The organism is Nostocoides vanveenii (assembly GCF_039531165.1).
GTDB classification, from domain to species: Bacteria; Actinomycetota; Actinomycetes; order Actinomycetales; family Dermatophilaceae; genus Nostocoides_A; species Nostocoides_A vanveenii.
On the sequence record NZ_BAAAPN010000035.1, the window covers coordinates 1 to 57553 of the forward strand.

At 68.9% G+C, this 57553-nt stretch carries 49 protein-coding genes, 1 tRNA gene, 1 pseudogene and 1 riboswitch (1 of these 52 cut by a window edge); of the genes and pseudogenes, 18 read left to right on the forward strand and 33 right to left on the reverse strand.

Annotation, left to right across the window (positions count from 1 at the left end; translation table 11 throughout):
- Positions 1-40: 40 nt before the first annotated feature.
- From ABD209_RS07135 to ABD209_RS07170, 8 genes are all read right to left on the reverse strand, one after another.
- Complete coding sequence (locus ABD209_RS07135; protein WP_344064095.1) at positions 41-442, reverse strand: adenine-specific methyltransferase EcoRI family protein; 402 nt, start codon at positions 440-442, stop codon at positions 41-43.
- Positions 443-544: 102 nt separating this feature from the next.
- Positions 545-2692: an AAA family ATPase gene (locus ABD209_RS07140; RefSeq protein ID WP_344064098.1), complete on the reverse strand. Its 2148-nt coding sequence runs from the start codon at positions 2690-2692 to the stop codon at positions 545-547.
- 563 nt (positions 2693-3255) lie between these two features.
- Positions 3256-4545 (reverse strand): hypothetical protein, encoded by a 1290-nt coding sequence (locus tag ABD209_RS07145; RefSeq protein WP_344064101.1) that lies wholly within the window; start codon positions 4543-4545, stop codon positions 3256-3258.
- Between the two features lie 171 nt (positions 4546-4716).
- Entirely contained in the window at positions 4717-5316 is a 600-nt protein-coding gene (locus tag ABD209_RS07150; RefSeq protein ID WP_344064104.1) for a GNAT family N-acetyltransferase, read from the reverse strand.
- Positions 5317-5319: 3 nt separating this feature from the next.
- Positions 5320-5841, reverse strand: a complete 522-nt coding sequence (locus tag ABD209_RS07155; RefSeq protein ID WP_344064107.1) for a MogA/MoaB family molybdenum cofactor biosynthesis protein — start codon at positions 5839-5841, stop codon at positions 5320-5322.
- Positions 5834-6277 carry a cyclic pyranopterin monophosphate synthase MoaC gene (gene moaC / locus ABD209_RS07160; RefSeq protein WP_425564612.1) on the reverse strand — a complete coding sequence of 148 codons (444 nt, stop codon included), beginning with the start codon at positions 6275-6277 and terminating at the stop codon, positions 5834-5836. The genes ABD209_RS07155 and moaC overlap by 8 nt, the downstream gene beginning before the upstream one ends.
- A 41-nt stretch (positions 6278-6318) precedes the next feature.
- Entirely contained in the window at positions 6319-7503 is a 1185-nt protein-coding gene (locus ABD209_RS07165; RefSeq protein WP_344064113.1) for a molybdopterin molybdotransferase MoeA, read from the reverse strand.
- Positions 7504-7546: 43 nt separating this feature from the next.
- On the reverse strand, positions 7547-8932 hold the full coding sequence (locus tag ABD209_RS07170; protein WP_344064115.1) for a UTP--glucose-1-phosphate uridylyltransferase: 1386 nt from the start codon (positions 8930-8932) through the stop codon (positions 7547-7549).
- A 23-nt stretch (positions 8933-8955) separates the two neighbouring features.
- On the opposite strand from ABD209_RS07170, the gene ABD209_RS07175 reads away from it, so the two are divergent.
- From ABD209_RS07175 to mscL, 5 genes are all read left to right on the forward strand, one after another.
- Entirely contained in the window at positions 8956-9534 is a 579-nt protein-coding gene (locus tag ABD209_RS07175) for a 5-formyltetrahydrofolate cyclo-ligase (protein WP_324387215.1), read from the forward strand.
- A 37-nt stretch (positions 9535-9571) separates the two neighbouring features.
- Complete coding sequence (locus ABD209_RS07180) at positions 9572-11170, forward strand: potassium/proton antiporter (protein WP_344064118.1); 1599 nt, start codon at positions 9572-9574, stop codon at positions 11168-11170.
- 170 nt (positions 11171-11340) lie between these two features.
- Positions 11341-11709 carry an FmdB family zinc ribbon protein gene (locus ABD209_RS07185; RefSeq protein ID WP_344064121.1) on the forward strand — a complete coding sequence of 123 codons (369 nt, stop codon included), beginning with the start codon at positions 11341-11343 and terminating at the stop codon, positions 11707-11709.
- Positions 11710-11755: 46 nt separating this feature from the next.
- Positions 11756-12424, forward strand: a complete 669-nt coding sequence (locus tag ABD209_RS07190; RefSeq protein ID WP_344064124.1) for a CpaB family protein — start codon at positions 11756-11758, stop codon at positions 12422-12424.
- Positions 12425-12585: 161 nt separating this feature from the next.
- On the forward strand, positions 12586-12942 hold the full coding sequence (mscL, locus tag ABD209_RS07195; protein WP_344064126.1) for a large conductance mechanosensitive channel protein MscL: 357 nt from the start codon (positions 12586-12588) through the stop codon (positions 12940-12942).
- A 227-nt stretch (positions 12943-13169) separates the two neighbouring features.
- Here mscL and ABD209_RS07200 read toward each other — a convergent pair whose 3' ends face one another.
- Positions 13170-16787, reverse strand: coding sequence for a hypothetical protein (locus tag ABD209_RS07200; protein WP_344064129.1), 3618 nt, complete (start codon positions 16785-16787; stop codon positions 13170-13172).
- A 43-nt stretch (positions 16788-16830) separates the two neighbouring features.
- Complete coding sequence (locus tag ABD209_RS07205; protein WP_344064132.1) at positions 16831-18084, reverse strand: MFS transporter; 1254 nt, start codon at positions 18082-18084, stop codon at positions 16831-16833.
- A gap of 100 nt (positions 18085-18184) precedes the next feature.
- Between ABD209_RS07205 and ABD209_RS07210 the strand changes: the two genes are divergently transcribed.
- Genes ABD209_RS07210 through ABD209_RS07225 form a run of 4 tightly spaced genes read left to right on the forward strand, consistent with a single transcriptional unit; the run spans position 18185 to position 21727 of the window.
- Entirely contained in the window at positions 18185-19126 is a 942-nt protein-coding gene (locus tag ABD209_RS07210) for an ABC transporter ATP-binding protein (RefSeq protein WP_344064134.1), read from the forward strand.
- 1 nt (position 19127) lies between these two features.
- Positions 19128-19943: an ABC transporter permease gene (locus ABD209_RS07215; RefSeq protein ID WP_344064137.1), complete on the forward strand. Its 816-nt coding sequence runs from the start codon at positions 19128-19130 to the stop codon at positions 19941-19943.
- Positions 19944-19954: 11 nt separating this feature from the next.
- Positions 19955-21094: a sensor histidine kinase gene (locus ABD209_RS07220; RefSeq protein WP_344064140.1), complete on the forward strand. Its 1140-nt coding sequence runs from the start codon at positions 19955-19957 to the stop codon at positions 21092-21094.
- A gap of 24 nt (positions 21095-21118) precedes the next feature.
- A complete protein-coding gene (locus tag ABD209_RS07225) occupies positions 21119-21727 on the forward strand; it encodes a response regulator (RefSeq protein ID WP_344064143.1) in 609 nt (202 codons plus the stop codon).
- 51 nt (positions 21728-21778) lie between these two features.
- On the opposite strand, the gene ABD209_RS07230 is transcribed toward ABD209_RS07225, so the two are convergent.
- A complete protein-coding gene (locus tag ABD209_RS07230; RefSeq protein ID WP_344064146.1) occupies positions 21779-22441 on the reverse strand; it encodes a LysE/ArgO family amino acid transporter in 663 nt (220 codons plus the stop codon).
- A 70-nt stretch (positions 22442-22511) separates the two neighbouring features.
- On the opposite strand from ABD209_RS07230, the gene ABD209_RS07235 reads away from it, so the two are divergent.
- The 3 genes from ABD209_RS07235 to ABD209_RS07245 all read left to right on the forward strand — a co-directional run bounded on the left by ABD209_RS07235 (position 22512) and on the right by ABD209_RS07245 (position 25901).
- Positions 22512-23447, forward strand: coding sequence for a LysR family transcriptional regulator ArgP (locus tag ABD209_RS07235; RefSeq protein WP_344064149.1), 936 nt, complete (start codon positions 22512-22514; stop codon positions 23445-23447).
- Between the two features lie 9 nt (positions 23448-23456).
- Entirely contained in the window at positions 23457-24539 is a 1083-nt protein-coding gene (locus ABD209_RS07240; RefSeq protein ID WP_324386101.1) for a DNA polymerase domain-containing protein, read from the forward strand.
- 189 nt (positions 24540-24728) lie between these two features.
- Entirely contained in the window at positions 24729-25901 is a 1173-nt protein-coding gene (locus ABD209_RS07245) for an ATP-binding protein (protein ID WP_344064152.1), read from the forward strand.
- Between the two features lie 227 nt (positions 25902-26128).
- On the opposite strand, the gene bar is transcribed toward ABD209_RS07245, so the two are convergent.
- The 13 genes from bar to ABD209_RS07310 form a co-directional block, all read right to left on the reverse strand.
- Positions 26129-27265 carry a barbiturase gene (bar, locus tag ABD209_RS07250; RefSeq protein ID WP_344064155.1) on the reverse strand — a complete coding sequence of 379 codons (1137 nt, stop codon included), beginning with the start codon at positions 27263-27265 and terminating at the stop codon, positions 26129-26131.
- Between the two features lie 35 nt (positions 27266-27300).
- Positions 27301-28242: a carbamate kinase gene (locus ABD209_RS07255; protein ID WP_344064158.1), complete on the reverse strand. Its 942-nt coding sequence runs from the start codon at positions 28240-28242 to the stop codon at positions 27301-27303.
- Positions 28243-28351: 109 nt separating this feature from the next.
- Positions 28352-29872: a carboxyl transferase domain-containing protein gene (locus ABD209_RS07260; protein WP_344064161.1), complete on the reverse strand. Its 1521-nt coding sequence runs from the start codon at positions 29870-29872 to the stop codon at positions 28352-28354.
- A complete protein-coding gene (locus ABD209_RS07265; RefSeq protein WP_344064164.1) occupies positions 29865-31034 on the reverse strand; it encodes a CaiB/BaiF CoA transferase family protein in 1170 nt (389 codons plus the stop codon). The genes ABD209_RS07260 and ABD209_RS07265 overlap by 8 nt, the downstream gene beginning before the upstream one ends.
- Positions 31035-31332: 298 nt before the next feature.
- Positions 31333-33312, reverse strand: a complete 1980-nt coding sequence (locus tag ABD209_RS07270) for a hydantoinase B/oxoprolinase family protein (RefSeq protein WP_344064167.1) — start codon at positions 33310-33312, stop codon at positions 31333-31335.
- A complete protein-coding gene (locus tag ABD209_RS07275) occupies positions 33309-35456 on the reverse strand; it encodes a hydantoinase/oxoprolinase family protein (RefSeq protein WP_344064170.1) in 2148 nt (715 codons plus the stop codon). Before ABD209_RS07275 ends, ABD209_RS07270 begins: the two co-directional genes overlap by 4 nt.
- A gap of 96 nt (positions 35457-35552) precedes the next feature.
- Positions 35553-36539: a carbon-nitrogen hydrolase family protein gene (locus ABD209_RS07280; protein ID WP_425564605.1), complete on the reverse strand. Its 987-nt coding sequence runs from the start codon at positions 36537-36539 to the stop codon at positions 35553-35555.
- Complete coding sequence (locus tag ABD209_RS07285) at positions 36454-37131, reverse strand: SRPBCC family protein (protein ID WP_344064176.1); 678 nt, start codon at positions 37129-37131, stop codon at positions 36454-36456. The genes ABD209_RS07280 and ABD209_RS07285 overlap by 86 nt, the downstream gene beginning before the upstream one ends.
- 13 nt (positions 37132-37144) lie before the next feature.
- Positions 37145-39559 carry an aerobic carbon-monoxide dehydrogenase large subunit gene (gene cutA / locus ABD209_RS07290; protein WP_344064179.1) on the reverse strand — a complete coding sequence of 805 codons (2415 nt, stop codon included), beginning with the start codon at positions 39557-39559 and terminating at the stop codon, positions 37145-37147.
- Positions 39556-40071, reverse strand: a complete 516-nt coding sequence (locus ABD209_RS07295; protein WP_344064182.1) for a (2Fe-2S)-binding protein — start codon at positions 40069-40071, stop codon at positions 39556-39558. Before ABD209_RS07295 ends, cutA begins: the two co-directional genes overlap by 4 nt.
- Complete coding sequence (locus ABD209_RS07300) at positions 40068-40928, reverse strand: FAD binding domain-containing protein (protein ID WP_344064185.1); 861 nt, start codon at positions 40926-40928, stop codon at positions 40068-40070. The genes ABD209_RS07295 and ABD209_RS07300 overlap by 4 nt, the downstream gene beginning before the upstream one ends.
- A 92-nt stretch (positions 40929-41020) precedes the next feature.
- Entirely contained in the window at positions 41021-42508 is a 1488-nt protein-coding gene (locus ABD209_RS07305) for a uracil-xanthine permease family protein (RefSeq protein ID WP_344064188.1), read from the reverse strand.
- 176 nt (positions 42509-42684) lie between these two features.
- Positions 42685-44097 carry a PucR family transcriptional regulator gene (locus ABD209_RS07310; RefSeq protein ID WP_344064191.1) on the reverse strand — a complete coding sequence of 471 codons (1413 nt, stop codon included), beginning with the start codon at positions 44095-44097 and terminating at the stop codon, positions 42685-42687.
- A 97-nt stretch (positions 44098-44194) separates the two neighbouring features.
- On the opposite strand from ABD209_RS07310, the gene ABD209_RS07315 reads away from it, so the two are divergent.
- Together ABD209_RS07315 and ABD209_RS07320 are read left to right on the forward strand one after the other, a co-directional pair.
- Positions 44195-44911, forward strand: coding sequence for an oxamate carbamoyltransferase subunit AllH family protein (locus tag ABD209_RS07315; protein ID WP_344064194.1), 717 nt, complete (start codon positions 44195-44197; stop codon positions 44909-44911).
- A complete protein-coding gene (locus tag ABD209_RS07320) occupies positions 44904-48008 on the forward strand; it encodes a bifunctional FdrA/YlbE family protein (protein ID WP_344064197.1) in 3105 nt (1034 codons plus the stop codon). The genes ABD209_RS07315 and ABD209_RS07320 overlap by 8 nt, the downstream gene beginning before the upstream one ends.
- A 43-nt stretch (positions 48009-48051) precedes the next feature.
- On the opposite strand, the gene ABD209_RS07325 is transcribed toward ABD209_RS07320, so the two are convergent.
- A tRNA-Arg gene (locus ABD209_RS07325) sits at positions 48052-48124 on the reverse strand.
- 38 nt (positions 48125-48162) lie between these two features.
- A complete protein-coding gene (locus ABD209_RS07330) occupies positions 48163-48810 on the reverse strand; it encodes a TetR family transcriptional regulator (protein ID WP_324386654.1) in 648 nt (215 codons plus the stop codon).
- Between the two features lie 65 nt (positions 48811-48875).
- On the opposite strand from ABD209_RS07330, the gene ABD209_RS07335 reads away from it, so the two are divergent.
- Both ABD209_RS07335 and ABD209_RS07340 read left to right on the forward strand, forming a co-directional pair.
- Positions 48876-50549, forward strand: coding sequence for an MDR family MFS transporter (locus tag ABD209_RS07335; RefSeq protein WP_344064200.1), 1674 nt, complete (start codon positions 48876-48878; stop codon positions 50547-50549).
- Positions 50550-50652: 103 nt separating this feature from the next.
- A complete protein-coding gene (locus tag ABD209_RS07340) occupies positions 50653-50949 on the forward strand; it encodes a hypothetical protein (RefSeq protein WP_344064203.1) in 297 nt (98 codons plus the stop codon).
- 39 nt (positions 50950-50988) lie between these two features.
- Here the strand turns inward: ABD209_RS07340 and menB are convergent, their stop codons facing one another.
- The 3 genes from menB to ABD209_RS19795 all read right to left on the reverse strand — a co-directional run bounded on the left by menB (position 50989) and on the right by ABD209_RS19795 (position 53139).
- Positions 50989-51831 carry a 1,4-dihydroxy-2-naphthoyl-CoA synthase gene (menB, locus tag ABD209_RS07345; protein ID WP_324388519.1) on the reverse strand — a complete coding sequence of 281 codons (843 nt, stop codon included), beginning with the start codon at positions 51829-51831 and terminating at the stop codon, positions 50989-50991.
- Positions 51832-51896: 65 nt separating this feature from the next.
- Positions 51897-52349, reverse strand: coding sequence for an anti-sigma factor (locus ABD209_RS07350; RefSeq protein ID WP_425564613.1), 453 nt, complete (start codon positions 52347-52349; stop codon positions 51897-51899).
- The gene (locus ABD209_RS19795; RefSeq protein WP_425564608.1) at positions 52237-53139 is read right to left on the reverse strand and encodes an RNA polymerase sigma factor; all 903 of its coding nucleotides are present in this window, start codon (positions 53137-53139) and stop codon (positions 52237-52239) included. Before ABD209_RS19795 ends, ABD209_RS07350 begins: the two co-directional genes overlap by 113 nt.
- 267 nt (positions 53140-53406) lie before the next feature.
- Between ABD209_RS19795 and ABD209_RS07360 the strand changes: the two are divergent.
- Positions 53407-53481: pseudogene (locus ABD209_RS07360) on the forward strand (MarR family transcriptional regulator); the annotation flags it as partial.
- Positions 53482-53729: 248 nt separating this feature from the next.
- Here the strand turns inward: ABD209_RS07360 and ABD209_RS07365 are convergent.
- Entirely contained in the window at positions 53730-54164 is a 435-nt protein-coding gene (locus ABD209_RS07365; protein WP_324388053.1) for a PH domain-containing protein, read from the reverse strand.
- A gap of 18 nt (positions 54165-54182) precedes the next feature.
- On the opposite strand from ABD209_RS07365, the gene ABD209_RS07370 reads away from it, so the two are divergent.
- Entirely contained in the window at positions 54183-54743 is a 561-nt protein-coding gene (locus tag ABD209_RS07370) for an O-acetyl-ADP-ribose deacetylase (protein ID WP_344064207.1), read from the forward strand.
- A gap of 567 nt (positions 54744-55310) precedes the next feature.
- On the opposite strand, the gene ABD209_RS07375 is transcribed toward ABD209_RS07370, so the two are convergent.
- The 3 genes from ABD209_RS07375 to ABD209_RS07385 all read right to left on the reverse strand — a co-directional run.
- The gene (locus tag ABD209_RS07375) at positions 55311-56090 is read right to left on the reverse strand and encodes a C40 family peptidase (RefSeq protein ID WP_344064210.1); all 780 of its coding nucleotides are present in this window, start codon (positions 56088-56090) and stop codon (positions 55311-55313) included.
- 1 nt (position 56091) lies between these two features.
- Positions 56092-56235, reverse strand: a riboswitch (cyclic di-AMP (ydaO/yuaA leader).
- A 216-nt stretch (positions 56236-56451) separates the two neighbouring features.
- Positions 56452-57150 carry an iron-dependent transcriptional repressor DtxR gene (locus ABD209_RS07380; protein WP_344064213.1) on the reverse strand — a complete coding sequence of 233 codons (699 nt, stop codon included), beginning with the start codon at positions 57148-57150 and terminating at the stop codon, positions 56452-56454.
- A gap of 13 nt (positions 57151-57163) precedes the next feature.
- Positions 57164-57553 carry the final stretch of an MFS transporter gene (locus ABD209_RS07385; protein WP_344064216.1) on the reverse strand. 807 nt of this gene lie beyond the right edge of the window, so the window shows 390 of its 1197 coding nt (coding positions 808-1197); its start codon lies beyond the right edge, outside the window; its stop codon occupies positions 57164-57166.

Sequence of the window (57553 nt, forward strand, 5' to 3'; positions counted from 1 at the left end):
GGCAGAGTCGTAACTCCCATCATCGGAAGACCTCGACCCATCAACCCGACACCGACACGCCCCCACGCCGACAACCGGCTACACCCTCAAATCGGAAGAGCCGGTTAAGGTCCGGCACCTCCGTGATCTCGACCTTGAAGACGTCGCGGACGGGCCGCACGTGGGTCAGCCCGGCGACCTCGAACAGCGGCAGCTGCTCGCCTGTGATCGGCGAGCCAGCGTAGGACGTGGCGATGAGCTTCTTCAGGCCGAGGTGGTTGAAGTTCATCGCGAAGTACTTGAAGAAGTTCGACTCGAAGGGGTCGTCGCAGTTGCAGAACACGACCTTGCCCTGGAACTGAGCGCGGTAGTGGCGGAGCTCCGCCTCCACGTCGGCGAGCTGGGTGTAGAACTCGTCAGCCGAGTTGTTGTTGCGTGCGCTCAGCGCATCGTTGCCTGCCATGGCCATCCTCTCCCTTGGAGGCTCAGGCTATCCGGGGACGACGACACGCGAGTGAGTCAGCAGGACAAGGTGGGCCCGCACCGCCGGTGCGTCCAGCATTTGTCATGACATAAGCTCGGCGCAAGCGCTTACGACGTGCTCCGGGACTGCGTCGAACTCGCGCGGATTCAACTGCATCACATACTCATTCTCGATGTGATACGACTCGTTAACAAACTTCCTCAGGGCCGCGTCACCCTTTGAAGCATCTGGATCGAGAGTTGCAGCGATGCGATAGATCTGTATCTTCTCGTAGCCGACGCTTGCTTCCTGAAACTTCGCTTTCAGTGCGTCCTTATCCTTCAGCTGCGCAAGGAGGTTGCCATACTCGAATCCAGGGATAGCCTTCTGAATATCCAGAACCGCCTGCTCCAATTCGTGCGACTCAAGTGGAACCATTTCCCCATTGTTGGCTTTTGAGCACGGTATGTCACGAAGGTGCAGGAGACTGGAAAGGACGTCGTACTCCTTGTCGTACTCGCCATGAACCTCATAGCGCCTCCGAAGGTATATGCACTTGACGACGTCGTCAGCCGTCGATGCGATGTTTGCATCGCAAACCTGCGAGAACGTCATAATGTCTCGTGAGCCAATCGGCTTCTCCTGAACTCTGCCATCGCGGCTCCATAGGAAGTGCACGGCTGGTTCCGCGGCTTGGAACTGCCCAGACGTTGCCGTTCGAACGATGTCAATGGCAGGTTCGATATCATGAGTTAGAAGAAGTGTAGTGAACCCACGGAGACTACTCTGACCATGAAAAAGCTTATGGAGGATGGCAAATTTCTTGGTCTTGTCAAAACTTGAAACTGGGTCATCTAGGATAACCAGATCAGGTTTGTCGCGGCGAACCTGATGCATGAAGAGAACGAGCGCAAACGCGTTGCGCTCCCCGAAACTGAGGTGGCTTCCAGCGGCTTCTATGTGACCAGGAGCATCCTCGTGCTCAAGGATCATCCTATAGGAGTCTCCTTTCGCCTCAATCCTCACAGCGTACTTGTAGCCGGCGGATCTAAGGTACTCGTTTATCTCATCTTGATTTTGCCGAATCGACTTTGCAATCTGCGCCTTCTGCCGCCCTACATGCCCCTTGATCTCGTCGATCCGCTTTGCAACGTAATCAAGTTGCTCGTTCATGCCTATCACAACAGCTTGTGCGTCCGGAGTATTCAACGCGTCAAGAAGGTCCAGGTCAATCTGGAGCCTGCGGAGCGCTTTTCCTACGTCCGGTTCGTCGCGAAGGGAGGTGAAGGAGATGGTCTTCAAGGCAACAAACTTGCTCAGAAGGGTCTCTACCTGGCCCCGCAAGGTCGCTAGGAACTGGTCTTGCTCGGGCGTCAGTTCCTCAAGACTGGTCGTAATCGTCCGAAGTTGCTCGAGCCTGATAGGAACGAAGAACCCGGCCAACTTTTCGATGACTGCGCGCAGTGCTCGCATGTTCTTGACGGCTGCCGTTTCGTATTCTTCTGACACCTTAACCGCGGTCGCCTTGTCCACGCTGGGCACCGCACAGAATGGACAGTTCTCCGAGAGTGCAAGGTAGTTCTTGCCTCTGGATTGCCATGCCAGCCATCCCGCTGGATCCTCACTGTCGAGGAAGTTCTTGAAGCCGAGGAGGGGCTTAGGTATGTTGGCGAGCTTGCCGCCGACGGTCAAGGCTTTAAAGCCTCTGCTAGTCTTTGCAATAGCGCCAGCTTTAGTTACCGCAAAAGCGTCTCGCAACTCAGTGAAGTTTGCGATCACGTCGTCGAGCGCTGCGTTTTCTGTGAAGACCCCTCGCAAGGCTTCAAAGATCGCGTCAAGTTGCTTGACGCCCTCTTGGTACTCGGGGGTCTTAATGAATATCTCAAAGCTGTTTCGTACAACCTCATCGGGCTGGAAGACGAATTGCGAGACATAATTCTCATCAAATGTAAGGGTGCTCTTGATCTCACCCGCCCCCTCGACCGTTGGGACGGCATCGTTCTTGCTGCTCCTGTACCTAAAGGGGAGCAGTTCGCCCAGAAGCGACGGATCTTGCGCGTTCAGAGTAAGAGCTCTAGCGATAGTGCTCTTGCCGAGTCCGTTTGGGCCGTACTTAATGTTGAGCGATCCGCGGCGCAGGGCAATTTGGGCGCGTTCAATACTGTTGCAATTCGTAATCGTCACGCTGTACTCGCCGGTCTCTGCGCGTGTATCCCCCTGGTTAGGGACTGCCGAGTTGTTGTCCGCCACCTCCCCACTGTCTCATGAACCTAGGCGCCGCTGGAGCCGGATCACGTCATGCAAGTCGTCTCGAGGGCAGCGCAGCGAACTATCTTGTTGTGCGCGTCCTCTTGAGCAGTAGCCAGATGGCGCTCTGGCTGAACCCGAGACGGTCTCCCACCCGCGCCGTTGAGAGGCCAGACTCGTAGAGACCGATTGCCTCGCGCTGCTGCTCAGGAGTCATCTTGGGGGCCTGCTGCTTGACCCCGCTATCAGCAACGAGGACGTCAACGGAGTGGCGGGAGACTCCATGGGCCTGGGCCAGCGTGCGGCTAGATGTACCGCGCGCATAGTCCTCGACGATCTGGTTGATGACGAGTGGACCGAGCCTTTGCTTCAGCGTGTAGACCTGCGTCGTCTCGTTGGCAGATGGTCGTGCCTGCCCACTTCCTGCCCCGGCCGCCTGCCGGAGTTGGTGCCCCACTCGGGCGTACTTCGACCAGCGCCCTATAAGTTCCACCGAAGTCCAGGACCTCGGTCGCTTCGCGACCTGGGTCCTGTTCCTCTTTGGTGGACCTCTGTGGCCCCAACCCTCAGCCGGAGGCCAGGCGCGCGCGCTGGGCCGCGTAGTCCGTCACATCGGTGACCGTGGCATAGGGGCTGACGACGTCGTCCTCGGTCTCCTCGACCTCGGCGCTCGGATAGGTCGCCTTCGCCTTGAGCGTGTAGGTCGGCGGGGGCACGGGCACCGGGGACCAGCCACCGGGAGCCTGATCGGCCGCGACCGGCGCCTCGTGCGCCGCGGTGGCGCTGAAGTCGTCGATGTCGAAGACCGCCGCCGCCACGTATGCCGCCGACCCACCATCCGCCGCGACCTCGCCACTCCCGCGGGCGACCAAGGACTGCTCAGGAGCCTCACGTGCCGGCTCGGGACTGACCGTCACGTCGGTGGTGGTTGGCGCGCGCCGGGTCGGCGCGGAAGGGCCGGTCGATACCGGGCGCCCGGGTGCCGAAGCGCCGACCGCCGAACCGCCGCGACCGGCAGCAGCCGGCCGTCGACCTGCGGGTCGAGCGGACATCCCGGCTGCGGGTCGAGCGGCCGTCCCGGCTGCGGGGCGACTCCGCCGCGCGGCCGGCGCCGAGCCCGCGCGGGTCGCGTCGGCAGCACGCTGCGCGGGTGCGTGGCCCGATACGGTCGACACGCCGGCCGCGTGTCCGCGACGACGAGCCGCTGTGGCAGCAGCAACCGCGCGGCGCAGCCACCACATGGCCAGGCCGGTGGCCACGATGCCAAGCACCGGCCAGACCCAGCGAACCGCCCCGAGGCTGGCGAGCAGGGCGCTGACGAGCGTGAAGACGCTGGCACCGATCACGAGCACGCCACGAGTCGCGCGCCCGAAGACCGGCACCTTGCTGTCGATCGCCGTGGCCGAAGCGCGCGCCTTGGAGGTCGCTCGCGCAGTTGCCGCGGAGACGGAACTGACGGTCCTGCTGCCCAGCTCCCGGGCCCGCTCGCCGGCCTGACGCGCGGATTGTGTTGCCGCATCACGATTTTCGGTCGAAGCCGCCGAACGAGCGGTCGACGCGACGCGGTCCGCGAGACGACGACCGGCACCGCGGGTGAAGTCGGACGGATCGGCCTCAGCTCCGCCCCGGCTCACGGTGAGGGCATTGCGGTGCACGCGCGCCGAGGAGGCTGCGGCCACCGTGGGCGCGTCGCTCTCGGGCAGACCTTTGCCCCGGTCGAGGATTCGCATCGACTCCGAGAAGCGGTCGACCGTCCGGGCAGTGGCGAGATGTTCGCGCCGGCCCACCCAGTGCTGCACCAGATAGGCAGCCCAAATGGCAATGACGACAAGGAAGATCACGCTACTGGGCTGCACGGGACCACCGTAGGCAGCGCGCTCGCACTACCCGGGGAGCATCGTCGGTGTGTCGCCGAGCCGGCCGGTTTTGTTCCGGCAGAAGGCCGCCCCGCGCCCGCGTCAGGGCGAGACCACACGCGAGAATCGCCTCCCAATACCACACGGGCGACCCACGAACGACGCCGCCGGTCAGAGCCGCCCGATCAGCCCCCGGGGTCCGAGATCCTCACTGGTGATAGCAAAGGAGAGATGGTCACGCCAGGCGCCATCGATGTGCAGATAGTTCGGCCGCAGCCCTTCGTCCCGGAAACCGAGCTTGCGCACAACAGCGAGCGAGGCGAGATTCTCCGGGCGGATGTTGATCTCGATCCGGTGCAGATTCCCCGCCCGCAGGACGTAATCGCCGGCCAGTGCGACCGCCGTCGGAGTCACGCCACGGCCGGCATACACCTCGCCGACCCAGTAGCCCATGGTGCAAGAGCGGAACGCCCCCGACTCGATATTGCTGACATTGAGTTGCCCGGCCAGCGAGCCATCCACGGTGATCCCGAAGGCGAGCACCCGGCCAGCCCGGCCTTGCTCGCGCTGCGTGCGCAGCATTCGGGCGAAGCTCACACGCCGCGGTGACCCGTCGGGATTGGTCGGCTCCCACGGCCGCAGCCAGTCCCGATTGTGTTGTCGCAGAGCGAAAAAGGCATCCTTGTCCGACCGGCGCAAGGGCCGCAGGCCGATGCTCGAACCGTCCGCCAAACGACCCGAGAGCTCGACCGGCCAGAGCCGCTGCCCCACCCGTCAGTCCGAGACCTGGATCGCTGGCGACGGATGGTCGCCACCGCGCACCTGGCTGATCACGTGTCCGATCACGGGCTCCAGGACCGTCAGCGCATCCCGCACACCGCCCGGCGACCCCGGCAGGTTGACGACGAGGCAGGTCCCAGCCAGACCCGCGAGGCCACGCGAGAGCATCGCGGTCGGCACCCCCGCCGCGACACCGGCAGCGCGGATCGCCTCGGCGATCCCCGGGATCTCGCGATCCAGCAGGGGGCGGGTCACCTCGGGAGTCGAGTCCGTCGGGGCGCAGCCGGTGCCGCCCGTCGTGATCACCAGGTCGTATGCCGTGACCCCCGCGCGCAGTTCGCGCGCCACCGGGTCGCCGTCGGCCACGACGACCGGATCGCCCACGTTCGCGCCCCAGGCTCGCAGGGCATCGCGAATCAGTGGCCCTCCCCGGTCCGGGTAGACCCCGGACGACGCCCTCGTCGACGCGGTGACGACCAGCGCCCGCACGCCTGCCAGGGCCGCGTGATCAGCCATCCACCGGCTCCGATTCGATCCAATCCCCTGACCGCCCACCGGATTTCGCCGTGACCCGGATGTCGGTGATGCGCCCGTGCTTGTCGATCGCCTTGACCATGTCGATGACCGTGAGCGCGGCGACGGCGACGGCGGTCAGCGCCTCCATTTCGATGCCGGTCCGGTCCGCGGTGCGCACGGAGGCCCGGATCTCGACCGCTTCGTCGGTCACGCTGAGGTCGACGTCCACGCCGTGCACGGCGATGGGATGCGCGAGCGGAATCAGCTCGGGTGTGCGCTTGACCGCCTGAATGCCGGCGATCCGGGCGACGGCCAAGGTGTCACCCTTGGCCACCTCACCCGCCCGCAAGGCCTCAATCGCCTTGGGCGAGAGCAGGACTCGCCCGGCGGCCGACGCCTCCCGTGCCGTCACCGCCTTCGCGGAGACATCGACCATGTGGGCCGACCCGTCGGCCCGCACGTGCGTCAGCTCGCCACTCACGCGGTCAACTCCCGGTCGCCGAGCAACCAGACCTCGACCTCGTCACCGGTCTCCAGTCGCGTCGTTGCCTCGGGGACGACGACGAGGGAGTTCGCGCGCACCAGATCGTGGATGAAGTGCGAGCCTTGACCCACAACAGGATCCACCAGCCAGCCGGCATCGGTCCGGGAGGTCACCGCCCGGGCGATTTGGGTCCTGCCGGCTGGCGAGGTCAACTCGTGCCCCATCACCCCGCGCACGATGCGGCGCTCGTGCGTCGTGCCCATCATCGCGTCCAGGGCGGGGGCGACGAAGACCTCGAAGGAGACGAAGGCCGACACCGGATTGCCCGGCAGCGCGAAGACGGGAACGCGCCGCGGCCCGAACAGCCCGAAGCCCTGCGGCTTGCCTGGCTGCATCGCAACCTGGACGAAGTCGACGCCATGCGCGGCCAGCGCGGCCTTCACCACGTCGTACGCGCCCATCGAGACGCCCCCGCTGGTGATGATGGCGTCGCACCAGCCGGCGAGCGTGGTCAGCAGGGCAACCAACTCGTCGGGGTCGTCGCCGACACTCAGGCGTTCCACCGTCTGCGCGCCCATGCCCTCCACCGCCGCGGCCAACATCAGCGAGTTCGACTCGTGGATCTGCCCGGGCCGCAGGGGCCGGCCCGGTTCGATCAGCTCGTCACCGGTGGAGATCACCGCGACCCGGGGCCGGGGCCGCACGCGCAACATCGGGTGACCGGTCGCCGCCGCCAGCGCGATGGTGCGGGCGCCCACCCGCGTCCCCGCCGGTATGACGACCGCACCCGCCCGAACGTCCTCGCCGGCGGGGCGGATAGACCGGCCTGCCGGCACAGGGTCGCAGACACTCACCTGATCCACGCCGCCGTCGGTCCGCTCCACCATGACAACGGCGTCTGCGCCCGCGGGCATCATCGCTCCGGTCATGATGCGCACCGCCTGGCCCGGGCCGACAACGAGACCGGCGGCGTCCCCGCCGGCCGCTACCTCACCGACGACGCGGAGCACCTCCGGCCGGTCCTCGCTCGCCTCGGCGACATCGGCGGACCGAATGGCGTAGCCGTCCATCGCGGAGTTGTCGAAGCCCGGCAGGTCCACGCGGGCCACAACGTCGGTGCACGTCACCAGCCCGCAACAGGCGGATAACTCCAGCTCGACGGGCTCCGCCGCAGGCACCGCTCCTAGGATCGCTTCGCGGTGTTCCGCGACCGACCGCATCTCAGACGGTCCCGGCGAGGACAGCGCCGTCGGGGATGGTGCGCGGGCCCTCGCCGCCGACGACGACATCGCCGACACACCTGACGTCCGCGCCGAAGGTGGCGTCACCGGGCACCGACAAGCTGGTGCACTCGCGCATGCTCGGCACGCCTGCGGGGAAGCGCGCAAGATAGCCCGGCACGTGGGTAAAGACGGCGCCTAACGAGATCGCGGGCTCGGCGTGCGTGATGGTCGAGACGAGCTGGGCGTCGTCATCGAGCTCAAAGATGTCGGACTGCACGAGGAGCAACTCGTTGGTGGACTTCACCGGCCGGAACCGGCTGCGGGGCACCGTAATCGCCCGTGACCCCTCGAACACCTCGATGGCCGCTCCCATGGCCGACTCGATCTGGATGACCTTGGTCGATCCCTTGTCGGTCGGGTCGACGGTCTTGCGGTTGACGATGATGGGCAGCCCGAGCACGCCGTCGCCGTCTGCCAGCAGCCCGGCCAGCACCTCGATGTCGACCCACAGGTTGTTGGCATGGAAGAGCGTGTGCCGCGTGTTGTCCTGGAAGTAGTGGTCCTCACCGGGCGCCACCATGGCCGAGTCGCGCAAGATCAACCGGCCGTCGGTCTTGCGCACCGCGAGATGGCCGCCCTTGCGATCGTTCGCCGTGCGCTCGCAGACCTCTGCGGCATACGGGATGTCCTTGGCGATCAGCCAGGCCGCGATGTCCGGATCGCAGGTCGCACCGAGATTGTCGGCATTGGACAAGAAGACATAGCGGATCCCCTTGGACCGCAAGGCCTCCAGCAGGCCGGCTCCCTGGAGGGAGACGAAGACATCGCCGTGCCCGGGCGGGCACCACTCCAGGCTGGGGTCCGCCGGCCACGACACCGGCTCCAACCCGTCCGCGGTCAGCTTCGGCTCGGCATTCTGGAGGAAGTCGAGCGGCAGCCCGTCGACGGCCAGGTCGGGATACGCGGCCAGGATGGCCAACGACTCCTCGCTGGTGCGGAAGGAGTCCATCAATAGCAGCGGGAGGTCCACGGCATACCGCCGGCGCAGGGCGAGCGTCTGCCGGGCGATGATGTCGAGGAAGGTCAGCTCGCCGCGCACCTGCAGCGCGGTCTTGGGGCCGCTTAGGCCCATGCTGGTGCCCAGCCCCCCATTGAGTTTGACCACCGCGACCTGGGCGAGGGCCGCGCGCCGTTCTTCCTCGCTGACCTGAACGTCGGCCAGGCTGGTGACCTCGCTGAGGGGATCGATCGTGTCCTCGGGAATCAGCCCCTGCGCACCCGACTCCAGCAACCGGTAGAAGCGCTCGAAGACCGCGATCGCGGCCGCCGACGTCCCCCGCTCGGTCATGGCCGCCCGCGCCTTTGCCAGCCCTTCGTCGCTCATGGTGCCAGCCTACGATGCCCCCCATGACGCTGACGGCGAAGCAGCAGACGCGGGCAGCCCACCGGGCCAGACGCCGGGCCATCGCGGCCGAGCGCGACCTCCGCGCCGACGGCGTCGCGCTGGCCGGGCATCTCGAACCGCTCATCGCGCGTCTGGGGATCGGCCCCGGGGACGTGGTCACGGCATACGAACATCTCCCCCACGAGCCGCACACCGACGCCGTATGCCGCCTGCTCGCCGTCAGGGGCGCGCGCGTCATCGTGCCGATCACCTTGCCCTCCTTCGACCTCGATTGGTTCGCCCTCGACGATCCGGACCGCACACCCCTGGGCCTGGACGCCGTCGCGCGCTGCCGGCTGCTCCTCATACCGGCACTGAGCGTCGACGCCCTTGGCAACCGGCTGGGGCAGGCCGGTGGATGTTATGACCGCACCCTGCCACGGGCCACCGACAACGCCGTGGTGGTCGCTCTGCTGCACCCCGGCGAGCTCGATGAGCGCCCGCTGCCGACCGATCCGTGGGATCGACCAGTCGATCTGGTGCTGACAGCGAACGGACTGAGCGCGGTGGGACCGGATCGGCGGCGCCGGCTGGGAGACTGAGCGCAACACTCCCCGTCGATGCGAATGAGGCCCCACCGTGTTCCCCTTGGCGACCGATCTGGCCGCGGGATTCACGCTGAGCGAGCTGACCATAGCGCTGCTGGTCGGCTCCCTCATTCTCATCGTCTGCGTCGCGGCGATCCGTCTCTCCACACGCACCGGCATGCCGTCGCTCCTGATCTACCTCGCCGTCGGCCTAGCGGTCGGGGAGAAGGGCCTCGGCATCGGCTTCGAATCCGAGCAACTGACCCAGGTCCTCGGCTATGCCGCCTTGATCCTCATCCTCGCCGAAGGTGGCCTCTCGACCCAGTGGTCGGGGATCCGCGGCGCCGTGGGGCCCGCGCTCATTCTTTCCACCGTTGGCGTGGTCGTCTCGGTCGCCGTGGTGGCCACCGCCGGTCACTACGTCCTCGGCTGGAGTTGGGTGACCGCCCTGCTCATCGGGGCGATCCTGTCCTCCACCGACGCTGCCGCCGTCTTCGCCGTGCTCCGCAATGTGCCACTGCCACGACGCCTGACCGGAATGTTGGAGGCCGAGGCCGGCTTCAATGACGCCCCGGTCGTCATCCTCGTCACCGCGCTGAGCGCCTATGCCGCGCACACCGGCGAGGTGATCTCCCCTCTCTGGATGCCCTTCGTCGCGATCGCCGAACTGGCCGGCGGGGCGCTGATCGGGCTGCTCGTCGGCTACCTGGGCGGTCGGCTGATGCGCCTGTCGGCGGCGGGTGCCTCCGGCCTCTTCTCCATCGGCATCATCGCCGTCACCGTCCTGGCGTATGCCGTGGCCGCCTCCCTGCACCTGTCCGGCTTTATCGCCACCTACCTCGCGGCCCTGGTCCTGGGCAATATGGGGCTGCCGCATCGCGCAGCCGTCCATGCCTTCGCCACCGGGGTCGGCTGGCTGGCCCAGATCGGCCTCTTCGTGCTCCTGGGCCTGCTCGCCTCGCCGAGCGGTTTCCCCACGCAAGTGGTCCCCGCCCTGGTCATCGGCCTCGTGCTGCTCATCCTGGCCCGGCCGTTGTCGGTGGTTGCCTCGACGATCCTGTTCGGCTATTCGCGAGCAGACCGGCTCTTCTTGTCCTGGGCCGGCCTGCGCGGGGCGGTTCCTGTCGTCCTCGCCACCGTGCCCGTCACCGCCAAGGCACGCAATGTCGACTGGATCTACGACCTGGTCTTCGTCCTGGTCGTCATCTTCACCCTGGTTCAGGCACCGACGCTGCCGTGGGTGGCGCGGATCCTCGGGGTCACCGAGAGCCACAAGGCGCGCGAGATGACCGTGGAGTCCACCCCCATGGATGACCTCGGCGCGCAGTTGCTCCACGTGGACATCGGCCCGGCGTCCCATCTGCACGGCGTCGCGATCTTTGAGTTGCGCCTGCCCGACGGCGCCGACGTTGCGCTGGTGGTACGCCACGGCCAGACGATGGTCCCCACCGGGCGGACCACGCTGCGCCATGACGACCAACTGCTTGTCGTGTGCACGAATGCCGCGCGCGAACGGACCGAGAAGCTGCTGCACTCGATCAGTACGGCCGGCCGGCTCGCCGGGTGGTCGGCTCGGCCCGCCAAGGATCGCAAACGACCGGGGCGTCCCGGGCGCGGCACCGTCGGCAGCGTGGGCGACAAGGCCGAGTGAGCTCGGGCGGTCCCGCTGGCACGGAATGTTCGACACGGTGGTCGCCTTTATAGTTTGAGCAACTTTCCCGCATCGTCTTCGGCGCTGCGCCTCGTGCCGCCTGCCGGGCAGCAGGTCGGGTGATCACCTCACCTACTGCGCGCTTGGCGGCACTACTCAACGGAGGAATCGTGCCTACCTATGCCTACGCGTGCGCCGACTGCGGGCACGCCTTCGACATCGTCCAGTCCTTCGCCGACGACTCTCTGACCGTCTGCCCGCAGTGCCAGGGTCGGTTGCGCAAGCAGTTCAATGCGGTCGGCGTGGTGTTCAAGGGCAGCGGTTTCTATCGGACCGACTCGCGCTCGGGGAACTCCGGCACGTCCGCCTCGAGCGGCGGGTCGTCATCGACATCCGCCACGTCCTCCGACGCCACCTCGGGCAGCGACAAGGCAGCCGCGGCCACCGACACGACGGCTGCCTCACCGGCCAAGGGGTCGGGTGCGACGACGCCATCGTCCACAGGTTCGACGGGCAAATCCGCAGCATCCACAGCCTGAGGGCGGGGGCCTTCCGGCCCGTCAGCTCGATGCCTAGCGTGGGGGCATGCCACTGAATCTGCGGTCCCGGACAACCTTGCTGGCCGCCCCCGAGTCGCCTTTTGCCGGGCTCGTCGGTGCCGGCCGGCGAGCGGCCTTTCGACGCCGGCTGATCCGCCGAATCGCGGCGGTCGCCCTTCTGGTGATTGCGGGGACGCTGATCGTGATGCGACCGGGTGCGGCGGGGCCGGCCGACCCGGTGCCCGATGTCAATGGTCACGCGACCGGCGGTGCGCTGCTGCCGACGGGGTTACCGAGTGCATCGGCATCCCCGACCAGCACCCCCAGCGCTTCCGGGACGTCGGCACCCGGACCGGGAGACGGCGCAGGAGCGGTTGACGTGCCCCCCGGCCGCATGGGCATCGTCGTGCCCATCGACGCGGCGCTCGCCCCTCGCCTGCAGCCGGGCGATCGGGTCGACATCTACCGATCCGGCAGCAGCAAACGTGTGGCCACTGAGGCCCTTGTGGTTGATGTGACACGCCCGGCTGCGTTGCACGACTCGGATTTCGGTCCCGCTTCCGGCGCCGATCCCTCGGCCGCGACGGCGACCGTCTTCGTCGCGGTCCTGGCCCGCGAAGCCGCCGGCATACCAGCTGGTCAGCGCGGGTCGGAGCGATCCGCCACCGCGTGGTGGGTCACGGTGCTCCCGCGGACGCCGAGCACAAACCCCTGAAGACTTATGCCACCAAAAGGCGCAGGACCGGGGGACAAAGCGTCGATGAGAAGACCGTGAAAAAGTCCGGTATACTTGTCGGCGGTTCACATGAGCACGGCGCCTCCCGACGATGGTGATGGCGCGAAAGATCACCTCACCCAAAGGAAAATGAGAATCCCATGAAGGGTTTCAAAGACTTCGTCATGCGCGGCAACCTCGTTGAGCTTGCCGTTGCCTTCGTTATCGGCGCGTCCTTCGCGACCGTCGTTAAGGCCTTCACTGACATGTTCATGTCCATCCTGGGCAAGATCCGTGGCAACCCCAACTTCAACTCCTACCAGCCCGGTGGCGTGCCGGTCGGCGCGTTCCTGACCGCCCTGATCGCGTTCCTCATCGTCGCGTTCGTCATCTACTTCTTCGTCGTCAAGCCCTACGAGGCCGCCAAGGCCCGCTTCGTCGCCCCGGCGGAAGAGGCCGTTGACGCCAACACCGTTCTCCTCACCGAGATCCGCGACGCGATCCGAGCCGGCCGCTGACCCCTTTAAGCAGCGGCGCTAAGTAACGCCCGAGCGGGGCGGACGGAAGGAAATCCCTTCCGTCCGCCCCGCTCGCATTTGCCCAGCGCACCTATTAGGCAGCATGTGGTTTTTCAAGACCTGCGCACAAGCCGGCGCCGGGCGGATGAGTAAATGGACAGAATGTTTAGGTGATCGAGTAGGTAATTCGATTCCGGAAAGCACTGCGTCTGCGAAGTACGCGCTGATCAGCCCCAGTGCGGTGGCCGGTTCTCACGCAGCCAGCGATCATGCGCCGACTCCGGGACCGGCGGCAGCGACGTAGGCTGTCCGTCGTTCGTCCGGGCTTTGCCGGCTCCGGCAGCAGGCCCGGCTGAGGGCGTCCCCGCAACTCGACGCACGTCGCGCGGCTCGTTCGCCGGCCCGGTCGGCGGGCGCATCGCCCGGCGCACACCGCGCGTCGGCACCGGACCCGTATGCAGTTCGCCGCCGGCGATCTTCTCCAGCGCGGCCATCACGCGCGCCTCCTCACGGGCTGGATCCCGGAACAGATCGACGGTCAGCACCCGCAAGGGCCGCCACCCGAGGCGGCGTAGCTGGTCGTAGACGAGCCGGTCGCGCATCCGCACGCCGGTGATGGCGGCATACGCCGGTCCGTCGACGGCGACCCCCAAGGTTGCCGGCCCACGCGTGAAGGGGTCACTCACCGCCAGATCGACCAGGCCGGCAGCGACGCCGACACGCACCCGCAAGCCGCGGGCGCGCAACCGCCGAGCGAGATCGGTGACCAACACCGACGTCGGCACCGGTGGCGTCGTCGACCGCCGGCGTTGCAGCAGAGTCGCCAGCAGCCGGGGGCCGGGCGAGATCGCGCTCTCCGCGCTCTCCAGGCCGGCGGAGTCGACGCCGTGCACGACGTGCATCGCCGATCGGGCACGGGTCAAAGCCGCGGTGAGCAGCCGCATACCGGTCGGTGACGCGACCTGGCCGAGGGCATGCGCGCCGAGGGCGACGATGACGACGTCGCGCGTTACCCCGGCCAGTCGGGTGGCGTCGAGCACCACGAAGGGCTCGGGTCCATCACGGACGAAGAAGTCGTCCACGCTCGCGTCCAACGCAGTCATAAGCGCCATCCGGATGCGCTCCGCGTGGTCCGCATCGAGTGTGACGACCGCGAGCGAATCCTTTGGCCGCAGCCGGGCATGAGTCACGGCAGCGGCCACCGCAGCCGCCACTTCGGAGGCCCCGCCGGCGTCCGCGGGTGCCGACTCGATCCGCAACCCGCCACTGTCGCCGGGGCTGGGAATCACGTGCATCTCGCCGGCATAGGCCGACGCTCCCACCGCCTCGATCAGCCGTTCGTCGTGCGAGCGATAGTGCCATTCGAGGCGATACACCGGCCACAGCGCCGATGCCGCCTCGAGCAAGGATTGATCGGCCCGCAATCGCCGGGGTTCGCCGCCGGTGGTGGCCGTGAACGCGCTCGGTCCGGGCAGCCGTGAGTCGCCGATGATCACCGCCTGGCCGGCACGGGCGAGGGCCGAGGCGGACTCCCAAACCGTCAGCGCCGAGGCCTCGTCGATCACGACCACGTCGAAGGTCCGCTCCGGCGCGAGATACAGCCCGACTGTCAGCGGGCTGCACAACCAGATCAGAGCCTCGCGCCCACGGTGCTCGGCCGCCAGGCCGGCCGCGCTCGCCCGCTGCAGGGAGCGGTCGACATCGCGGAAGCGGGTGCCCGCGGCCCGCACCGGGTCGCCGTTCGCGCGCGCATAGCCCGGGTCCGCAGCCGTCAGCTCCGCGAGCAGCGATGCCCACCAGACGAACTCGACATCGCGGGCGACCCGATCCGCCGGCACGGAGCGGGCGGCGAGGTCGTCGACCAAATCCCCTAGCCCCGCGGCGCGTGCTCGATCGAGATCCCCCGTGACCTCGGCGAGGATCTCCAATCGATCCCGGGCTCCGCCGAGCCGGTCCACGAGCTCACGGAGCTCGGGCAACGGCATACGGGTCAGGTCGGGAGCGCCCGCCAGGCGGGCGCCGAGATAGCGCGCATGCCCCGCTGCCTTGTCGTATGCCGTGGCCGCCTGCCCGAGTCCGGTCACCTGGGTCGGCAGCGTGCGCGACGCGCGGATCAAGCGCCACAGCGGGCGGACCGCCAGTGCCTTGCGCAGGATGGCGTCGAGGTCGTTCGGGTGATGCCCGGGGCGCAGGTAGGAGCGCACCGCGCGGCCGTGCCGCCAGCGATCGAGAGTGCCGCCGGAGTCCGAGGCCGTCCACTCATCCAGCGGCGCGTCGAAGACTCCGATCCGAAAGACGTCGAGCACCTCCTTGATGGTGGCCATCTCGGCGACGAAGTCGCCATAGTCGACCAGCCTCGGGAAGGCCGGCAGGTCGACTCCGGCGAAGACCGCATCGAAGGTCGCATCCAGCCGTTCCAAGCCGGCCGGCGAAAGCTCGGCCAGCGCCGCCTCGGCATCGGCACGGTCCTGCTGGTTGCGGATGACCGCGCCCCACCATGGATCTTCTTCTGCCCCACTGGTTTTCCAGGCACCATCGGCGGCGATCCCGGCGAGTGTGTCCTGCCAGTGCGCCAGTTCCGGGCGGCCCAGCGCGGCGAGCGGTGCGCCGCCGAGGCGCACCTTGGAGCGGGGCGGGTCCGGGTCCTCGCACAGCTCGGCGATGCGCTCCTGAATCTGGTCGAGGGTCACCCCCCACGGCGTGCGCGGTCGGTGCATCCGCTCGACATGGTCGGCGAGTTCGCGACCGGCCGACGTCCAGTCCGATTGCGGCGCAGCCGCGCGCACCGGGTCGCGCCGCGGCCGGGCCGTCCCTGACGGCAGCGCGGCCGGCTCGGAGACGAGTTCGGACAGACCCAGGTGCGCCAGCCGGCCGGCGACCGCCGCCCGCGACCCCGCGGGGCCGGCGACGACGAGCACCGAGCGCCCCTGCCGCGCCAGGTCGGCCGCAATGTTGACGATGGTCTGCGTCTTGCCCGTGCCCGGCCCGCTGTCGACGACGACCGTGCGCCGGCCGCGCACCGCCTCCAGGACCGCAAGCTGACTCGGGTCAGCATCCAGCACCGTCATCTCTTCGGGGTTCGCCGCGTGCTGAACTCGGGCGGGCTGCGGCCCCGCGATCGAGCCACGCGCCAGCCGGCCCACGATCGGGTGCGCCGGCAGAGTCGGGGCGATGCGGTTGAAGTCCGCGGCCGCCGAGAGCTTGGCGTAGTGGAAGGTGGTCAGCCACAAATCCGGTGCGATCGACCACCCCGGCGGGCCGGTGAAGGCGCGGCCGAGCGCTTCATACGCGCTGCCTGCGTCGAAGCCACTGGAGCGCATCGACATGCGCACCAGCACATCGAACGGGATGTCGACGCCGCCGGCATTGACCAGGTAGCTGCGCAGCGCCGGGTTGAACTCCAACTCCCCCGTCGCGACGACGACGAAGTCGCCCTGGGCGGCGTCCTCGGGCACCAATTCGCAGCGTCGCAAAAAGACCGGGGCGTTGGGACGCGGGCCGCGGGCGACCGACCAGCTGGCCCGCCCGATCGCCAGGAAACTGCCTGGCACGCCCCGCTCGCGGGCGAGTTCGAGCTGCTTGGCGCGGATCGCCCGCGCCCGGGAGAAAGCCCGGGCCTGCGCCGACGCTTCGCGGTAGAGCTCGGTCAGGCGCGTGCTCTTGCCGGCGAGCAATTTGGCCAACCCGCCGGGGTGGGCATGGGTGATGTCGAGCGCGATCGCGTGGTCGCTCCAGAGCAAGGTGTTGGGCCCGCCGTGCCGGGTCACTTCGGCTCGCCACTGGACCAATCGCTCGGCCGCCGGATCCCCGGTTTCGGGGGTCGCTGGAGCGTGGGAGGCGGACACGAGGGTCAGGCTAACCAATCCCGGGGTGAGGCGAGAATCGCGGTCAACGCACCGCGGTCGCTGCGGCCTCCGAGCGCCGGATCAGCAGGCCGAGCAGCACGACCGCGACGGCGAGCAGGGCACAGAACTGAGCCAGGCGGGCATACCCCCATTGGTCGACGACGACCCCGGCGAGCGCGCCGCCAGAGGCGGCCGCCATGCCCATGACCAGGTCCGACACGCCCTGGGCGCCGGCCCGCCTCGGGATCGGGATGCTCGCGACGAGCAGGGTCGAGCCGCTGACGAGGGTGGCCGACCAGCCGACACCGAGAACGAACAGGCCCAGCGCCAGATCGTGGGAGTAGCCGATCGCGCTTCGGCCGGCGAGGAAGGTCGCGAGTAGGAGCAGCAGTCCGCCACCAATGGCGACGCGTCCGGCGCCCACCCGGTCGACCGCGATCCCCATCAGCGGGGAGAGCGCGAACATCCCGAGAATATGGCCGCTGATGACGAAGCCGACGATCTCAAGGGAGGCATGGCCGTGCACCATGTGCAGCGGGGTCATGACCATCAGGCTGACCATCACCATGTGGCCGAGCGCGGTCACACCCACCGCGGCTGTGGCCCGCCGCGACGCGCGGATCGCACTCAGCCCGCGGCGCACCGAGCCGCGAGCCGGCTCCTCGTCGACGGGGGCCAGGGCTCGCGCGAGCAGGAGCGGGTCGGGGCGTAGCCGGGCCCACATGACGACCGCGCCGACGGTCAGCACGATGGCGCTGATGACGAAGGGTCCGGCGAGTTCGTCGACCCCGAGGGCGCGAGCCAGCGGCCGGGCGGGAGCCGTCAGGTTCGGCCCGAGGACCGACCCGACCGTGGTCACCCAGACCACCAGGCTCAGGTCGCGCCCGCGGTGGGCGGGCAGCGCGAGGTCGGCTGCGGCATACCGGGCGGCGCTATTGGCGGCGGTCGCGCAGCCGAGCAGCACGCAGCCGGCCAGCAGCAGGGCGAAGGAGCCGGCGACCGCAGCGGCAACGATGCCGAGCGCGCCGAGGACGGCAACCGCATACGCGAAGGTCAGGCTGGGGCGTCGGCCGGCGCGATGGGCGAGTGCGGCGACCGGAATGGCAAAGAGAGCGGCGCCCAGAGTCTGGAATGTCCCGCCGAGTCCGGCGAAATCTGTTCTGCCCGAGATCTTTTCGGCGAGGATGGAGCCGACGGTCGCGCCAGCGGCCAGGCCGACACCGCTGAGCACTTGGGTGACCATCAGCGTCCGGACCGTATGCCGTTGGGCCGCCTCCCGGTCCAGGGTCACCGTCACCCGCCCACCCTAGGAGTGCGCTGCACCCATGACAAAGCTCATGGACCGAAGGTGACGGGCGGCCCAAGACGGCACGGTCGCCCGGCGCGAGGGTTGAGCCATGACCACCGCAACCCTCGCTCCCCACCGCCCCGCCATCGGCGCGATCGGTGCTCCCGCGATCGCCCTGACCGGGCTCACCAAAACCTTCGGCACGGTCCAGGCCGTCCGCGGGATCGACCTGCACGTCGCCCAGGGCGAGGTGCTCGCCTTCCTCGGCCCCAATGGGGCCGGCAAGACCACGACCATCGACATGGTGCTCGGACTCGCCGAACCCACGAGTGGCTCCGCCGAGGTGTTCGGCTTCGAGCCGGGCGAAGCCATCCGTCGCGGCCTGGTCTCGGCCGTCATGCAGACCGGCGGGCTACTCAAGGACCTGACGGTTCGCGAGACCATCGCCTACACCGCGTCGCTCTTCCCCAGCGCCCGGCCCGTCGATGAGGTGCTGGCCGCGGCCGGCCTGACCGATCTGGCCGGTCGCTCGGTCGGCAAGTGCAGCGGCGGCGAGCAGCAGCGCCTGCGCTTCGCCATGGCCCTGGTCAGCGACCCGCAGCTGCTGATCCTCGACGAGCCGACCACCGGGATGGACGTCAACGCCCGGCATGCCTTCTGGGAGCACATCCGCGCCGAGGCCGCCACCGGCCGCACGATCATCTTCGCGACGCATTATCTGCAGGAGGCCGACGAGTACGCCGACCGGATCGTCCTGGTCCGCAGCGGTCGCATCGTCGCCGACGGCACGCCGGCGCAGCTGAAGGCCCACGGCAACGGGCGGACCGTCCGCGCCACCTGGCCCGGTGTCAGCGCCGACGATCTGCGCGATGTGCCCGGCATCGACCACGCCGATATCCGCGGGGACATCCTCACCGCCTCGGCGACCGACTCCGACGCCCTGGCCCGTCACTTGCTCCTCCACACCCCCGCCCACGACCTCGAAGTCACCGCCCGCGGCCTCGACGAGGCCTTCATCGCGCTCACCGCGACCGAAACCGAAGAGAACTGACATGACCACGACAGTGATCGACCCCCGTGCCCGTCGCGCCCCCCTCGGCGGCGTCAGCCCCACCCTGGCCGGCATCGAGCTGCGCCGAATCCTGCGCAACCGGCGCACGATGATCTTCACGCTGATCTTCCCGGTCGTGATGTTCCTGTTCATCTCCGCCCAGATCAAGGGCGCGGACGACTCCATGGGCCCGACCGTGATCGCCAATGTCGGCGCCTACGTCATGGTGAGCATGGCGCTCTACGGCGCCGTCATGGCGACCACCAGCGCCGGCGCGTCGGTCTCCGTCGAACGCGCCTCCGGCTGGTCGCGCCAGCTGCGGCTGACGCCATTGCGGCCCACGGCATACGTGCTGTTGAAGGTGGTGCTCGCGCTGGTCGTGGGCGCCTTGGCAACCAGCGTCACCTTCGCCGTCGGCGAGTTGACCGGCAGTGCCCACCTCGGCGCGGGCTCCGCCCTCCTCTCGGCCGCGCTGATCATCCTCGGCTCGCTCGTCTTCGCCGCCTTCGGACTGTTCATGGGGTATCTGCTGCCGAGCGAGAACGCGATGCAGTTCCTCGGGCCGGTGCTGGCCGTCCTGTCGATCTTCGGCGGCATCTTCAGCGCTCCGATCGACCCGTCCTCGACGTATGGCCAGATCGCCTCCCTCACACCGATCTACGGCCTCTCGCAGGTCGCCCACTGGCCGCTCACGCTGACCACGTCCGGCACTCATGATCCCTTCGACATCTCGTGGGTGATCAATATGGTCGCCTGGGGGGCAATCTTCGTCGCGGGGGCGGTCTGGCGCTTCCGCAAGGACACCGCCCGGGTGTGACACTGTCCCGTATGACGCGGCTCCCGGCCCTGTCCTCGCTCGAGGGCGAGGACCGGGACCGCGCAATTTCGCACCTGGCTCGGCTCGCGCTCGTCGGTGTCTGGCTGATCTTCTTGTTGGAGCCGTTAGCGGCGGCCTGGTCGGCGCGCTCGGGCGTACGCGGGCAACTCGGCCTCGCCGCCACCGTCCTTTTCGCACTGCTCTATATGTGGCACTTCGAGAGGTCACGCGCCTTCGACGCGAGTACCGACGGCCTCGTCGGTCAGCGGGTCACCTCCCGACGATGGCCGCGGTATGCCGTTCTGGTCGCCCTGACCGTCGCCGTCACCTTGCTCATCGGGCAGCCGGGCACGGCGACCTGGGTCTTCCTAGCCGTCTCCGGCCTGTGGACGATGCCCATGCCCTACGCCCTGGCGATCGGCCTGGCACTCGCGGGGGGCTACGAGACGCTCGTGCGCGTCCTGGACGGGTGGAATCGGCATACGGGCGTCTCGTTGTCCATCGTCATGGCGATGCTGGCGGTGAGCGCGGCGCGGCTCGCGATGCGCCGCACGGCCGATCTGTCGGCGGCTCGCCGCGAGAACGCCCGGCTGGCAGTGGAGGAGGAGCGGCACCGGCTGGCCCGGGACATCCACGACATCCTCGGTCATTCCCTGACCGTCATCACCGTCAAGGCCGAGCTCGCCGGGCGCCTCCTTGACGTCGACGCCGAGCGGGCGCGGGCCGAGATCGCCTCGGTGGAGGCGTTGGCGCGGGAGGCGTTGGCCGATGTGCGCGGCGCGGTCGTCGGGGTGCGGGAGATCTCCCTCGCCGGTGAGTTGGCGTCGGCGCGACAGGCCCTGACGGCGGCCGGCATCACCCCGCGCCTGCCGACGGCCGTGGACGCGGTTGACCCCGGGCTCAAGGAACTGTTCGCCTGGACGGTGCGCGAGTCGGTCACCAATGTGGTGCGCCACTCGGGGGCGTCGACCTGTCGAATCGACTTGGAGCCCAAGCGCATTGTCGTGCGCGACGACGGCCGCGGAGCGCACGGCGGCGCCCAGGGCAGTGGCCTGCGCGGGCTGCGCGAGCGGGCGCGTTTGGTCGGGGCGAGCGTGACGACATCGTCCGCCGGCGAAAACGGATTCGAGGTCGTCGTCGCCGGGAAGTAGCGTTGGCGACAAGGGGGTGTGGCGATGGCCATTCGCGTTGTCCTGGTCGACGACCAGGCGCTGGTCCGGGGCGCCCTTGCCGCGCTGCTCGACCTCGAGATCGACCTCACGGTCGTCGGCGAGGCGTCCTCGGCGACCGAAGCGATCGCCCTGGCGGCGTCGGTGACACCCGATGTCGTGCTGATGGATGTCGACATGCCCGGGATGGACGGTATCGAGGCGACCGCGGCGCTGCGTGCCAGCGGGTCGACCGCACGGGTGCTGATCGTGACCACCTACGGCCGCCCGGGCTACTTGCGGCGGGCCCTACAGGCCGGTGCCTGCGGATTTGTCGTCAAGGACACCCCGGCGCGGCTGCTCGCCGACGCCGTGCGGCGCGTTCATACCGGAATGCGCGTGGTGGACCCGGCGCTGGCGATGGACTCGCTGATCGCCGGCGATTCACCGCTGACGGCGCGGGAGGCGGACGTGCTGCGGGCTGTCCTGGACGGCGGGTCGATCACCGATATCGCTGCGGCCGTGCACCTTTCGGAAGGAACGGTGCGCAATCACCTGTCCAATGTCATCGGCAAGACGAATGCCCGCAATCGCGCCGACGCCGCTCGAGTCGCCCAGGAGAACGGCTGGCTCTGACGCCACTGCGCCGCGTCACGGTCCCCACCAGTAGGCATCGACGGTCGTACCTCAGCCGCCTCCATTGGCGGACGTGAGCGCCTGCGCGCTCTCCACGGGACTCGAACCGAAGGCCAGCGTCAGCCCGAGCCCGATCATCACCACGGCGATGAGCGCGTCCAGGGCTCGCCACGCGCTCGCCCGGGCGAAGATGGGAGCGAGCAGGCGGGCACCGAAACCGAGCCCCGTGAACCACATAAGCGAGGCAGTCACCGCACCCACGGCGAACCACCAGCGCCACGCTCCCTGGGTCGCGCCCACCGAGCCGAGGAAGACGAGCGTGTCCAGATAGACGTGCGGATTGAGCCAGGTGAAGGCCAGAGTGGTCAGCAGCGCCGTCCGCAGGGCCGTCGGCCCGCCGCCGGTCGCCGCTTCCAGGTGGTCGGCCCGGCGGGCCCGGCGCGCTGCCAGCAATCCATAGCCGATCAGGAAGGCCGCCCCGATGATCCGAACCACGGTCAGCAGCGTGGGCGCCGCCGTGACCAGGGCCCCCACCCCCGCCACACCGGCCACGATCAGGACGGCATCCGAGACCGCACAGATCGCGACGATTGGCAGCACATGCTCGCGCTTGATGCCCTGCCGAAGTACATAGGCGTTCTGCGCGCCGATGGCGATGATCAAGGCCGCACCGGTGAGCAGGCCGGTCAATGCCGCGGTCCAGGGGGATTCCATGAGGTGACGGTAGGCGCGGTGCCATCATCAGCACCAACGCCGATTACTTATGAATCATTAGCATTGCTGTATGGAAGCGTCCCTGGATCAGCTGCGCACGCTCGCCGCCGTCGTGGACGAGGGCACCTTCGACGCCGCGTCCGCGGCGCTGGGCGTCACCCCGTCCGCGGTCAGCCAACGGATCAAGGCGCTGGAGACGAGCGTCGGCCGGGTGCTGATCACCCGGACCAAACCCGTGCGGGTGACCGGCCCCGGAGCCGCGGTGCTCCGGCTCGCCCGCACCACGACACGGCTGGCCGACGACACGGCATACGACCTCGGGCTGGGGGGCGGCGCGGGCTCCGCCCGCCTGCCCATCGCCGTCAACGCCGACTCGCTCGCAACGTGGTTACTCCCCGCGCTCGCGCGGATGCCCGCGCGACAACGAGCGGTCTTCGATGTGCACATCGACGACCAGGACCGGACGTATGAGCTGTTCACCTCCGAGTCCGTGCTCGCGGCGGTGACATCGATCGATCGGCCCGTCGCCGGGTGCGCGGTCACCCCGCTGGGGTCGATGCGCTATCTCGCGGTGGCCTCCCCCGACTTCGCCGCCGCCGCGCTGCCCGACGGCCTGACCGACGCGGCGGTGGCCGACGCGCCCCTGATCGTCTTCAACCGCAAGGACACGCTTCAGCACCGGTTCATCCAGCAGGTGACTGGCGAATCCCTCACGCCACCAACGCATTTCCTGCCCTCGACGGCGGACTTCCTGAACGGCATACGGCTGGGCATGGGGTGGGGGATGGTCCCGGAGCTTCAGGCGGAGGGTGAAATGGCGCGCGGCACGGTCGTGGCGCTCGCGCCCGATCGGCCGATGGACGTGCCGCTGTTTTGGCAGGTATGGCCGCTGGACTCGCCGCCCCTGCGCGCCCTGACCGAGGTGGTCCTCGCCGCAGCCGACGTGCACTTACGGCCCACGGCGTCGCACGGCGTCCGCGGGTGGGGTCCAGCGACGAGGGCCTAGGTTGGGGTCATGGCCAAGCCGACTGCCGCCGAGGTGATCGCGGGCGACCGCGCCGTGCGCGTGTCTTCTCCCGAGCGCGTCATCTACCCCGCGACCGAGACCACGGCGGAGGTCACCAAGGTGATGGTCGCGAAGTATTTCGCGTCGGTCGACGACGGCTTGATGCGGGCACTGCGTGGCCGGCCGACCGCCCTGGAACGCTGGACCAAGGGCGTGCTGCCCGGGATGAAGCTGGGAACTGGCCGGCCGGGCGAGCAGGCCGACGCGTTCTACCAGAAGCGGGTGCCGACTGGGGCGCCGGACTATCTGCAGTCGTGCGAGATTACCTTTCCGTCCGGGCGCACGGCGCGCGAGGTGTGCCCCACCGAGATCGCTGTGCCGGTGTGGTGCGCGCACATGGGGACACTGACCTTCCATCCCTGGCCGGTTCGGTGCGCCGACGTCGACCGGCCGGACGAGCTGCGCATCGATCTCGATCCGCAGCCCGGGACGACCTTCGGCGACGCTGTGCGCGTGGCTGGCGTGGCCCGAGAGTTGTTGTCGGATTTGGGGATCCGGGGCTTCGTGAAGACAAGCGGTAATCGCGGCGTACACATCTTTGTGCGCATCCGGCCGGACTGGGAGTTCCTCGACGTCCGGCACGCCGCCATCGGTTTCGGGCGCGCGCTGGAGGCGCGCGACTCCGGCGTGACCACCGCCTGGTGGAAGGAGGAGCGGGGGGCGCGGATCTTTGTCGACTTCAACCAGAACTGCCGTGACCGGACGATCGCGTCGGCCTATTCGTTGCGCCCGCTGCCGGGCGCGCCGGTCTCGACGCCGGTGACCTGGGAGGAGTTGGCGGGTTTGCGGGACCCGTCGGCCTTCAACCTGTTCACGGTTCCCGAGCGGCTCGTGGACGGCGATCCCTGGGCCGCGATCGATGACGAGGCGTTCTCGATCGAGCCGCTGCTGCGCCTGTATGAGGAGTCCGGACTCGGCGAGATGCCCTTCCCGCCGGACTACCCGAAGATGCCCGGCGAGCCGCCGCGCGTGCAGCCGAGCAAGAAGGTCGCCGCACACTGGGATGCCGACGGCAATCGCCTGGCCGACTGACTCGCGCCGGTTCCGCGTTAGCGGGGCCGAGGCCGCGAGGTCGCGGGGGCGCCAGGGCAAGGACGCGAGGACGAGGACGCGGCGTTGGGAGCGCACCGAGTGGCGGGTTGTCGGTGGCCGGTGGGACAGTGGTGGTCGTCCGGAAGCGGTGTTATACCCGCACCTTGTATAACGAACTATCCCTGAGGTATGCCTGTGCCGATCCCCAGCCCCTTCACCCCCGGCGCGCTCCCCCACGTCCTCGTCGGCCGGGTGCGCGAGCGCACCCGGATGGGTGACCTGCTCGCCCGGGTCGCGACCTTCGGTGAGCTGGCCGGCCCACCCGTCGTGCTGCACGCCCCACGGGGTTTGGGCAAGACCTCCTTGCTGCGCGACACCGAGGACCGCGCGCGGGAACTGGGCTTCGTCACCGCCTGGGTGGCCTGCGCCAAGGGCAGCCCGATGCTCACCGAGCTGGCGAGTTCGGTGCGCCGCGCGCTGGTCGAGGCCGAGGTGCTCGACGACCGGTCGACCAAGCGTGTGCTGGAGTCGATCGCCGTCGAGTTCGCGATCTTCGGTGTGTCTCTGTCGACCGAGTTCGCGACAGCCCCGGCCGGAGCCGAGCCACCACCGGCGGCGATCGGCGGGATGGAGCGGGTGCTGCACGAGGCCGCGGTGGCCGTGCGAGCACGCGGAGGCGCGGGCCTACTCGTCTTGATCGACGAGCTGCATGCTGCGCCCTATGCCGAGCTCGGCGTCCTACTCAACGTCCTGCAGAATCTCGCGGGCCGGCGCGCCGAGAATCCACTGGCTGTTATGACGGCCGGCCTGCCGTCCACGCCCGAGATGATCATGCGGGCGGCGACCTTCGGCGAGCGCAGCGAGTTCATCGGGCTGGAACGCTTCGACGAGGCCGACTCGCGCCGGGTTCTGGAGGAGCCGGCGGGCGCGGCGTCAGTCGGCTGGGCGCGCGCCGCCCTCGACGCCGGACTCGCCATCGCCGACGGCAACCCCTACCTGCTGCAACTGGTCGGGGACTCGACCTGGCAGGCCGCGGGGCCGGAAGCCGGCGACGTGCTCGAACTCGATGACGTCGACGCCGGCTCCGACGGCATGCGCGGCCAGCTCGCCGCGATGTGCCGCGCCCGGTGGGATTCGGCGTCCGAGCTGGAGCAGGCCTTCCTCTCGGCGATGGCTGAGTATGCCGACGAGATCGTCCCGCGCGACCACATCGCCACCACCATGGGCCGCGAGTCCCGGGCCATCAGCGTGCCGCGGGCGCGCCTGATCGACCGGGGCGTGATCGAGGCCGCGGGGCGCGGGCGCCTGCGCTTCACCCTCCCGGGCATGGGCGCGTGGATCCGGGAGTTCCAGGCCGGCTGACCCGACCGGGTCCCCGCGTCTTCCGTCGAGAGGCCGGTTCAGCCCCGTCTGGGTCCCACGCTCCGCGTGGGCGGGGCCGGTTCACGGTCGTCTGGGTCCCACGCTCTGCGTGGGCGTGGCCGGTTCAGGGTCGTCTGGGTCCCACGCTCTGCGTGGGCGTGGCCGGTTCAGGGTCGTCTGGGTCCCACGCTCTGCGTGGGCGGGGCCGGTTCAGGGCGCAGGTTGCGTCAGCGCGTCCAGCGGTAGCCCGTGGGCTCGCCCGCGCCGAGGTCGACGATCGCGGCGACCGGGCCGCCACCGTCCGGGCCCTGGTGCGCCGCCGACACCGAGACGAAGACCGCCGGGTCGCCGGTGACCGATGCGGTGACGCCGCCGACAGCGCTCTTGATCTGGCGGTGCCAGTGCACGTCGGAGTCGTCGAGCATGGCGTTGCGTCGACCGTGGACGGTGCCGTCGGTCGAGGTCTCGCACTTGAGGAAGACGTTGACCAGCCGGCCGTCGATGTCGCTGGAGTGCGGCCGCTCGGGCAACTCGAGCCCGGCGTCCTTGATCGCCGACCAGATGCCATCGGCGTCGAGGGCGTCGCGCATCACCGAGTGCCCGATCCGGTAGCGCCCACCGATGCCCTTGGCGTTGCCGACCACGACGACCTGCGCCTGGTCCAGTTCGACACCGGAGGAACAGGAGGCCACCGAGGAGTACTTGTCCCGGTTGTGCATGACGTCGGCGTCGACGATGCCTGTGGCTTCACCCAGCGCCTTGGCGATGCCGAGAGCGGTGCATCCATTGGAGAGATCCATCGACTCGTGGGTGTGCTCGGTCCAGACGCGGTGGCCGCGCGACTTCGCGTCGCGGATGGTGTGGATCGTCAGCAGCGGCGTCTTGGTCTGGACGTAATGCACATCAGCGGGGTCGGTGATCCCGGCCCGCTCCATCGCGACGAGCACGGCGTCGGCGACCTTGTCGACCATGCCGACATACCCGATCTCCTCCGGCGCGATCGGCTCGCTCATCGCGAAGCCGACGGTCAGCCGCAGGTCGTCGGACGCCTCGGCCTGGTCGGCGGGCACAGTGGCGAAGATCGTGGCGTGCGGGCTGATCACGCCGTCGGTGCCGCCGGACCACACGATCGGGACGCCCTTGACCTGCTCCTCGGGCGCGCCATTCTTCATCAGCACCTCACGGAAGGCCCGGTCGGCGATGATGCGCGTGTAGTCGTTGACACCGCCATTGCCCTCGGTCTTGCCGATGATCGCGATGACCCGGCTGGGGTCCATGACGCCGTCGTCGATGAGCTTCTGCAACTCCGAGGCGTCAGCGACCGAGTGGATCGGAACCTTGCGAACTTCGATGGGCTCAGGCACGTGCGTGCACCTTTCTCATTGGGAAAGAACCGATTTCACTTCCGTATGACGGTGCCGACACTGCCGTCGGTCGCCTCCACCGCGTCGGCGATGCGTTCGAGTGAGGTGACGATACTGCGCTCTCCGCCGGCCGTGACGAACCGCATGGCGGCCTCGACCTTGGGCCCCATCGAGCCGCTGGCGAACTCGCCGGCCTGGGCATACGCCCGCATCTCGGCGAGGCTGACCGCACCGAGTGCACGCTGCTCCGGCGTGCCCCAGCCGACCATGGCGTTCTCGACATCGGTGGCGATGACCAGGACGTCGGCGCCCAGCGCGCCGGCGAGAACGGCAGCGGTGAGGTCCTTATCGATGACGGCTTCCACGCCCTGCAAAACGCCCTCGGAGTTGCGCACGACCGGGATGCCGCCGCCGCCCGCCGCGACGACGAGATAGCCGGCGGCCAGCAAGGTGCGGATGGTCGGCGTCTCGAGCACCTCGACCGGCTCGGGTGAAGCGACCACACGACGCCACCCCTTCTCGCCGCGGTCCTCCCAGACCTGGCCGTGATCGATGAGGACCAAGGCATCGGCATACGGCAAGTAGCGGCCGACGGGCTTGGTGGGCCGAGCGAAGCCGGGGTCGGCGGGGTCGACCAACGTGCGCGAGACGAGCGCGGCGGCCGGGTGCTGCAGTCCGCGGGCGCCCAGCTGAGTCTCGAGCGCATCGAGGATGGTGAAGCCGATCGTGCCCTGCGTCTGCGCGCCGCACCAGTCGAGGGTGACCGGAGGGACGACGCTCGCGGCGAGTTCGTTCTTGACGAGCAGGTTGCCGACTTGCGGACCATTGCCATGGGTGAGGACGACCTCGTGCCCACGCGCGAGCACCTCTGCGACGTGGCACATGGCGACCCTGATGGCGTCGCGCTGCGCGGCCGGCGTGGCGCTGCCGTCCGGGCCGGTCATGGCGTTGCCGCCGAGCGCGATCAGGATCTTCATGTCCCCGAGCCTAGAAATCCGGGCGCCGTGGCGGCGTTGGCAGCACCTGCCCAGGGGTGCGGCATCCGTTGGCAGATTCGCGCAATGCCCCCAGCCCGGACCGGCCTGTTCACCCGAGCCGGCGGTAGCGGTCGTGGCGAGCGGCCAGCCGCGAGGCGGCCCGCATCTGCGTCAGCCGAGTCAACTCGCCGGCGATCGCCTGGGCCATCCGCCGGCAGAACTCCGCCGGCTCGTCGGCGGCATCGGGGTGCTCCGCCACGACCCGGTCGACGATGCCGTCGGCGAGCAGGTCGATCGAACGGATTCGTTGTTGGGCGGCGATGTGCGGGGCGTGCTCCGTCGTGCGATAGAGAATCGCGCTCGCTCCTTCGGGAGGCAGCGGCGAAAGCCACGAGTGTTGCGCCGCAATGACCCGGTCGGCGGGCATCAAGGCGATGGCGCCTCCGCCCGTGCCCTGCCCCAGGAGCACGCACAGGGTCGGCTCGGCGTGCGCCACCAACTCGGCCAGGCAGCGGGCGATCTCGCCGGCGAGACCGCCCTCCTCGGCCGCCCTGGACAAGGCAGCGCCTGAGGTGTCGATGACCGAGACGAGCGGCAGATCCAGCTCGGTGGCGAGCTTCATCCCGCGTCGGGCGACGCGCAATCCGCTGGGGGACAATGGTTTATCGGCGGTCTCCAGTGCGCCACCCGGGCCCGGGGTATGCCGGCGGTCCTGGCCGAGGACGACACACGGCATACCGCCGAAGCGCGCGAGCGCGAGGAAGAGCGAGCGATCCCACTCCCCCGCGCCCGTGCCGTGCAGCGGGATGACATCGCTCGCGCCGAGCTTGAGCAGTTCGCGCACACCGGGTCGCTCGGGGCGGCGGGTGCGGACGATGGATTCCCAGGCCGGGATGTCGGGCCAGGGCGTCGGCTCGCTCTCGGGGATCGCCGATCCGACGCGAGGAGCGAGCACGAGGTCGAGGAAGCGCTCTGCGGTGGCGGTGAGTTCGTCGACGGGCAGGATCGCGTCGAGCAGGCCGTTGGCATAGAGGTTCTCCGCGGTCTGGACGCCGTCGGGAAACGACTGACCGTAGAGCGCCTCGTAGACGCGCGCCCCGAGGAAGCCGATCGTGGCGCCGGGCTCGGCGACGGTGACATGGCCGAGCGAGCCCCAGGACGCGAACACACCGCCGGTCGTCGGATGCCGCAGGTAGGTGATGTAGGGCAGCTTGGCCGCCTTGAAGGCAGAGACGGCTGCGGTGATCTTGACCATCGTGGCAAAAGCCGGCGTACCTTCTTGCATCCGCGTGCCACCCGAGGCGGGGCCGGCGAAGAGCGGCAGCCCCTCGCGGGTCGCCCGCTCGAAGGCAAGAACGATGCGTTCGGCGCTGGTGCGACCGATCGACCCCGCGAGGAAGCGAAACTCCCCGGCTATCAACGCAACTCGACGTCCCCCGATCCGGCCCTCGCCGGTGATGATGGACTCGTCGGTGCCGGCTCGCTGCGCGGCTTCGGCGAGTTCGACGGCATACGTGCTGTTCGGTTCGGTGACCGCGTGCACCGCGCCGTCCCACGAGACGAAGCTGCCCGGGTCGAGCACGGCGTCAAAGAGTTCGCGGGCCCCGAGCCGGGTGCGCGGCTCAGCCATCGGCCGGTCCGTTAAGCCACTCCCGGAGCGCGTCCGAATGCTCACCGAGACCCGGCGGGGGCAGGTGTGTCTCGCGCCCACCGGAGAAGTCGTTGTCGCCGAAGCGAAGGGGCGATCCGGGGATGGTGATCTCGCCGAGCACCGGGTGGTCGACCGTCATGAGGAGGTGCTGGCTGGCGACCTGATCCCACTGATAGACCTCCTCGATGCTGCGGACTTTGCCGGCCGGCACTCCGGCAGCGGCGCAGCGTGCGAGCACCTCGGCCGCGGTATGCACCGCGAGGGCGGCGTTCACCGCCGCCACCACCGCGTCCCGGTTTTCCACCCGCTCACGGTTGGTCGCCATGCCCTCGGCGGCCGGATCGATGTCGAAGGTGGTCGCGAACTTGCTCCAGAGGCTCTCGGCCGCGCAGGCGATCTGGACAGGGCCGTCGGCGGCGTGGAAGAGGCCGTAGGGCGCGATCGAGGGATGGTGATTGCCTTGCGCCCGACCGACTTTGCCGCCGACGAGGTAGTTGGTCCCGTGCATGGCATGGGCGCCGATGACGGACGCGAGCAAGCTGGTCCGCACGACGCGGCCGCGGCCGGTGCGCTCGCGGTCATACAGGGCGGCGACGACGCCGAAGGCGCCGTTCATGCCCGAGAGGAGGTCGCCGATGGGGACACCGACGCGCTGGGGATCCTCGGGTCCGGATCCGGTGACCGACATCAGGCCGGCTTCGCCCTGCGCGATCTGGTCGTATCCGGCCCGGCCGCCCTCGGGTCCGTCGTGCCCGAATCCGCTGATGGACAACACGATCAGCCGCGGGTTGAGTTCGTGGAGGTGACTATTGCCGAAGCCGAGGCGGTCCATGGCGCCGGGCCGGAAGTTCTCGATGAGCACGTCGGCGCGCTCGACGAGCCGGGTGAGGATGTCACGTCCGTCGTCCGATTTCAGGTCGAGGACGATCGACTCCTTGTTGCGATTCGCGGCCAGGAAGTAGGTCGAGATGTCGTGATCGGGTCCGACGAATGGGGGCCCCCAACCGCGGGTGTCGTCGCCGCCCGCAGACTCGACCTTGATGACGCGTGCACCCAGGTCGCCGAGCATCATGCCGGCCTGCGGTCCGGCCAGGGCGCGGGAAAGATCGATGACGATGATGCCGTCCAGGGGTCCGGTCACCGAAGGGCTCCTCTGCTTGGGTCCGTGCTACAGCAGACTAGGGCGCCGGCGCGGCCACCCCGTGGCACTGTGGGACAACCCACCCCAGCCACTCCTGGCAGCATTTGCTGACGCCCCAGCCCGGGCCCACCCAGGCCCAGGCTGGACGCCCGGCCGCAGCGCGCCGGCCCCCCTCGAGAATGGCAGCGTTCTGATGCCCACGCCGCGTGCGGATATATCCCCGCACGCGTCGACCAGCTATGCAAGCGTCACCGAACGTTGCCCTTCTCGGCAGGGAGCGGGCGACCGGACGTAGGGCTCAGATCCAGTCGAACTCGTTGGCGTTCGTCCCGTCCCCGGCGAGCCGGGCATAGCCCGGGCCCCGGTCGAAGAATGGCTCTTCGCCTCGGGCGGAACGGATTTCGGCACGCAGGGCATCGCTTGCCGCGGCGTCGATGTGCACACCGTCGCCGTCCAGCCGCGCCACCGCGCCGTATGCCGTTCGGGCCCCGTCAACAGAAACCTTGCCCCAGCGCAGATCGCGCTCGACCTCCTCATACGGCCGGTCGAGGGGGTCCCCCCAGCCACCGCCACCGGTGGTCCGGATGCGCACGACCTGGCCCGCGCGGATCGGCTCGGCATCGGCGAGGGCGTCGACATCGCGCTCCTCGGGGCCACCCGGGTCGATGGTGACGTGGAAGGGCGCCCCCGCCTTGCCGCCCTTCAAGCCCCAACAGGCCAGGATCGAGCGGTCGGCGATCGACATGAAGTGGGCGTCCTTGAGCATCCGGATGTGCTTCTCATAGCCCAACCCACCCCGGTAGCGTCCGGCGCCACCCGAATCGACAGCGAGCCCGAGACGTTCGACCAGGAAGGGGAAGCGGCCCTCGGTGAACTCGGTCGGCAGGTTGCGCGAGTCGGGCACGACGTGGATGGTGTCCTCGCCGTCGGCGTAATAGCGCCCGCCCGAGCCGCCGCCGAGGACCTCGCGCATGAGGTAGTCATTGCCGTCGCGGTCGTGCCCGTAGACGCCGGTGTAGCGGATCGTCTCCTGGTCCGCGGGCATCCGTCCGTCGACCGCCTTGGCGACCACGCCGGCGAGCACCCCGAGCAATCGCAGGATCACGAAGGTGCGGGCATTGGTCGGGCCGGGGTGGATCGGCGTGAGCAGCGTGCCCTTCTCGGGGAAGCGCATCTCAATCAGCGGCACGATGCCCTCGTTGACGTCGAGCTCGGCCATGCGCTCGGGGGTGTCGGCGAGATTGCGCAGGATGGGCGCCAGCCACTTCTTCAGGAAGTTGCCGCCGACATAGTCGCCGCAGTGGTTGATCGGTCCCTTGGCCTGCGGCGCGGTCCCGGTGAAGTCGATGATCAGCCGCGGTCCGGCGGGCCGCCCGTTCTCCGGGTCCGCCAGCGCATCGCTGACTTTGGTGAGCGTGATGCGTTGCGTATGCAGCATGGGTGCGTCGACGCCGTCGTGCTCGGCATAGTCCTCCCAGACGTAGGTGCCGTCGGGGATCTTCGCGAGGATCTCGCGCCGGTAGGTCTCGGTCGTCGCGTCGAGGATGGCGTCGAAGGCAGCCTCGATGTGGTCGCGGCCGTAGCGTGCGAAAAGCTCGGACAGGCGCCGCGCGCCCATCAGGCAGGCGGAGCACTCGGCGTCGAGATCGGCGGCGAGCGAGTCGGGCATCCGGGAGTTGCGGGTCATGATCCGCAGCGCGGCCTTGTTGGGAACGCCCTTGTCCCACAGCTTGATCGGCGGGACCGCGAGGCCTTCCTCATAGACGCTCGTCGCGCCGCTCGGCATCGAGCCGGGGCAGCCGCCGCCGATGTCGTCGTGATGCCCAAAGGCCTGGACGAAGGCGACGACCTCACCGTCGTGGAAAACCGGCACCGTGACGCAGAGGTCGGGCAGGTGCCCGATGCCGCCCTCGGACTCGTAGACGTCGTTGTGGAAGAAGACATCACCTTCGGCCATCTCGGCCAGCGGGAAGTCCCGCGCGACCGGGTGGACGAGTGCGCTGTAGGAGCGGCCCGTCAGCTTGCGCAACTGCCGGTCGTGGATGCCGGCGCGGAAGTCATGGGCGTCGCGGATCATCGGGCTTCGGCTGGTGCGCCCGATCGCCGTCTCGACCTCCATCTCGACGCTGGCGAGTGTCCCCTGGACGATCTCGACAAGGATCGGATCGACCGTGGTCCCCTCCGCGGTCAGGCGGCCGCCGTGCTCGTATGCCGTGGGCAGCCCCGCCGGATTGACCGGCCTGGCCGTGACATAGGCCTTCTCGACAGTGGTGCTCATCGGGCGGTCTCCTTCGCGATCACCAGATTGCCGAAATCGTCAACGCGCACATCGAATCCGGGGTGGACCGGAATCGTCGAGCCGAACTCCTCGATGATCACCGGACCGGAAAGCTGCGCGCCCGCAACGAGATCGGAGCGTTGGACGATAGGCGTGCGCCGATAGCCTTCGTCGGCATCGAAGCACACCTCCCGGTAGGAAGGTTCGGTCAACGTCCATCGGCCCGGGGCCGGCATTCGCTGGATCTTCGGCCGGGTGATCGGGCCGATGCCAGTGACGCGGAGGTTGACCCACTCGACCTGCTGCGTCGGGTCGTCGCGGAAGTCGTAGCCGTAGAGCTGCCGGTGCGCGGCGTGGAAGGCATCCGCGAGGTGCGCGGCATACGTCTGGTCGACGGCACCCTCGGGCGCGGGGACGCGCACCTCGAAGGCCTGGCCGACATACCGCACGTCAATGGTGCGCTGGAAGCGGTGATCGGCCTGCGCGAAGCCCTCCTTCTTAAGGGCGGTGGCCGCCTTGGCGGTCAGGTCGTCGAGGATTGCCTGGATCTCGGGGAAGTCGAGCGCCGACTGCTTGCGGACGTGGGTTTGAACGTAGTCGTTCTTGACGTCCACGGTGAGCAGGCCGAAGGCGCTGACATTGCCGGGGTTCGGGGGGACAACGACGCCGGCCAGGTCGAGGATGTCGACGAGGCGGCACGCGAGCAGCGAGCCCGAGCCGCCGAAGGTGGTGAGCATGAAGTCGCGGACGTCGAGGCCGCGCTTGACGCTGACCTGGCGCAGGGCATTGGCCTGGTTCCAGGCCGAGATCTCGAGAATGCCTGTGGCACAACGCTCGAAGTCGAGACCCAGTCGCTCGGCGAGGCCGTGAATGCCGCGGCGGGCGGCGTCCACGTCGAGCGGGATCTCACCGCCGAGCAGGTGCGGAGGGATGCGACCGAGGGTGACGTGGGCGTCGGTGATGGTCGGCTCGGTGCCGCCCTTGGCGTAGCACAGCGGCCCTGGGTCGGCGCCCGCGCTCTGCGGGCCGACCTTGAGCGCGCCTCCCGGCGAGATCCAGGCGATCGAGCCGCCACCCGCGCCGACGGTGACGACGTCGATCATCGGGATCTTGCTCGGGTAGGCCCCGACGCTGCCCTCGGTCGTCAGCGTCGGCTCGCCGTCGAGGACGACGGACACATCGGTGCTCGTGCCGCCACCGTCACAGGTCAGGATCTTGGGGAAGCCGGCGACCTTGGCGATGAGCGCCGCACCGAGCGCGCCGGCTGCCGGGCCCGACAAGACGGTGGTGATGGGCTGGTGGACGACCTCGTCGGCCGAGAGCACGCCGCCATTGGACTTCATGACATAGAAGCCACGGGTCGGAGTCGCCCCCCCGTGCACCCTGCCAACATCGTCGAATTCGCTTCGCTCGTCCTGCTGCTCCCACATCGGGCGCAAGCGCGAGCTGATATTGGTGACATAACGCGAGACATTGGGTTTGACGGCGGCGTCGACCAGCGTGGTCATCGATCGCTCGTACTCGCGATACTCGCGCAGCACCTCGGAGGAGATCGAGACGACGGCCTCGGGGTGCTCACGGCGCAGGATGTCGCGCATGGCCAGCTCGTGGGCGTCGTTGGCATAGGAATGCAGGAAGCAGACGCCGAGGGTGGTGATGCCCTGGTCCTTGAACCAGCGGGCCGCCGCAATGGCACCGGCCTCGTCGAAGGCCCGCACCTCGTTGCCCTCGAAGTCCATGCGCCCGCCGACCGTGCGCACGCGGTCGGCCGGGACGATGCGATCGGGCTTGACCCAGAAGTAGGAGTTGCCGTAGCCATCGGGCACCGACTGCCGGGCGATCTCGAGCATGAACTCGTAGCCCTCGGTGGTGATGAAGCCAAGCGCCTCGACCTTGCCTTCGAGCAGCTTGTTGGTGGCGACCGTGGTCCCGTGCGAGACGGCGGTGATGTCCTCGCCGCTCGCGCCCATCAGACCGAGGATCTTTTCGATCCCGGCGATGAAGCCGTCCGCCGGGTTGCCCGGCGTGCTGGGGGTCTTGGTGGTCACCAGCTCGCCGCTGACCTCGTCGAGGGCCACCACATCGGTGAACGTCCCGCCGGTGTCGATCCCGATCCGGATGCGTCGCTGCGCCGTTTGAGTCACGGCACGATTCAACCGGCCGTATGCCGCCCCTCGCCTTGGCACTGATTGCCAACCAGTCCCGCGCTCCTGGGCAAGGTTGCCCGTCGAGAGGCCGATTCAGGCCCCTTGAGTGGCCGGGGGCGNTGCGGTCAGATCGGCGAGGTGCTTGGCGATCAGGTCGAGATTGCGGTCACGCAGGTGATCGAAGGCCTGCCTGATGTTGGACCCCGGCGTCAGCGAGGCCATTGCCTCCGCCGGGTCCAGCCGGGCGCTGACCCAGCCCTCGTGGGTCGCCGCCTTGGCGACGATGTGCCCGATCGGGGTGACGATGTGCGAGTTGCCGAAGTAGAGCACGCCCGCCGGGTCTGCCCCGACCGCATTGGCACCGATCAGATAGACGTGGTTGTCATAGGCCCGCGCCCGCGAGGTCAACTCCCAGATGTCCGCCGAGCGTAGGAGCGCGGACGGCCGGCAGATGACCTCTGCCCCCTGCACGGCCTGGATCCGCGACAACTCCGGATAGTCGCCGTCGAAACAGATGATCATCCCGATCCGGCCGAGGTCGGTGTCACACACCGCGACGGTGTCGCCGGGAGTGACCCACCCCCCGCCGGTGACGATCTCGGAGCAGAACGGGTGCGTCTTGCGATAGACACCGAGCAGCGATCCGTCGCGGTCGATCAGCACCGAAGAGTTGTAGACGACCCCGCGCTCGGGGCCGCGTTCATAGGTCCCCACGCACACGACGACGCCCAACTCGCGCGCGACCGCCTGGAGCGGCTCGATCATCGGGCCGGGCAGGTCAGTGACCAGGTCCCACAGCGCCTCGGTGCTGCAGTCAGGGGTGAAACCGGTCGTCGCCGACTCCGGCAGCACGACCAGTTCGGCCCCCGTCGCCGCCGCGCAATCACGCGTGAACGCGACGCATTTGGCGAGATTCGCGGTGATCGACTCCGGCGTGAGCGGCCCGGGGACGGGTGCGATCTGGACGGCGGCAGCGGTGAAGGCTCTCATCGCGTCACCGCAGCCCGCGGATGGCTGCGCCGAGCGCGACACCGGCCAGCGCGACGAGGCCGCCAACCGCAACCCCGAGCGCAAACCCATTGTCGCCCAAGGCAGTTCCACCACCACCCGCCGGCCGATTGACGTATGCCGCCCCCTCGCCCCCCGCGCCCGCCGCACCCGCCGCGCCGGACACGGCACCCCCCGCGGCCGGCGACGCCCCCACCCCGACGGGCACCTTCGCGGCCTCGCGGACACCCGCGATGTCGTCGTCGACCGCCTTGAAGAACTCGCCGGCCATCTTCTTGGTGACACCCGTGAGCATGCGCTGCCCGACCCCGCCGATCATCCCGCCGACGATGGCGTCGGCGTCATAGGTCAGATCGGTCCCGCCGGACGCGGACGGCGCCAGGCGCACGGCCACATCCGCCGCGATGGTGCCCGGCCCACCGGCTCCTTGGGCCTTCATCATGAACGAACCGGGCTCGACCTTGTCCGAGATCGCGACCGTGCCGTCATACGTCCCCCTAACAGCGGCGACACCTGCGGTCACCCGCATGGCATAGACGTCCGGCCCGGTCTCGGTGAGGGTCTCGCACCCCGGCAGGACGCGGGCGAGCACGGCCGGGTCCATGAAGGCCGCCCACACCTTGTCGACGGGCGCGTTGAGGGTGTGCGCACCGGAAATCTTCATGTCTGCTCCTTTGCTAGCCAGCGGTCGCGCGACGACGCAACGAGGGCAGCTCGCCCCGCTCGTGGCGTTGCCGCAACTCCCACAGTTCGACGGGGGAAATGGGCATCGCGGTGATGGGGAAGCCCTCGGCGTCCTCGATGGCGGACGCGATCACAGCAGTTACCGGAATGCACCCGGCTTCGCCGGCGCCCTTGATGCCCAAGGGATTCAGCGGTGACGGCGTTTCTAGGTGATCGGCCTCGACGTGCGGCACCTCGGTGGCATAGGGAATGAGGAAGTCCATGAAGCTCGCGTTGAGCAACTGCCCCGACTCGTCGTAGACCATGCGCTCGTAGAGCGCGCCACCGACGCCCTGGGCCACGCCGCCGTGAACCTGGCCCTCGACGATCATCGGGTTGACCATGGTGCCGCAGTCGTGGATGACGCAGTAGCGCAGGATGCGGATCTCGGCGGTCACCGGGTCGGTTTCGACGATCGCTGCATGCATGCCGTTGGCGAAGGTCGCCTGCGTCGGGCTGTAGAAGTCCTTGCCCTCTAAGCCCGGCTCTTCGTCGTCGGCGACCGGCGGCTTGTCGGGGTCGAAGGTCCCGGCGAACTGGGTCGCCGCCTTGGCGGCCTCGTCGAAGGCATAGCGCAACGGGTTGGACAGCACCGCGGTGGTGCCGATCGGCATCCGTGCATCGGGCATGCCCTTGACCGAGATGATGCCGTCGACGATCTCCAGATCCTCCTCGGCCGCCTCGAGGGCCTCGGCCGCGATCTTGATCGCCTTGGCGCGCACGGCGCGGGCCGCCAACGCGATCGCATTGCCGGACATCACGGCGGCCCGCGACGCGAAAGTGCCTACGGCATAAGGCATTCGACGCGTGTCGCCAGTCGTGACATAAACCGACTCCAGGGGCACACCGAGCTCATCGGCGACGATCTGGGCAAAGGCCGTCTGATGGCCCTGGCCCTGCGTCGTCAGGCCCGTCGCGACGTTGACTCGCCCGCTGGTCTCGATGACGATGTGCGCGCCTTCATAAGGCCCGACGCCGGTGCCCTCGACATAGCAGCCGATGCCGAGCCCGACCGTGCGCCCTTCGGCCTCGGCCCGCGCCCGATAGCCCGCGAAGTCGTCCCAGCCGACGAGCGCCTTGAGCTTGGCGAGCGAAGCGGGGAAGTCGCCGCTGTCGTATTTGAGCGGCCGGCCATCCTGAAACATCAACCCGTGGTCGTAGGGCATCTCCTCGGGGAGGATGAAGTTGCGGCTGCGCACCTCGGCCCGATCCAGCCCCAACTCGTCGGCGATGGCGTCCATGGTCCGCTCCATCGCGAAGCAGCCCTGCGGCCGGCCCGCGCCCCGATAAGGTGTCACGAGAACGGTATTGGTGTAGAGCGACCAGAACTCGACGCGATAGGTGCCGGGTTTGTAGGGCCCGAGCAGCTGGGTCGAGGTGATGATCGGGACGATGATCCCGTAGGGCGTGTAGGCCCCGTTGTCGTGCCAGAACTTCACGTCGAGCGCAAGGATCCGGCCCTCGTCGTCGAAGCCGACCTCGACCTCCTGCAACTGTCCGCGCTCGTGCGCCGAGGAGATGAAGTGCTCGCGGCGATCTTCGGTCCACTTCACCGGATGCCCGAGAAGCCTTGCGGCCCAAGGGATCAGAACTTCCTCGGGCCAGGGGTGCATGATCTTGACGCCGAAGCCGCCTCCCACGTCTGGCGCGATGCAGTCGACCTTGGCCAGGGGCAATCCCAAGCGCGCAGCCACGGCCGCACGCACGCCGGTCGATGTCTGGGTCGAGGACCAGATGGTCAGGCGCTCGGCGTCACTGTCCCAGACGGCATACACGCCCTTGCCTTCCATCGGCGTGCAGGCGCTGCGTTCGATGGACAGATCCAGCTTCAGCCGGCGCGGGGCACCACCCATTGCCGCATCGACGTCGCCGACCTCCTGGACCATATGCGCCGAGACATTCCCGGGTGCGTCGACATGCACGAGATCCGTTGCTGCACGGGCAGTTTCGAGACCGACCACCGCGGGCAGGAAGTCGTAGTCCACGCGGATTCGGGCCACCGCATCCTCGGCGGCGTAGCGATCCTCGGCGACGACGAGGACGATCGCCTCGCCGACGTGGTTGACGGTGTCCTTGGCGAGGGCATAGCCGGTGCGTGGCGCCGTCAGCGCGGGGTGCGGGATCAGCAGCGGCAGGCACTCCCCCACCTGACCCTCGAGATCTTCGTGCGTCCAGATGCCGATCAGGCCTGGGGTGTCGAGGGCGTCCCTGACGTCGATATCGGTGATCCGCGCGTGCGCGTGCGGACTGCGGACGAAGGCCGCTTCATAGGCCGTATGCCCGAGATCGTCCAGATAGCGTCCGCCCCCGGTCACCAGGCGCGGATCCTCACGGCGCTGCACCGGCGCACCGAAGAGTTTGGTGGTCATCGCTGCTCCTCCGCTCGCCGGTTCATGATCTCCGCGGCGCGCAGGACCGACGTGACGATGTTCTGATATCCGGTGCACCGGCACAGATTCCCCGACACCGCCTCGCGCGCTTCCTCCTCGCTGGGGGTGGGGTTCTCGGCGAGGTAGGCCGTGATTGTCGTGATGAAACCCGGTGTGCAGAAACCACATTGGAGACCGTGGCATTCGGTGAAGGCTTGCTGGACGGGTCCCATCGCGTCGATCGTGCCGCAGCCCTCAACCGTCGTCAGGTCGCGCCCGATGGCCTGCACGGCGAACATCAGACAGGAGCGCACCGGCCGGCCGTCGAGAAGCACTGTGCACGCGCCGCAAACGCCATGCTCACAGCCGACATGCGTGCCGGTCAGCCGCAGGTCGTGGCGCAGGAAATCCGAGAGCAGCCGGCGCGCGGGCACCGAGGCGCTGCAGCCGACGCCGTTGACGGTGACCTGCACCGGGATCAGCACGTCGGCGCCATAGGTCGTCTCGGTCATCGGGCCATCACCTCAGCAACGAGTCGGCGAGTCAGTTCGCCGGCGAGCATGCGCCGGTAGTCCGCGCTCGCGTGGATATCGGACTCGGGCTGCACGTGCGCGCGCACCGCACCGATCAGATCGTCGGCGCGCGCCGCCACGTCCGCCTGGGTGGTCCCGACGAGTACCGCCGTCAGATCGAGAACGCTGGGCACATCGGTGACCGAGACGTATGCCGCTCGCGCCCGCGCGATCGCCCCCTCCTGACACGTGAGCGCAACTCCCACGCCGGCGAGTGCGTAATCCCCACGGCGTCGGGCCGACTCGGTGAAACCCGTGCGGGTGCCACTCGGGAAGCGGCCGAAGCGGACCGCGACAACGACCTCGTCGGCCCCAATGGCGATCTCCAACGGGCCCGCGAAGAAGTCATGCGCGGAGATCTCTCGCGCGCCCGCCGGGCCCTGCACCTCGACGATGGCATCGGTCAGCACAGCGATCGACGGCATCTCGCCGGCGGCGTCCGCATGGGCGATCGAGCCCACGGTCGTGCCGCGGTTGCGGATCGCAGGGTGCGCCACGTTGAGGAGAGCCTGCCGCAGGAGGGGAAGTGCGGCATACACCTCGTCGGAGCGCTCGACGTCGCGGTGGCGGACGGTCGCACCGACGCGTACGGCATCCTCGGTGACGGTGACGGTATCGAGGCCGGCGACCTGGTTGATGTCGATCAGGTGGGCCGGGGCGGCCAGGCGCATGGACAGCATCGGGATGAGGCTCTGGCCACCCGCGAGCACCTTGCCGTCGTGACCGACCTCGCCGAGCACGGCCACGGCCTCATCGAGGCTTCGCGGGGCGTGATACGCGAAGGGTGCGGGCTTCATCGCTCGATCCTGCCGTCCAAACTCATCAAGGGGAAGGGGGAATGGGGGCAGCCCCGAGGGACGCGCCCTCGGGGCTGCCGGCCGGGTTCGGGTCAGCCCTGGGGGCGGCGGCCGTAGAAGTCCTCGGGATTGTCGTCCTGGAGCAGGTCGTCGATCCCGTCGCTGTCGCCATAGGTGTAGTCACCGACGGCGATCAGCGCGCCGTCGGCGCGGGTGCGCAGGTCCGCAGGAGCGAGCGCCTTAGCCAGGTGGTAGGCACCCACCGCGACGATCGTGCCCAGCGAGATGCCGCCGAGGCTGAAGTTGTCGGTGAACTTCATCTGGACGTCACCGACGCCGATGATGATGCCGGCCGCGACGGGGACGAGGTTGATCGGGTTGCCGAAGTCCACCCCGTTCTCCTTCCATATCTTGGCGCCGAGCAGGCCGATCATGCCGTAGAGCACCACGGTGATGCCGCCGAGGACCCCGCCGGGGATGGAGAAGACGAGGGCCCCGAACTTCGGGGAGAAGCCGAAGATGATTGCGACCAAGGCGGCGACCCAGTAGGCAGCTGTCGAGTAGACGCGGGTGGCCGCCATGACGCCGATGTTCTCGGCATACGTGGTGGTCGGCGAGCCACCGACGAAGGAGGCGAGGGTGGTGCCGACGCCGTCACCGGCGATAGCGCGTCCCATCATCGGGTCGAGGTCCTTGCCGGTCATCTCGGCGACGGCCTTGACGTGCCCGGTGTTCTCCGCGATCAGCGCGATAACGGCGGGCAGGACGAGCAGGATCGCCGCCATGGAGAAGCTCGGCATGTGCCAGCCGGCCACCTCCATGCCATCCGCCCCGGTCGTCGTCTTGAGGGGCAGGCCCAACCAGGACGCCGAGCCCACTCCCGAGGTGTTCCACCGCACGTGCTCGGTCGCTTCGGTTGCCCCACCGAGGACCGACGTGATCGGGCCGGCGGTCTTGTCCAGGATCCACGAAAGAGCGGTGCCGAAGATCAGCGCGAGGAAGACCGAGATGCGGCCGATGAAGCCCTTGAAGGCGACGGCGACGACGATGGTGAAGAGCATCGTGAGCAGTGCGACCCATTGATCCTGCGGCCAATAGATGCCGGCAACCACCGGCGCGAGGTTGAAGCCGATGAGCATGACGACCGCGCCGGTCACGACCGGCGGTAGCACTCGGTGCAGGACACCGGACCCGAGGAAGTGAATGGCAACGCCGACAAGAGCCAGCACGATGCCGGCGATCATGATGGCGCCAGTGACGCGTGCCGAGGTGGCGCCTTCTTGCGCGCGGATCGCGGCGACGGCGCCGACGAAGGATGCCGACGTCCCGAGATAGGAGGGGACCTTTCCGTCGACGATGAGCAAGAAGATGATCGTCGCAATGCCGCTCATCATGATTGCCAGCTGCGGGTTCAGCCCCATGACCAGAGGGAAGACAAAGGTCGCGCCGAACATGGCGACGACATGCTGAGCGCCCAGACCGACGGTCTTGGCCCAGCTGAGGCGCTCGTCGGGAGCGACGACATCATCGGGGCCGGTCAGGCCCCCGTCACCATGCAACTTCCAACCAAAGGCGGCCATCGGCAACTCCCACTTCTTACGGCGTCCTTGAGACGCGTCTCACACCCACCACCAGGGTTGTTGGAACGCTAGTGCGCGCGCGGCGGCACTGAACCGAGCAGTAACTGACATGGGACGTATGCCCACGTTGGCAGGACTTGCCCGCGTGTCCGCCCCCCGTGATCTCGCCGAAACGCTCAGGTATGGGGCGCCGACCTGCGGCTTTGCGCCAATCCGCGCATCTCAAGCACCTTGAGGGCGAGAGCCAGCGTCAGCCGCAGTTGTGGGTCGGTCGTGAAGGGGCCAAGGATGCGCTCGAGCTTGGCGATGCGATAGCGCAGCGTGTTGTAGTGGAAGAAGAGCAAGCGCGACGCCTCGGCGACATTGAGATTGGTGTCGATGAGCACGGCGAGGGTCAGGCGCAGGTCGGCGTTCTCCGGGCTGTCGTCGGTGGCCAGCTCGCCGAGGGCATCGGTGACGAACTGGCGCAGTTCTTCGGAATCCGGGACCAGGGACAGCAGCCGGTAGATCCCCAACTCGTCGAAGTGCGTGATCGCGCCGGCGCCGTGTTTCTGGCGGCCGACGGCGGCAGCCCGCAAGGCCTCGGCATACGCCATCGGGAGGGACTCGATCGCCGTGATCGGGCGGGAGACGCCGGTGGAGAAGGTGCGGCGACCACCGCCGCCGTCGCCGCGGACGATGCGGGCGAGGTCGGTGACGATCGCCATGATCTTCTCGGTCGCCATCTCTGGCGGCAGCGGCAGCAGCGCCACGATCTCTTGACTGAAACCCATCACCGGAACCCGGCGATCCCGTGCCCCCACCGCGCGGATCCAGGCGCGGGCGAAGCGCTGCTGAAGGGCGCGGACCTCCTCGGAGTCGCGGTGCGTGAAGGTGTCGTTCTCATCGGTCTCCGCGACCACGACGACCATCCGGTCGGTCAGCGTCCAACCGAGGCTGTCCGCGTGGGCGATGGCCTCGGCCGTGCTGCCCGCACGTCCGGCCAGAGCGTCGCGAAGGAATTCAGCGCGGTACTTGCTCTCGACGGCGGTCACGGCCTGCTCGCGGGCAATGGCAAGGGCGGCCACGGTCGCCGAACGCTCCAGAAGATGAATATCGTTGCGCGACAGGGCCCGATCCTTGGCGAAGGCGACGATGCGGCCCTCCACCCCGCTGCCGCCGATGATCCGGACGGTCGCCCGACGCACCCAATCGGCGTCGCCGGACCGCTCGCCGACCATCTCGTGCTCGACGAGGAACCGGCCGGTGGGGTCGAAGGCCGAGGTGGCTGCCGCCTCCTCGATGGCCGCTGAGTCGCCGGCCTGGGCGATCACCCGGCCGTCGGTTGTCGTGATCATGACGACGGTCTCCATGAGGGCGGCGAGCGCCTCGCACAGGTCGGCCAGGGAGCCGCCGGCCACCACGATGGAGAGCAGCGACCGGTGGACTTCGTCCTCACGACGCAAGGCAGCGATCAGCTGCCCGGCGAGGGCGCGCAGCTCGGGCTCGGCGAGGGTGTCCGGGATCTGGGGCGGCAGTTCACCGGGCGTCATGGTGGTTCCGAGAAGGTCGAGCCCCGAGCCGGTCCGATCGTTGGCAACATTCACCATTGGCCGATCGTAGACGGCAGAAGTTTCAGGAGATAGCCACCTTCGTTGGCAAGATTCTCCATCCGAGTTGCCGCCGAGTCCCCGCTAGCGTCGGGGAATGCTGCTCGCCGCCCGCTCGCCGCTCGCGCCCTCGTGCGGGGTCGGCTCCGGCCGCGGCGAGAAGTCGTGGCGGGTGCTGGGGGCCTTCCCGACGGCCCTGTATGCCGGTCATCCCGAGCACGGCGTGCTGGCCGTCGTCACCTCTGACGGGTTGGCCTTGCCGACCGCGTGGCGGCTGCCCGTGGCGTCCTCGCAGGTGCGGTGGGGCGTAGGTGCTGGCGATCCCCTCCAGGTGGGCGTGTCAGAGATCCGGCTCCCGCACAACACGATTCGCGCCGTGCGCACGTGGCGACCCGCCCGGGTGCATCCCTGCGGCGCTCGCGCCCGTGGGTCGGGGGTGATGCGGGACGACTGGATTGAGGATCGGATCGGACGTGGCCCGGGGCTGACACCCGAGGGCGATGACGAGATCTGCGGCGCCCTCCTGGTCGCGTACGCCGCCGGCGATCCGCACCTGAGTGACGTCGCCCACGGCCTGCTTCACCGCACCACCGCCCTGTCCGCGTCCCTAGTCGCGGCGGCGATCGACGGCTACGCCGTCCCCGAACTCGTGACCTATGCCGATGCCGCCCTGCGCGGCCGGCCCACCAACGGGCTGCGTGCGCAGGTCTCGCACATCGGGCATACGTCCGGCTCAGCGCTTTTGCGCGGCGTTGACCACGCCATCGCCAACCTGACCATCGCCAACCTCACCAAGGAGCGCCTCAGTGCCTGAATTCGTCGATGTCCGCGGGGGCGCCTACTACGACTCCGTGACGCTGATGCACGTCTCGAAGCTCATCGCGACCACACCCGGCATCAGCGCCGCCCAGGTCGCGATGGGCACCGACCTCAATCTCGAGGTGCTCGCCGGCATGGGCTTCAGCCTGCCGGACGGGATCGGCGTGAACGACGTCGTCGTCGCGCTGCGCGGTGCGACGTCGGAGGCCGCCGACGCGGGACTCGCCGCGGTGGATCAGGCCCTGGCCGAGTTGACGGCCAACTCCCGCAACACATCCGGCTTCGGCTCGGCGCCCGAGCCGGTGACCCTCGGCGGCGCGATCGCCGCCGGTGACGCGTCGCTGGCGCTGATCTCGGTGCCCGGCGAGCACGCCGCCGCCGAGGCGATGGACGCCATCGACGCCGGCGTCAGCGTGATGCTGTTCAGTGACAATGTCGCGGTCGCCGACGAGGTCGCGCTCAAGGATGCGGCCACGGCGCGCGGGGTGCTGGTCATGGGGCCGGACTGCGGCACGGCCGTAGTCAGCGGGGTGGCTCTGGGCTTTGCGAACGTGGTCGCGGCCGGCTCGGTCGGGCTAGTCGCCGCGTCGGGAACAGGCGCCCAGCAGGTGATGTGTCTGCTCGACGCAGCCGGCGTGGGGGTCAGTCACGTGCTGGGCGTCGGCGGTCGCGATCTGTCGGCCCCCGTCGGTGGACGCGCAACACGGCAGGCGCTCGCGATGCTCGCGGCCGACGAGGGGACGACCTCGATCATCGTCGTCTCGAAGCCGCCTGCGCCCGAGGTGCTCGCCGCACTCGAGACGTATGCCGTTGGGATGGGCAAGCCGGTGCACTGGGCGATCCTGGGGGCCGGCCGGCCGGACCTGACCGCGTCCGTCGAGTCGGCGCTCGCGGCTACCGGCGCGAATCTGCCTGAGGCGTGGCCGCATTGGGGCGACGCACGTGGATCGGGTGCCGTGGGCGGGCCCACGGGCGAGGCACCTGCGGGAGCTTCGCCGGCGGCGGGACACGGCGCGCGCCTGCGCGGGCTCTTCTGCGGAGGCACGCTCGCCGACGAAGCGATGATCATCGCCGGCTCAACGCTCGGCGCGATCCGCTCGAATATCCCGCTCGCGCCCGAACTTGCCCTGGGCGACGACCTGGCCGCCGAGAGTGGGCATGTGGTCATCGACTTCGGCGACGACGGCCTGACGCGCGGGCGCGCGCACCCGATGATCGACCCGTCCCTGCGCGCCGAGCGGATCCGCGCTGAAGGCCAGGATCCGACGTGCGGTGTGCTCCTGCTCGATCTGGTGCTCGGCTATGGCTCGCATCCCGATCCGGCCGGTGATCTCGCCTTGGCGATCCGGTCTGCCCGGGCGAGCGCTGCGCTCGCGGGTCGGGAGTTGCCGGTGGTGGTGGCGCTCGTGGGCACGCAGGGCGACCCGCAGGGCCTGGAGGCCTGTGCCACGGCGCTCGTTGCCGCGGGAGCCAGGGTGTACCTCTCGAATGCCGAAGCCGCGCGCGCGGCCGTTTCCCTACTCGGCGTTGCCGTAGCGGAGGCGACGACATCCGTTGCCACGGAAGGCGACCCGCCTACGGAAGGCGAGCCAGCCGCGGACGGCGAGCCAGCCGCGGATAGTGAGCCAGCCGCGAAAGACGAGCCGGCCGCGGATGGTGGGCCGGCCGCGGATGGCGGGCCACGGCATACGGGCAATCCGGCGGGGTTGCCCGCCGAGCCGGCCGTCGCGACGGTCGGCGTGGGCCTGTTCAGCGAGGCGCTCGTCGCCCAGGCGGTGCGGGTGATCGAGACGCGCTGGCAGCCGCCGCTGGCCGGCGCGAACCCGGCAGACATCCGCAGCGTCCTGCTCGACTCGCGACGCGAGGCAGCCAACCAGCTGGCGTTCGAGCGGATGACCGCCGCCGGCGCCGACCTGGTGGACGTGCGCCCGGCGGCCGAGGCCTTGGGCCTGGAGCGCGGGACCTTCCTGCACGCCGGTCCGCCGCTGGAGTGGGAGCGAGCCAGCGGACCGATGAGGGGTGCGCTGATCGGCGCGATGATCTTCGAGGGCATGGCCGCGACACCGGAGGAAGCCGAGGCGAAACTCGCTGCGGGAGAAGGCATCACGTTCGAGCCTTGCCACCATCGCGATGCGGTGGGCCCGATGGCCGGTGTGATCAGCCCGAGCATGTGGGTCTACGAGTTGCACGACCCGGTGCACGACAACCGGTCCTGGTGCTCGCTCAACGAAGGACTGGGCAAGGTGCTGCGCTATGGCGCCTACGGCGCGGAGGTCATCGACCGGCTGCACTGGATGAACTCGGTCCTCGGGCCGTTGTTGCAGCAGGCGGCGCGCAAGGCCGAGCGGATCGACATCAAGGCGATCATCGCCCAAATGCTGCAGATGGGCGACGAGGGCCACAACCGTAACCGCGCCGGCTCGCTGATGTTGCTGCGCGAGTTGCTTCCGCACCTGATCACGGCCGACGGTTCGCCAACGGATATCGCTGAGGCCGTGCGCTTTTCGGGCGCAAACGAGCACTTCTTCCTCAATCTCGGTATGCCCGCGTGCAAGCTCGCGACGCTCGCCGCGCACGGCATCCCGGGCTCGAGCATCGTGACGACGATGGCGCGCAATGGCACCGACTTCGGCATCCGCGTGTCCGGCACCGGCGAGCAGTGGTTCACCGGGCCGGCCAACACGCCGGAGGGTCTTTTCCTCGGGTCCTACGGCCCGGAGGACGCGAATCCCGACATCGGAGACTCTGCCATCACCGAGACCGCCGGCATCGGCGGCGTGGCCATGGCGGCGGCTCCGGCCATCGTGAAATTCGTCGGTGGGGACGTGCCCTTCGCGCTGCAAGCGACGCAGAAGATGTACGCGATCACTCAAGGCGAGCACGCGAGCTACCAAATCCCGATCCTCGAATTCCGCGGCACCCCAACGGGAATCGACGTCACGAAGGTCGTGCGCACCGGCATCCTGCCGCAGATCAACACTGGCATGGCCGGCCGGGTCGCCGGCACCGGCCAGGTCGGCGCCGGCCTGGTTAACCCGCCCGAGCAGTGCTTCACGCTCGCCCTGGACGCACTCGCTCGACTCGCTTCCTAGCCGTGCCAGAGGTGTGCGAGCCTCGCAAGCGGCAGCGGCGTAGTGCCCCCGAGACGATTCGAACGTCCGACACCCGCTTTAGGAGAGCGGTGCTCTATCCCCTGAGCTACGAGGGCGGGGGCCGGCGGACCGGCCAGTGAAGTCTAGGCGAGCCTCACAGCAGCGCGTAGGCACGATCGAGCAGCTCGCGCAGGGGGGCGCCGGCATACGCGCCGGCCAGGTGCATCCGGATCGCGGCGCGCACCGCCCCGAGCGCGGCGTGGGCCTCCACCGCGACGGCGAACTCCTCGTCCGCGGACAAGGCGCCCGCGGACGCGACGCGCGTCCGCTCGACGAGAGCGTCGACGAGCACGCGGTCGGCGCGGGCATACACCCCGAGGAAGCGCAGCCCGATGGCCGGCTCGCTCAAGGTCAGCTCCCGGCGCATGGCCCAGCTCTCCGGGTCGCGCTCGAGGGCGGCCATGCGGATCAGGGCGATGGCGTGCACGATCTCGCGCACCGACTCCCCCGCCGGCCGGGCCGCCACCAAGGTGGCCAGCGCGTCGAGATCGCTCGCCCCGCTGCCGATGATCGCATCATCCTTGGTCGGGAAGTAGTTGAAGAAGGTTCGCGGCGAGACGCCCGCACGCTCGGCGATCGCGTCCACGGTCAGCGCATCCACCCCGCCCTCGTGGGCCAACTCCAGTGCCGCCCGATGGATGGCGGCCCGCGTCTCGCGCTTCTTACGTTCGCGCAGACCGCATTCCGCATCCTCGACCCCGGCGGGAGGAGCGACGACAGCGACAGCGGTGGCGGACGACATACGGCCATCATAGTGCAGCGACTGCAAACTTGCAGACTCTGCACATTTTCTTTATCCTGGTCAGGATGAGTCGCCCAGCCAGCCCCGCCCACGCCTCCAACGGCGAGTTCCATCTCGACGCGGCCGGCCGGCGCATCTTCATCGGGCTGATGCTCGGGATGTTCGTCGCGTCGATCAGCCAGACGATCGTCGGCCCCGCGATGCCGCGCATCGTCGCCGAACTCGGCGGCATGGATCACTACTCATGGGTCGCCACCGCCGCGATGCTCGTCTCCGCGGTCGTGGTGCCGATCGTCGGCAAGTTCTCCGATCTCTACGGCCGGCGGGGCTTCTATCTCGCCGGGCTCGCGGTCTTCATGATCGGCTCGCTCGTCTGCGGGCTCGCGCCCAACTTCTGGACCCTCGTCGCCGGCCGCGCCATTCAGGGCCTCGGTATGGGCACGGTGATGCCCTTGGCGCAGACCATCATCGGCGACATCATTCCCCCGCGGCACCGCGGCAAATACCAAGGTGTCATGGGCGCCGTCTTCGGCGTGACCTCGGTCGCCGGCCCGCTCGCGGGCGGCTGGATCACCGACAACCTCGGCTGGCGCTGGCTCTTCTGGACGTCGATTCCCTTCGGCATCGCGGCGACCAGCGTGGTCTTCCGCTTCCTCCACCTCCCCCACCAACGCCGGGACGCCCGAGTGGACGTCGCCGGCATCGCCACCCTCACGCCCGGCCTGGTCGCGGTGCTGCTCGCCACCTCCTGGGGCGGCACCACATATGCCTGGAGTTCCAGCGTGATCCTCGGCCTGTATGCCGCCGGCGCCCTCCTGCTGGCCGCCTTCGTCTACGCCGAATCCCGTGCCGCCGAGCCGATCCTGCCGCTGCGGCTCTTCCGCAACTCGATCGTCGCGCTCGCCAATATCGCGGCCTTCGGGGTGGCGATGGTGATGTTCGGCGCGATCATCTATATCCCCGTCTTCGCCCAGGGCGTCGTCGGCGTCAATGCCACGAACTCCGGCCTGATCCTGCTGCCGCTCATGCTCGGCCTGATCGTCTGCGGCATCCTCGCCGGCCAGCTGATCACCCGCACCGGCCGCTACAAGGAGATCATGCTCGCCGGCGTCGCGCTGATGGCCGCCGGCGTATGGCTGCTCACCCGCCTGACGCACACCGCCACCTCCGGCGAGCTCACCACAGCGATGATCGTCCTCGGCGTCGGCCTCGGTCTGTGCCTGCAGCAGTACACGCTGCTGGTCCAAAATGCTTCTGCCCGTGGCGATCTCGGCGTCGCAACGGCATCCACGCAGTTCTTCCGCAATGTCGGCTCGACGGTCGGCATCGCGATCTTCGGCACCGTGATGACCACCGGGCTGCAGGCTGCGATCCTCGATCACCTGCCGGCGTCGGCCGCCGCGAAGCTGGCGGCTTCCGGTCAGCAGATCGGCGTCGGTTCGGTGCTCGACCCGGCCGCGTTGAGCACGCTCAACCCGGCGGTGGCCGATGCCGTGCGCCAGGGTTTGGCCGAGCGGCTGCACGACGTCTTCCTCCTGGGCCTGCCGATCCTCGCGCTCGTCTTCGTCGCCACCGCGCTGATCAAGTCGGTCCCGCTGCGCACCACGAACCACGCCCCGGCGGCCGGAGAGGCCGGGCACGAAATCCTGGACGGGCTCGCCTCGTCGACGACCGGCCAGGACTCCTCGGCGGCGGAGGGACCCGCCGAGGCGCGCCCGCCGGCATACGCCCGCGCCTGAACTCTGACGGCGCGCGGCACCGGGCGGGCACTGCGCGGGTGACGGCACGTCATACGGGCTCGGGATCTGTCATGGTGAAAGGACCATCCACACGGGAGGAGCCATGTCAGCCACTCTGCGCATTCACCGAGGGTTGTGCTCCAAGGAGCGCGTCCTGACGATCCGCGGCCAGGCCGTCGGCACCTGGGCAGAGGAGGTGAACGACTTCGACATCACCCCTGGGGATCATGTGCTGAGCCTCAACCTCGGGATCTACCACAGCGTCCCGACCCATGTGCGCGTCACCGACGGCATGGTCGTGGAGTTCAAGGCGGTCGAGAATCCCGATGCCCTGCTGCCGATCCTGCAGGGCGGCTTCATCAAACTCGAGCGCATCCCGCCCGTCCGGGCCGACGCCTGACCGAGCCGGTATGCCGCTCGCCGGCCGCAGCGCGGGACATCAGGGCCGCTTGGCGAACTTCTCGAACTCGGGGCGCCGCTTGGCCTTGAAAGCCTCGCGGCCTTCGGCGGCCTCCTCGGTGCTGTAGAAGAGCAGATTCGCGTCGTGGGCCAGTTGCTGGATGCCGGAGAGCCCGTCCTCGGCCGCGTTGAAGGAGGCCTTCATCAGACGCAGGGCGAAGGGCGACATCGTCAGCATCCGCTGCGCCCAGGCGACCGTCGCGGTTTCGAGGTCAGCCAGGGGCACGACCTTGTTGACCATGCCCATTTCGCGGGCCTCGTCTGCGGAGTACTGCTCGCACAGAAACCAGATCTCCTTGGCCTTCTTCACGCCGATCATCTGGGCGAGCAGACCGGCGCCGAAGCCGCCGTCGAAGGAGCCGACCTTGGGCCCGACCTGGCCGAACTTGGCATTGTCGGCGGCGATGGTCAGGTCGCACACCAGGTGCAACACGTGCCCGCCGCCGATGGCGTAGCCGGCGACCATGGCGATGATCGGCTTGGGCAGGCGGCGCATCTGGATATGCAGGTCGGTGACGTGGAAGCGCCCGACGGCGCCCGCCTTGCCCGGCTCGGTCAGGTAGCCGGAGTCGCCGCGCACCCGCTGGTCCCCACCCGAGCAGAAGGCCTTGGTGCCCTCGCCGGTCAGGATGATCACGCCCACCTCGGTGTCCTCGCGCGCCCGGTCCAGCGCGTCAGAGATCTCGATCAGCGTCTGCGGGCGGAAGGCATTGTGGACCTCGGGCCGGTTGATGGTGATCTTGGCGATGCCGTCGCCGGACAACTCGTAGCGGATGTCCTCATAGGTGGCGGCAGGGGTCCACGTGGTGGGGGTTTCAGGCATACCGGCCACGATAACCGTCCGATCAAGTCGTCCTGGCACGCGCTCGCGAGCCCGATCGCTGCGGACTAGATCGCCAGCGTCCCCCGCACGATGCTGTGTCCGGAGTGCGCGGGCTGGTCGTCCAGTGGTTCACGGGAGATGTCGACGATGACATAACCCTCGTCGAGCAAGGACTGCGGCACGGGATAGCTCCGGTTCGACGTGCCTTGGGGCAGCACGCCCAGAGAGACCATGCGCTCCAGGTCGCGGTTGATGAGCCAGACCTCCAAGTACCCACCCGGGTCTGGGTCTGACGAGACCATGATCCGCACCTCGAGCTGACCGCGGACCCGCTCGACTTCGGCAACCCCCCGGGTGGCTCCCGTGTCCAGCGTGGCGAGGTTCGCGCTCGCCACCACCTCCGCCTCAGGGGCTCGCCACTGGTTCACGGCGGCTATCGCACCGACACCGACAAGCGCGCCTAGCGTGGTCGCGACCGCCAGGCTGCCGAACGAGAAGCGACGGGCGGATCCGTCCAGGAGGCGCAGGAGAAGCCGCCGGTGCCTCGCTCGAGGTAGCGGCGACGATGGCATTCCAAACCTGGGGGCCCGGCGCGTGCAGACCCTCGCCCTCGGCGACGGCCGCGAGGGTCCGGCGCAACGCGGCGAGATCGCGGCCGCACTCATCGCACCCGTCGACGGTGCTGGACGACACATCATCGACCGGCTGCCCCAGCGCCAGATCGGCAAGGACGTCATCTCCGGGATGGCTCACGATGTCACCTCCTCCAGGTCCTTGCGCAGGTTGGAGCAAGCCTCGTCGGATATGGCTCTTCACCGTGCCGAGCGGAAGGTCGAGCCGTTCCGCTACCGCTTCGTGAGTATGCCCATCGATCCCCACCAGGCGGATGATCGTTGCGCGCGGGTCCCCCAAAGCGTCCAGCGCGTGTGCCACCACGATCCGGTCGGTGACATCATCGCTCACGGCCGAGCCGACGCCCGCCAGCGATTCCACTTCCACGGCTGCGGACCGGCCTTCGCGCGTTCGGACCGCGAGCGCATCGGCGCAACGCCGCCGCGCAATCGTGATGAGCCAGCCACCCAGCGATCCAGTGCCCTCTCGTAACGTATGCCGGCTCCTCCAGGCCGACACGAGGACCTGCTGGGTGACGTCCAGCGCATCGTGATAGTTGCCGAGGTAGCGCAGGGCCAATGAGTGCACGAGGCGTCCCCAGCGCGCGTATGCCGCTGCCAGCGCTGACGGGTCGCCCTCGCGGAATCTGGAGACCAGCTCAGCCTCCGACTCTTCGCAGCCCTGGTCTGGCGGCATGTCGGCAACCCTAGGGTCAGCAGTGGCCCGGAGCCGCGTGGACGAAGCTCCGGGCCGGTGATGAGGGCTTAGCTAAGTTTGGTGAGTGATATGACGGGTCATCGGGACGCCCCGGCAAGTGGCATGGTCGATGCTGTGCCGATGTGGACCGGATCGGAGTCACTCTCTGCTCTGGAGGACGCGATGGAGGTGGCGGCTGCCGTCCCCGCCGCGGTGGCTCGGCGCGCGAGCATGTCGACGTCCGAGATTCACTCACTTCGTCACCTGATGCGCGCGCCCATTGGCCCGGTCGACCTGGCCAAGTCCCTCGGGATAACGACGGCAGCCTCCTCAGGGGTCGTCGATCGTCTCGTCGCCCACGGCCACGCCGAACGCCGTCCACACGGCGGCGGCGGCCGCCGCGTCGAGGTCGTGATCACCCCGAGCGGACGTTCCGAGGTGCTGGAGTTGCTCCCCGATGTTCGCACGCCTCGCCGAGGTGGATTCCCTGCTGAGCGAGGAGGAGCGGGCCATCGTCACCCGCTACCTTCGGGGCGCAATCGTCGCGATGCGCGCGGTGATGTGACGCGTCGCGTCACGACCGGCCGAGCTCAGGAGTGGACGATGTAGTGGAGGATCACGTCGTGGGTGTGTTTGGCCTTGTCCGAGCCACGCAGCAGGATCTCGTAGGTCCCGTGGGAGGTGTGGATCGCCACCGTCGTCTCCTCAGTGAAGCGACCGAAGACCGAGGCGTTCGAGGCGTAGGAGACGGCGGTGATCTTGTTGTAGGGCACCGAGGTCACGGCCACCTTGCCACCGGCGAAGGAGTTGTCCTGCAGGATCACGCGCATATTCGTCAGTCCGATGAAGCCGGTGCCGACGTCCTTGCCGTCATAGACCGCGAAGACCGTCTCGTCGGGCAGCAGGCTGCCCTGCACGATCGCTAGTTGGTCCTTCTTGTCGTAGTAGATCTCGTCGGCCACCATGCGCTCCTTCGCCTTGCCGTATGCCGCGCCCCACCGCGGGCGCGCACCCAAGGGTGGCACGCGGCATACGGTGTCGCCATGGGCAATATCGAGATTGTCACCGGCGACATCACCACGCAGAAAGTGGACGCCATCGTCAATGCGGCCAACTCCTCGTTGCTGGGCGGCGGCGGAGTCGACGGGGCCATCCATCGGGCGGCCGGGCCGGAGTTGCTGGCGGCCTGCCGGGAGTTGCGGGATTCGACGCTGCCGGACGGGCTTCCGCCCGGAGACGCGATCGCCACCCCGGGCTTCGCGCTGCCGGCCAAGTGGGTGATCCACACCGTTGGCCCGAATCGCCATGCGGGAGCGACGGATCCAGCCACTCTGCGCCGGTGCTTCACCAACAGCATCAGCGTGGCCCGGGGCATGGGGGCCCGCCGGATGGCCTTCCCGGCCGTGAGCGCAGGTGTCTACGGCTGGGCGATGGGGACGGTCGCCGAGCTGGGCTTGGCCGCCGCCGCGGAAGGCGTGAGTCGACGCGGTGGCATGGATCTGATCCGGTTCGTGCTCGTCAGCCCGGAGGCGGCCACCGTCTTCACCGAGACGGCCGACCGGCTGGGCATCGCGGCGCGCGGGTCTTCGGCTCGGCGACACTGACCCACGTCATGGTGCTGTCCCAACGACGAATGTCGTGCACGAGGTGCGTCCAGGCGCACCGTCTGCACGACAAGCACGTGCGCGCGGGTGCGCTTGACCGCGCCTGATGACCGACGAACGCGGGTGACCCGGCAGCACGCTGTAGCCGTGGGTCTCGGGGCGCCGAAAAGGGCGCGTCAGTGATCGCCTTGACCTTGGCCGTGCATCATCATCTGGCTCACCTGCGCGCCGCCGTGCACTCCTGCGCCCGACGGGACTCACTCACGTGCGAGCCAGGCCGACGCCACGTCGCCCGTCGTTCCTGCCGTGCCCCTTCCGCCGCCGGACCAGACGCGGACCTAAATCGTGAATATGCGGCATAGGTGCGTCCTTCGCTCGACATAGCGCAGTTGACCAGCACCATGGCACGGCGACCTGTGGACGCCCTGTCAGCGCCCCGTGAACCTCGGGGTGCCCGGCGGGCACACCGAGGCGCGGGGGTCAGCCCCACGTAACCTGCGCAGGGTCGCCCCCTGCCCTCCATCGCAGTCGGCCTGCGCGCGCCAGGCCGCGTAATGCAGCCGAGACCTACGGGCGGCCGTAGGTGACGCTGGAACTCCAGATCGCGCGCAGGCCCGAGGACAGGCCGGTGCGCGGCGAGTCGTACATCATGCCGTTGCCCGCGTAGATGCCCACGTGGTAGGCCGGGTAGCCGAAGAAGACCAGGTCACCGGGCTGCGGCGAACTGACCCGGGTGGTCGCGGCCTGCTGGCCGGCGGCGGTGCGGGGCAGGCTGATGCCGACCTTGGCGAAGATGTACATCGTGAAACCGGAGCAGTCGAAGCCGGCCGGGGTGGAGCCGCCGTAGACATACGGGATGCCCGACAGGCTCGCGGCAATCGCCAGCACGCCACCGGAAACGGGCGGCGGCGGGGCCTGGGGGGCCGGGTTGTCGGTCGTGCTGCCGCCGGCGTTGCTCGTGGCGGGAACGGTGGAGCGCGTGGTGGTCGTGCGGCTCGCAGCGGTCTGCGTGCGGGCGGCTACCGGGACAACAACGGGCTTGGGCTTCGGCTTGGCAACGGCCTTGACGCCGATGGTGCCGAACTTGGCGAGGACCGGACCGGCGGCCTTGGGCGCGGTCACGGCCGGGGCAGCGGCGGCGACCGTCTTGGCGGCGGGGGCGGCAGCGGGCGCGACCGGAGCGGCAGGCGCGGCGGAGGCGGTGGCGGCCATCGCCGAGACCAGCGCGGTCGTCGCGGCCAGAACCGCGCCGGCGCGCACGACGGCGTCGGTCGAGGAGTGGTTCTGGCTCTTGTTCTGCGCAATTCGGGCGCGGGCGGAATAGCGCCCCGAGGCAAGCTTCGGCACGGTGACCTCTCGACGCCTACGAGGTGAGCTGTCGGGTTCGGACGAGAGATGCTGTCCGGCCCGCCGGTCGAACCTGGCGGACTTCACCCCAAGGACGCAAGCGCCCGAAGGTGGGTCCCCCGCTCCTACCTGGCGGAATCTTCGGTCCGTGCACCTGGTGGTAGGACTCGGCGATCCAGGCGTTCGGGCGGCTCTGGGGGAGCCGCGAGACGAAACGGTACACACTCCCCCGCCATATGTCACGTTTCGATCACAGGGCGGTGACGGATCGGTGAGGAATACCACACCATGCTGTCTGCCGGCGCCACGCCGGTCAGCGGCGGCTCCCGGCGCTCACCACCACACCGCCTTTGGGGGTGTCCTACTGGGTCTGCACGAAGACGTGGTCGGCGATGTCCTCGGGCAACGAAACGCCCTCGGTGAAGTCGCGGGTGGCGCCCACCGCGAGCACTCGGCCGTCCTCGCGGCGGACGCGAATCGCCTCGCCGGGCCGCACGCCGGCCTCGGTGAGCAACTTCAGAGCCTCGTGGTCGATCTGGACCGGCTCGCCGATCTGGCGGACGGTGACATGGGCCTCGTCGCTGTCGGCGATGGCCGACATCGTCTCCAGCCCGGCCCGGAAGTCCTCGACGCTGGCCGCCTCGCCCAACTCGGCAAGCCCGGGGATCGGATTGCCATAGGGCGAGAGCAGGTCGTCACCGAGCAGGGCGATGATCCGGCGCTCGACCCGTTCGGAGATCACGTGCTCCCAGCGGCAGGCCTCGTCGTGGACGTACTCCCACTCCAAGCCGATGACGTCGACGAGCAGCCGTTCCGCCAGCCGATGCTTGCGCATCACGCGGGTCGCGCGCTGCCGACCGAGGTCGGTGAACTCGAGGTGCCGGTCACCGGCGATCGAGACCAGGCCATCGCGTTCCATGCGGGCGATGGTCTGCGAGACGGTGGGTCCGGAGTGGCCGAGGCGCTCGGCGATGCGGGCCCGCAGGGGCGGGATCCCTTCTTCGTCGAGTTCGAAGATGGTCTTGAGATACATCTCCGTGGTGTCGATCAGGTCACTCACGCGCGCCATCCTCTCATCGGCGGCGCCGATCGAGCGCGCTCACCCAATGGGCGATCCACGCCGTGCCCGCGAGCGCGAGCCCCCCGACGGCCAGGCTCGCGCTCGCCAACCCGGTGGCCGCGATGATGGCGCTGACGACGAGTGGGCCGCCACTCGCGCCGATGTCTCCGCACAGGCGCCAGCCCCCGAGATATTTCGCCCGGTGCACCACCGGGGCGGTGTCGGCACCGAGCGTCATCACGATGCCCGATCCCAGGCCGTTGCCGACGGCCATCAAGATGGTGACGGCGAGCAGGCCCGCCAGGCTGGCGGTCAGGGGGAGCACCAGGAAGCCCAGGGCCAGCAGTCCGGCGCACGGCACGGCCACCATCGCCCGCCCACGCCGGTCCATCACCCAGCCGGC

What these genes read in the sequence shown, in the direction of transcription:
- ABD209_RS07225 (WP_344064143.1), top strand. Translation starts at nt 21,119, where the DNA reads ATGGCCATTCGCGTTGTCCTGGTCGACGACCAGGCGCTGGTCCGGGGC.
- ABD209_RS07285 (WP_344064176.1), bottom strand. Translation starts at nt 37,131, where the DNA reads ATGAAGATTTCCGGTGCGCACACCCTCAACGCGCCCGTCGACAAGGTG.
- ABD209_RS07215 (WP_344064137.1), top strand. Translation starts at nt 19,128, where the DNA reads ATGACCACGACAGTGATCGACCCCCGTGCCCGTCGCGCCCCCCTCGGC.
- ABD209_RS07190 (WP_344064124.1), top strand. Translation starts at nt 11,756, where the DNA reads ATGCCACTGAATCTGCGGTCCCGGACAACCTTGCTGGCCGCCCCCGAG.
- menB (WP_324388519.1), bottom strand. Translation starts at nt 51,831, where the DNA reads ATGCCTGAAACCCCCACCACGTGGACCCCTGCCGCCACCTATGAGGAC.
- ABD209_RS07170 (WP_344064115.1), bottom strand. Translation starts at nt 8,932, where the DNA reads ATGAGCGACGAAGGGCTGGCAAAGGCGCGGGCGGCCATGACCGAGCGG.
- ABD209_RS07305 (WP_344064188.1), bottom strand. Translation starts at nt 42,508, where the DNA reads ATGGCCGCCTTTGGTTGGAAGTTGCATGGTGACGGGGGCCTGACCGGC.
- cutA (WP_344064179.1), bottom strand. Translation starts at nt 39,559, where the DNA reads ATGACCACCAAACTCTTCGGTGCGCCGGTGCAGCGCCGTGAGGATCCG.
- ABD209_RS07370 (WP_344064207.1), top strand. Translation starts at nt 54,183, where the DNA reads ATGGGCAATATCGAGATTGTCACCGGCGACATCACCACGCAGAAAGTG.
- ABD209_RS07235 (WP_344064149.1), top strand. Translation starts at nt 22,512, where the DNA reads ATGGAAGCGTCCCTGGATCAGCTGCGCACGCTCGCCGCCGTCGTGGAC.
- ABD209_RS07220 (WP_344064140.1), top strand. Translation starts at nt 19,955, where the DNA reads ATGACGCGGCTCCCGGCCCTGTCCTCGCTCGAGGGCGAGGACCGGGAC.
- ABD209_RS07300 (WP_344064185.1), bottom strand. Translation starts at nt 40,928, where the DNA reads ATGAAGCCCGCACCCTTCGCGTATCACGCCCCGCGAAGCCTCGATGAG.
- moaC (WP_425564612.1), bottom strand. Translation starts at nt 6,277, where the DNA reads ATGGTCGATGTCTCCGCGAAGGCGGTGACGGCACGGGAGGCGTCGGCC.
- ABD209_RS07240 (WP_324386101.1), top strand. Translation starts at nt 23,457, where the DNA reads ATGGCCAAGCCGACTGCCGCCGAGGTGATCGCGGGCGACCGCGCCGTG.
- ABD209_RS07270 (WP_344064167.1), bottom strand. Translation starts at nt 33,312, where the DNA reads ATGAGCACCACTGTCGAGAAGGCCTATGTCACGGCCAGGCCGGTCAAT.
- ABD209_RS07330 (WP_324386654.1), bottom strand. Translation starts at nt 48,810, where the DNA reads ATGTCGTCCGCCACCGCTGTCGCTGTCGTCGCTCCTCCCGCCGGGGTC.
- ABD209_RS07155 (WP_344064107.1), bottom strand. Translation starts at nt 5,841, where the DNA reads ATGGCTGATCACGCGGCCCTGGCAGGCGTGCGGGCGCTGGTCGTCACC.
- ABD209_RS07135 (WP_344064095.1), bottom strand. Translation starts at nt 442, where the DNA reads ATGGCAGGCAACGATGCGCTGAGCGCACGCAACAACAACTCGGCTGAC.
- ABD209_RS07310 (WP_344064191.1), bottom strand. Translation starts at nt 44,097, where the DNA reads ATGGTGAATGTTGCCAACGATCGGACCGGCTCGGGGCTCGACCTTCTC.
- ABD209_RS07245 (WP_344064152.1), top strand. Translation starts at nt 24,729, where the DNA reads ATGCCTGTGCCGATCCCCAGCCCCTTCACCCCCGGCGCGCTCCCCCAC.
- ABD209_RS07255 (WP_344064158.1), bottom strand. Translation starts at nt 28,242, where the DNA reads ATGAAGATCCTGATCGCGCTCGGCGGCAACGCCATGACCGGCCCGGAC.
- ABD209_RS07210 (WP_344064134.1), top strand. Translation starts at nt 18,185, where the DNA reads ATGACCACCGCAACCCTCGCTCCCCACCGCCCCGCCATCGGCGCGATC.
- ABD209_RS07230 (WP_344064146.1), bottom strand. Translation starts at nt 22,441, where the DNA reads ATGGAATCCCCCTGGACCGCGGCATTGACCGGCCTGCTCACCGGTGCG.
- mscL (WP_344064126.1), top strand. Translation starts at nt 12,586, where the DNA reads ATGAAGGGTTTCAAAGACTTCGTCATGCGCGGCAACCTCGTTGAGCTT.
- ABD209_RS19795 (WP_425564608.1), bottom strand. Translation starts at nt 53,139, where the DNA reads ATGCCGCCAGACCAGGGCTGCGAAGAGTCGGAGGCTGAGCTGGTCTCC.
- ABD209_RS07315 (WP_344064194.1), top strand. Translation starts at nt 44,195, where the DNA reads ATGCTGCTCGCCGCCCGCTCGCCGCTCGCGCCCTCGTGCGGGGTCGGC.
- ABD209_RS07175 (WP_324387215.1), top strand. Translation starts at nt 8,956, where the DNA reads ATGACGCTGACGGCGAAGCAGCAGACGCGGGCAGCCCACCGGGCCAGA.
- ABD209_RS07295 (WP_344064182.1), bottom strand. Translation starts at nt 40,071, where the DNA reads ATGACCGAGACGACCTATGGCGCCGACGTGCTGATCCCGGTGCAGGTC.
- ABD209_RS07335 (WP_344064200.1), top strand. Translation starts at nt 48,876, where the DNA reads ATGAGTCGCCCAGCCAGCCCCGCCCACGCCTCCAACGGCGAGTTCCAT.
- ABD209_RS07260 (WP_344064161.1), bottom strand. Translation starts at nt 29,872, where the DNA reads ATGGCTGAGCCGCGCACCCGGCTCGGGGCCCGCGAACTCTTTGACGCC.
- ABD209_RS07340 (WP_344064203.1), top strand. Translation starts at nt 50,653, where the DNA reads ATGTCAGCCACTCTGCGCATTCACCGAGGGTTGTGCTCCAAGGAGCGC.